The 55,531-nt window shown below is 66.6% G+C and carries 57 protein-coding genes and 1 pseudogene (1 of these 58 cut by a window edge); 29 read left to right on the top strand and 29 right to left on the bottom strand.

What is annotated here, in order from left to right; all coding sequences use genetic code 11:
• Nucleotides 1-225, bottom strand: partial view of a cohesin domain-containing protein gene (locus tag NKH51_RS00285; protein WP_254763246.1) — the 5' end (the start) only. The gene continues 588 nt to the left of window position 1, outside the view; the window shows 225 of its 813 coding nt (coding positions 1-225); it begins with the start codon at nt 223-225; the stop codon falls past the left edge of the window.
• 158 nt (nt 226-383) lie between these two features.
• Nucleotides 384-1,013, bottom strand: coding sequence for a helix-turn-helix domain-containing protein (locus NKH51_RS00280; RefSeq protein WP_254763245.1), 630 nt, complete (start codon nt 1,011-1,013; stop codon nt 384-386).
• 360 nt (nt 1,014-1,373) lie between these two features.
• Between NKH51_RS00280 and NKH51_RS00275 the strand changes: the two genes are divergently transcribed.
• A complete protein-coding gene (locus NKH51_RS00275; protein ID WP_254763244.1) occupies nt 1,374-1,706 on the top strand; it encodes a DUF7113 family protein in 333 nt (110 codons plus the stop codon).
• Between the two features lie 42 nt (nt 1,707-1,748).
• Here NKH51_RS00275 and NKH51_RS00270 read toward each other — a convergent pair whose 3' ends face one another.
• Nucleotides 1,749-3,026 carry a DNA double-strand break repair nuclease NurA gene (locus NKH51_RS00270; RefSeq protein ID WP_254763243.1) on the bottom strand — a complete coding sequence of 426 codons (1,278 nt, stop codon included), beginning with the start codon at nt 3,024-3,026 and terminating at the stop codon, nt 1,749-1,751.
• Nucleotides 3,027-3,151: 125 nt separating this feature from the next.
• Here NKH51_RS00270 and NKH51_RS00265 point away from each other — a divergent pair, with 125 nt between their 5' ends.
• From NKH51_RS00265 to NKH51_RS00240, 6 genes are all read left to right on the top strand, one after another.
• Entirely contained in the window at nt 3,152-3,415 is a 264-nt protein-coding gene (locus tag NKH51_RS00265) for a hypothetical protein (protein ID WP_254763242.1), read from the top strand.
• A 180-nt stretch (nt 3,416-3,595) separates the two neighbouring features.
• The gene (gpmI, locus tag NKH51_RS00260) at nt 3,596-5,164 is read left to right on the top strand and encodes a 2,3-bisphosphoglycerate-independent phosphoglycerate mutase (RefSeq protein ID WP_254763241.1); all 1,569 of its coding nucleotides are present in this window, start codon (nt 3,596-3,598) and stop codon (nt 5,162-5,164) included.
• A 126-nt stretch (nt 5,165-5,290) separates the two neighbouring features.
• Nucleotides 5,291-5,695: a hypothetical protein gene (locus NKH51_RS00255; RefSeq protein ID WP_254763240.1), complete on the top strand. Its 405-nt coding sequence runs from the start codon at nt 5,291-5,293 to the stop codon at nt 5,693-5,695.
• A 141-nt stretch (nt 5,696-5,836) separates the two neighbouring features.
• Nucleotides 5,837-7,576 carry a sensor histidine kinase gene (locus NKH51_RS00250; RefSeq protein ID WP_254763239.1) on the top strand — a complete coding sequence of 580 codons (1,740 nt, stop codon included), beginning with the start codon at nt 5,837-5,839 and terminating at the stop codon, nt 7,574-7,576.
• Between the two features lie 121 nt (nt 7,577-7,697).
• Nucleotides 7,698-8,990, top strand: coding sequence for an O-acetylhomoserine aminocarboxypropyltransferase/cysteine synthase family protein (locus tag NKH51_RS00245; protein WP_254763238.1), 1,293 nt, complete (start codon nt 7,698-7,700; stop codon nt 8,988-8,990).
• Between the two features lie 109 nt (nt 8,991-9,099).
• On the top strand, nt 9,100-9,489 hold the full coding sequence (locus tag NKH51_RS00240; RefSeq protein ID WP_254763237.1) for a DUF7522 family protein: 390 nt from the start codon (nt 9,100-9,102) through the stop codon (nt 9,487-9,489).
• On the opposite strand, the gene NKH51_RS00235 is transcribed toward NKH51_RS00240, so the two are convergent.
• A complete protein-coding gene (locus tag NKH51_RS00235) occupies nt 9,467-9,643 on the bottom strand; it encodes a hypothetical protein (protein WP_254763236.1) in 177 nt (58 codons plus the stop codon). The two genes, NKH51_RS00240 and NKH51_RS00235, sit on opposite strands and share 23 nt — an antisense overlap.
• Before the next feature lie 180 nt (nt 9,644-9,823).
• Here NKH51_RS00235 and NKH51_RS00230 point away from each other — a divergent pair, with 180 nt between their 5' ends.
• Nucleotides 9,824-10,354 carry a DUF5813 family protein gene (locus tag NKH51_RS00230; RefSeq protein ID WP_254763235.1) on the top strand — a complete coding sequence of 177 codons (531 nt, stop codon included), beginning with the start codon at nt 9,824-9,826 and terminating at the stop codon, nt 10,352-10,354.
• 51 nt (nt 10,355-10,405) lie between these two features.
• Here the strand turns inward: NKH51_RS00230 and NKH51_RS00225 are convergent, their stop codons facing one another.
• The 5 genes from NKH51_RS00225 to tmk all read right to left on the bottom strand — a co-directional run bounded on the left by NKH51_RS00225 (nt 10,406) and on the right by tmk (nt 12,974).
• Nucleotides 10,406-10,591: a hypothetical protein gene (locus NKH51_RS00225; protein WP_254763234.1), complete on the bottom strand. Its 186-nt coding sequence runs from the start codon at nt 10,589-10,591 to the stop codon at nt 10,406-10,408.
• A 342-nt stretch (nt 10,592-10,933) separates the two neighbouring features.
• Nucleotides 10,934-11,164: an Lrp/AsnC family transcriptional regulator gene (locus tag NKH51_RS00220; RefSeq protein WP_254763233.1), complete on the bottom strand. Its 231-nt coding sequence runs from the start codon at nt 11,162-11,164 to the stop codon at nt 10,934-10,936.
• Complete coding sequence (locus NKH51_RS00215) at nt 11,164-11,946, bottom strand: potassium channel family protein (RefSeq protein ID WP_254763232.1); 783 nt, start codon at nt 11,944-11,946, stop codon at nt 11,164-11,166. Before NKH51_RS00215 ends, NKH51_RS00220 begins: the two co-directional genes overlap by 1 nt.
• A gap of 127 nt (nt 11,947-12,073) precedes the next feature.
• On the bottom strand, nt 12,074-12,304 hold the full coding sequence (locus NKH51_RS00210; protein WP_254763231.1) for an Lrp/AsnC family transcriptional regulator: 231 nt from the start codon (nt 12,302-12,304) through the stop codon (nt 12,074-12,076).
• A gap of 76 nt (nt 12,305-12,380) precedes the next feature.
• Complete coding sequence (gene tmk, locus NKH51_RS00205; protein ID WP_254763230.1) at nt 12,381-12,974, bottom strand: dTMP kinase; 594 nt, start codon at nt 12,972-12,974, stop codon at nt 12,381-12,383.
• A 112-nt stretch (nt 12,975-13,086) separates the two neighbouring features.
• Between tmk and NKH51_RS00200 the strand changes: the two genes are divergently transcribed.
• The 5 genes from NKH51_RS00200 (at nt 13,087) to NKH51_RS00180 (ending at nt 17,786) form a co-directional block, all read left to right on the top strand.
• Nucleotides 13,087-14,007 carry a complex I NDUFA9 subunit family protein gene (locus NKH51_RS00200; protein WP_254763229.1) on the top strand — a complete coding sequence of 307 codons (921 nt, stop codon included), beginning with the start codon at nt 13,087-13,089 and terminating at the stop codon, nt 14,005-14,007.
• A 248-nt stretch (nt 14,008-14,255) separates the two neighbouring features.
• Entirely contained in the window at nt 14,256-15,440 is a 1,185-nt protein-coding gene (locus NKH51_RS00195; protein ID WP_254763228.1) for a tubulin/FtsZ family protein, read from the top strand.
• A gap of 164 nt (nt 15,441-15,604) precedes the next feature.
• Nucleotides 15,605-16,306 carry a 2-phospho-L-lactate guanylyltransferase gene (cofC, locus tag NKH51_RS00190; protein ID WP_254763227.1) on the top strand — a complete coding sequence of 234 codons (702 nt, stop codon included), beginning with the start codon at nt 15,605-15,607 and terminating at the stop codon, nt 16,304-16,306.
• Between the two features lie 75 nt (nt 16,307-16,381).
• The gene (gene cofG, locus NKH51_RS00185; RefSeq protein ID WP_254763226.1) at nt 16,382-17,545 is read left to right on the top strand and encodes a 7,8-didemethyl-8-hydroxy-5-deazariboflavin synthase subunit CofG; all 1,164 of its coding nucleotides are present in this window, start codon (nt 16,382-16,384) and stop codon (nt 17,543-17,545) included.
• Between the two features lie 67 nt (nt 17,546-17,612).
• A complete protein-coding gene (locus NKH51_RS00180) occupies nt 17,613-17,786 on the top strand; it encodes a hypothetical protein (RefSeq protein ID WP_254763225.1) in 174 nt (57 codons plus the stop codon).
• 18 nt (nt 17,787-17,804) lie between these two features.
• On the opposite strand, the gene NKH51_RS00175 is transcribed toward NKH51_RS00180, so the two are convergent.
• The 4 genes from NKH51_RS00175 to NKH51_RS00160 all read right to left on the bottom strand — a co-directional run bounded on the left by NKH51_RS00175 (nt 17,805) and on the right by NKH51_RS00160 (nt 21,693).
• Entirely contained in the window at nt 17,805-18,257 is a 453-nt protein-coding gene (locus NKH51_RS00175; protein ID WP_254763224.1) for a nucleoside deaminase, read from the bottom strand.
• Between the two features lie 59 nt (nt 18,258-18,316).
• Nucleotides 18,317-19,075, bottom strand: a complete 759-nt coding sequence (locus NKH51_RS00170; RefSeq protein ID WP_254763223.1) for an SDR family NAD(P)-dependent oxidoreductase — start codon at nt 19,073-19,075, stop codon at nt 18,317-18,319.
• 114 nt (nt 19,076-19,189) lie between these two features.
• Complete coding sequence (gene cofH, locus NKH51_RS00165) at nt 19,190-20,572, bottom strand: 7,8-didemethyl-8-hydroxy-5-deazariboflavin synthase subunit CofH (protein ID WP_254763222.1); 1,383 nt, start codon at nt 20,570-20,572, stop codon at nt 19,190-19,192.
• A gap of 92 nt (nt 20,573-20,664) precedes the next feature.
• Nucleotides 20,665-21,693 carry a potassium channel family protein gene (locus NKH51_RS00160; protein WP_254763221.1) on the bottom strand — a complete coding sequence of 343 codons (1,029 nt, stop codon included), beginning with the start codon at nt 21,691-21,693 and terminating at the stop codon, nt 20,665-20,667.
• A gap of 234 nt (nt 21,694-21,927) precedes the next feature.
• Here NKH51_RS00160 and NKH51_RS00155 point away from each other — a divergent pair, with 234 nt between their 5' ends.
• Complete coding sequence (locus tag NKH51_RS00155; protein ID WP_254763220.1) at nt 21,928-22,221, top strand: hypothetical protein; 294 nt, start codon at nt 21,928-21,930, stop codon at nt 22,219-22,221.
• Nucleotides 22,222-22,360: 139 nt separating this feature from the next.
• Nucleotides 22,361-23,380: a phosphoribosylaminoimidazolesuccinocarboxamide synthase gene (locus NKH51_RS00150; protein ID WP_254763219.1), complete on the top strand. Its 1,020-nt coding sequence runs from the start codon at nt 22,361-22,363 to the stop codon at nt 23,378-23,380.
• Nucleotides 23,381-23,414: 34 nt separating this feature from the next.
• On the opposite strand, the gene NKH51_RS00145 is transcribed toward NKH51_RS00150, so the two are convergent.
• Nucleotides 23,415-24,431, bottom strand: a complete 1,017-nt coding sequence (locus NKH51_RS00145; RefSeq protein ID WP_254763218.1) for a sensor histidine kinase — start codon at nt 24,429-24,431, stop codon at nt 23,415-23,417.
• Between the two features lie 350 nt (nt 24,432-24,781).
• Between NKH51_RS00145 and NKH51_RS00140 the strand changes: the two genes are divergently transcribed.
• On the top strand, nt 24,782-24,946 hold the full coding sequence (locus NKH51_RS00140) for a DUF7576 family protein (protein ID WP_254763217.1): 165 nt from the start codon (nt 24,782-24,784) through the stop codon (nt 24,944-24,946).
• A gap of 165 nt (nt 24,947-25,111) precedes the next feature.
• Here NKH51_RS00140 and NKH51_RS00135 read toward each other — a convergent pair whose 3' ends face one another.
• The 3 genes and pseudogenes from NKH51_RS00135 to NKH51_RS00125 all read right to left on the bottom strand — a co-directional run bounded on the left by NKH51_RS00135 (nt 25,112) and on the right by NKH51_RS00125 (nt 26,858).
• Complete coding sequence (locus NKH51_RS00135; protein WP_254763216.1) at nt 25,112-26,062, bottom strand: formyltetrahydrofolate deformylase; 951 nt, start codon at nt 26,060-26,062, stop codon at nt 25,112-25,114.
• 185 nt (nt 26,063-26,247) lie between these two features.
• A pseudogene (locus NKH51_RS00130) lies at nt 26,248-26,475 on the bottom strand (IS200/IS605 family transposon protein TnpB); the annotation flags it as partial.
• Between the two features lie 8 nt (nt 26,476-26,483).
• On the bottom strand, nt 26,484-26,858 hold the full coding sequence (locus NKH51_RS00125; protein WP_254763215.1) for a hypothetical protein: 375 nt from the start codon (nt 26,856-26,858) through the stop codon (nt 26,484-26,486).
• A 342-nt stretch (nt 26,859-27,200) separates the two neighbouring features.
• Here NKH51_RS00125 and NKH51_RS00120 point away from each other — a divergent pair, with 342 nt between their 5' ends.
• The 4 genes from NKH51_RS00120 (at nt 27,201) to NKH51_RS00105 (ending at nt 31,886) form a co-directional block, all read left to right on the top strand.
• Nucleotides 27,201-27,515: a HalOD1 output domain-containing protein gene (locus tag NKH51_RS00120; RefSeq protein ID WP_254763214.1), complete on the top strand. Its 315-nt coding sequence runs from the start codon at nt 27,201-27,203 to the stop codon at nt 27,513-27,515.
• Between the two features lie 138 nt (nt 27,516-27,653).
• A complete protein-coding gene (purS, locus tag NKH51_RS00115; protein WP_254763213.1) occupies nt 27,654-27,905 on the top strand; it encodes a phosphoribosylformylglycinamidine synthase subunit PurS in 252 nt (83 codons plus the stop codon).
• Nucleotides 27,906-28,586: a phosphoribosylformylglycinamidine synthase I gene (gene purQ / locus NKH51_RS00110; RefSeq protein WP_254763212.1), complete on the top strand. Its 681-nt coding sequence runs from the start codon at nt 27,906-27,908 to the stop codon at nt 28,584-28,586.
• A 129-nt stretch (nt 28,587-28,715) separates the two neighbouring features.
• The gene (locus tag NKH51_RS00105) at nt 28,716-31,886 is read left to right on the top strand and encodes a PAS domain S-box protein (RefSeq protein WP_254765180.1); all 3,171 of its coding nucleotides are present in this window, start codon (nt 28,716-28,718) and stop codon (nt 31,884-31,886) included.
• 6 nt (nt 31,887-31,892) lie between these two features.
• Here the strand turns inward: NKH51_RS00105 and NKH51_RS00100 are convergent, their stop codons facing one another.
• The 3 genes from NKH51_RS00100 to NKH51_RS00090 all read right to left on the bottom strand — a co-directional run bounded on the left by NKH51_RS00100 (nt 31,893) and on the right by NKH51_RS00090 (nt 34,732).
• Nucleotides 31,893-32,048, bottom strand: coding sequence for a hypothetical protein (locus tag NKH51_RS00100; RefSeq protein WP_254763211.1), 156 nt, complete (start codon nt 32,046-32,048; stop codon nt 31,893-31,895).
• A gap of 78 nt (nt 32,049-32,126) precedes the next feature.
• Nucleotides 32,127-33,227 carry an archaeosine biosynthesis radical SAM protein RaSEA gene (locus tag NKH51_RS00095; RefSeq protein WP_254763210.1) on the bottom strand — a complete coding sequence of 367 codons (1,101 nt, stop codon included), beginning with the start codon at nt 33,225-33,227 and terminating at the stop codon, nt 32,127-32,129.
• Between the two features lie 161 nt (nt 33,228-33,388).
• Nucleotides 33,389-34,732: a hypothetical protein gene (locus NKH51_RS00090; protein ID WP_254763209.1), complete on the bottom strand. Its 1,344-nt coding sequence runs from the start codon at nt 34,730-34,732 to the stop codon at nt 33,389-33,391.
• Nucleotides 34,733-35,074: 342 nt separating this feature from the next.
• Between NKH51_RS00090 and tgtA the strand changes: the two genes are divergently transcribed.
• The 5 genes from tgtA to NKH51_RS00065 all read left to right on the top strand — a co-directional run bounded on the left by tgtA (nt 35,075) and on the right by NKH51_RS00065 (nt 40,747).
• Entirely contained in the window at nt 35,075-36,556 is a 1,482-nt protein-coding gene (tgtA, locus tag NKH51_RS00085) for a tRNA guanosine(15) transglycosylase TgtA (RefSeq protein ID WP_254763208.1), read from the top strand.
• 182 nt (nt 36,557-36,738) lie between these two features.
• Nucleotides 36,739-37,101: a TRAM domain-containing protein gene (locus tag NKH51_RS00080; protein ID WP_254763207.1), complete on the top strand. Its 363-nt coding sequence runs from the start codon at nt 36,739-36,741 to the stop codon at nt 37,099-37,101.
• A gap of 97 nt (nt 37,102-37,198) precedes the next feature.
• Nucleotides 37,199-39,130, top strand: coding sequence for a NosD domain-containing protein (locus NKH51_RS00075; RefSeq protein WP_254763206.1), 1,932 nt, complete (start codon nt 37,199-37,201; stop codon nt 39,128-39,130).
• Nucleotides 39,123-39,860, top strand: a complete 738-nt coding sequence (locus NKH51_RS00070) for an ABC transporter ATP-binding protein (RefSeq protein ID WP_254763205.1) — start codon at nt 39,123-39,125, stop codon at nt 39,858-39,860. Before NKH51_RS00075 ends, NKH51_RS00070 begins: the two co-directional genes overlap by 8 nt.
• Complete coding sequence (locus NKH51_RS00065; RefSeq protein ID WP_254763204.1) at nt 39,857-40,747, top strand: ABC transporter permease; 891 nt, start codon at nt 39,857-39,859, stop codon at nt 40,745-40,747. Before NKH51_RS00070 ends, NKH51_RS00065 begins: the two co-directional genes overlap by 4 nt.
• A 49-nt stretch (nt 40,748-40,796) precedes the next feature.
• Here the strand turns inward: NKH51_RS00065 and NKH51_RS00060 are convergent, their stop codons facing one another.
• Together NKH51_RS00060 and NKH51_RS00055 are read right to left on the bottom strand one after the other, a co-directional pair.
• The gene (locus NKH51_RS00060; protein WP_254763203.1) at nt 40,797-41,393 is read right to left on the bottom strand and encodes a nitrous oxide reductase accessory protein NosL; all 597 of its coding nucleotides are present in this window, start codon (nt 41,391-41,393) and stop codon (nt 40,797-40,799) included.
• A gap of 158 nt (nt 41,394-41,551) precedes the next feature.
• Nucleotides 41,552-43,555: a hypothetical protein gene (locus NKH51_RS00055; RefSeq protein WP_254763202.1), complete on the bottom strand. Its 2,004-nt coding sequence runs from the start codon at nt 43,553-43,555 to the stop codon at nt 41,552-41,554.
• Between the two features lie 177 nt (nt 43,556-43,732).
• On the opposite strand from NKH51_RS00055, the gene arcS reads away from it, so the two are divergent.
• Both arcS and NKH51_RS00045 read left to right on the top strand, forming a co-directional pair.
• Nucleotides 43,733-45,490, top strand: a complete 1,758-nt coding sequence (arcS, locus tag NKH51_RS00050; RefSeq protein ID WP_254763201.1) for an archaeosine synthase subunit alpha — start codon at nt 43,733-43,735, stop codon at nt 45,488-45,490.
• 308 nt (nt 45,491-45,798) lie between these two features.
• A complete protein-coding gene (locus NKH51_RS00045) occupies nt 45,799-46,470 on the top strand; it encodes an SdpI family protein (RefSeq protein WP_254763200.1) in 672 nt (223 codons plus the stop codon).
• 24 nt (nt 46,471-46,494) lie between these two features.
• Here NKH51_RS00045 and NKH51_RS18770 read toward each other — a convergent pair whose 3' ends face one another.
• On the bottom strand, nt 46,495-46,620 hold the full coding sequence (locus NKH51_RS18770; RefSeq protein ID WP_256527486.1) for a hypothetical protein: 126 nt from the start codon (nt 46,618-46,620) through the stop codon (nt 46,495-46,497).
• A gap of 198 nt (nt 46,621-46,818) precedes the next feature.
• Between NKH51_RS18770 and NKH51_RS00040 the strand changes: the two genes are divergently transcribed.
• Together NKH51_RS00040 and NKH51_RS00035 are read left to right on the top strand one after the other, a co-directional pair.
• Nucleotides 46,819-47,418, top strand: a complete 600-nt coding sequence (locus NKH51_RS00040; protein ID WP_254763199.1) for an HdeD family acid-resistance protein — start codon at nt 46,819-46,821, stop codon at nt 47,416-47,418.
• A gap of 86 nt (nt 47,419-47,504) precedes the next feature.
• Complete coding sequence (locus NKH51_RS00035) at nt 47,505-48,524, top strand: LLM class flavin-dependent oxidoreductase (protein ID WP_254763198.1); 1,020 nt, start codon at nt 47,505-47,507, stop codon at nt 48,522-48,524.
• Here the strand turns inward: NKH51_RS00035 and NKH51_RS00030 are convergent, their stop codons facing one another.
• The 6 genes from NKH51_RS00030 to NKH51_RS00005 all read right to left on the bottom strand — a co-directional run bounded on the left by NKH51_RS00030 (nt 48,525) and on the right by NKH51_RS00005 (nt 55,517).
• Nucleotides 48,525-50,216: a bacterio-opsin activator domain-containing protein gene (locus NKH51_RS00030; RefSeq protein WP_254763197.1), complete on the bottom strand. Its 1,692-nt coding sequence runs from the start codon at nt 50,214-50,216 to the stop codon at nt 48,525-48,527. It lies immediately after the preceding gene.
• On the bottom strand, nt 50,216-50,677 hold the full coding sequence (locus NKH51_RS00025; protein WP_254763196.1) for a response regulator: 462 nt from the start codon (nt 50,675-50,677) through the stop codon (nt 50,216-50,218). Before NKH51_RS00025 ends, NKH51_RS00030 begins: the two co-directional genes overlap by 1 nt.
• 461 nt (nt 50,678-51,138) lie before the next feature.
• Entirely contained in the window at nt 51,139-53,325 is a 2,187-nt protein-coding gene (locus tag NKH51_RS00020; protein ID WP_254763195.1) for a type B DNA-directed DNA polymerase, read from the bottom strand.
• Nucleotides 53,322-53,621 carry a DUF8156 family protein gene (locus tag NKH51_RS00015; RefSeq protein WP_254763194.1) on the bottom strand — a complete coding sequence of 100 codons (300 nt, stop codon included), beginning with the start codon at nt 53,619-53,621 and terminating at the stop codon, nt 53,322-53,324. The genes NKH51_RS00020 and NKH51_RS00015 overlap by 4 nt, the downstream gene beginning before the upstream one ends.
• Nucleotides 53,621-54,310 carry a hypothetical protein gene (locus tag NKH51_RS00010; protein WP_254763193.1) on the bottom strand — a complete coding sequence of 230 codons (690 nt, stop codon included), beginning with the start codon at nt 54,308-54,310 and terminating at the stop codon, nt 53,621-53,623. Before NKH51_RS00010 ends, NKH51_RS00015 begins: the two co-directional genes overlap by 1 nt.
• A 172-nt stretch (nt 54,311-54,482) precedes the next feature.
• Entirely contained in the window at nt 54,483-55,517 is a 1,035-nt protein-coding gene (locus tag NKH51_RS00005) for a Cdc6/Cdc18 family protein (protein WP_254763192.1), read from the bottom strand.
• Nucleotides 55,518-55,531 lie beyond the last annotated feature (14 nt).

Genomic DNA, 55,531 nt, shown 5'->3' with positions numbered 1-55,531 from the left:
GCCGCCGCTCTGGAGGGTGACGTCTATCTCGACCGTTTCGCCGGGGGCGACCGCGACCTGCGCTCGGTCGGGCGAGAGGATCGCGACCTGATCGATTGCGACGGCCGATCCTGCGACCCCCGCCCCCGAGAGGGCGATCAGGACGACGATACCGAGAGTAACAGCCTGTTCGGCGCTCGGCACGGCCTCGACTCGGTTGCCGTGGTCGTCGGGCTCTGGGAACATCGTCCGCTCGTCTCTCGCTAGGGGTGAGAAAGGCATTACCGTTTTGTGCTCGCGACCGGCTCGAGAGACCGCGAGCGTGCGGGTGCAAACCGTCGGTCGGAAACCGTGAAACGAGACGGGACGGACGCTCAGCGGGTCGAAACGACAGCGGCGAACGCCTACTGAACGAGTGAGACGGCGTGATCGTACTGAGTCACCAGCCCCGACTCGGGATCGTACTCGAGGACGCCTGCGTCGGCCATCGCGGGCAGGTGAGAGTGGTGGAGCGCGATCTTCGCGCGGTCGGTGTTCGACAGCGGCCCGCCGTCGAGCGCGGTCAGTTCGGCCGCGAGCTGGTCGACCGACAGCGGCCGGCCGCCGCCCTCGAGCACGGAGAGGAGTCGCATCCGGACGGGGTCGACGAGCGTCTCGAGGAGTTGTTCGGCGCGCTCGGTCTCGCAGATATCGAGGAGCACGGAGATATCGGCGGGGTGGACGGGCGGTTCGTCGACGAGCGCGACGCCGTCGTCGGTCCAGTCGACGATGTCGTACTCCTCGAGTCGCGGCAGGTGGTTGTGAACGAGGCCGATCCGAACGTCGTGTCGCGCCTGACCGGTCGAGGCGTCGGTCGCCGTTCGCTCGAGCAGTGCCGTCGTCAGTTCGGCGAGAGTGAGCCGCGTCCGACGGGTGCCGAGGACCTGAAGGAGGCGCAACCGACGGGGGTCACGAAGGATCTCGTAACACTCAACCGGGACGTTCGCGAGTGGGTCGGGTGTGTTGTCGCCGCCGAGGTGAGCGTCCGAACTCATTACTCATTCCAACCTCTGCAAGGGGGATAAGCCCGTTTCCAAAACGATTTGGGCCGGGAAGAATCGGCTTACTCTCGTAACGAGTGAGTACCCGATCGAACCGCCCGAGAACGGCCAACAGCGGATATTTCCGTTCGGAACGGGACTGTATACGGGTCTATACCGTATCGCTCGCGAAAACCTCACTACACGCTAGATAACCCGTGTTACCGCCCCGTAGTCACCGCTTACGGTCACCGAGGCGAACCGACAGTCGTCGTCGGACGAGACGGCCGGCTCGTCGCTCCACCACGGCCGAACGCCGTCGTGCTGTGAGGCGATGCCACGGTATTTTTGCGTCCGCGAGACGTACGGAGACGTATGCTCATGGTACGCGGTCGCGCCGGCGGGACGGAACTCACGGGGACGCTGTACGAGCGGGGTGAGCGAGCCCCCTCGTTCAGCGGCGCCCCCGACGAAGACGCCGCGTACGTGTGGGTCTGCGACGAGTTCTACGAGGTCGACAGCGGCGGCTCGATCCAGCAGGTCGACGGCCGCGAGGTCAACCTCGCGTTCGAATCGCCCATGCCGCGGGGCTTCGATACGCGCGACCAGGCCCTCGAGGGGGCCAAAGAACACATCCGAACGCAGTTCGCGCGGATCGGGGTCGACCCCGCGGACGTCGACCTCGAGATCGAGAAGAACGACGCCTAGTTTCGATCGTCGGAGCGACAGTTTCCGGTTCTATTCCAGCAACTAGTACGGCTGATCGTCCCACCGGTGGTCGTCGTAGGTGCGATTCTGCACCGTCTCGAACCGGTCCTCGAGCGTCTCGCGCAGCGAGGCCTTCTCGGCGTTGCTGATCCGGGCGAGTTCGTCGGCTTTTTCGACGATGGTCGGCGGGCCGTGGGCGACGGCCACGTCCTGGAGCAGTTGCATCGTCAGGCGCTCGCGCGTCTCGGGATCGCTGGTGAACGCGTAGGGGGCCTCGACGCGGTACAGCAGGTCGTCGCGCGGGTCGTAAACGACGAAAAAGGTGACCTCGTAGGCCTCGTGCTCGAGCCGTCGATCGACGCCGAGCGCGTCTCCGCCGGCGGAAAGCGGGCGGTCGACGCCGCCGCGCGAGACGAACCAGTTCGTGTAGGTCAGCGCCGAAGTATCCCGTTCCCAGCGGTCGCCGTCGACGTCGTCGACGTACTCGCCGCGCTCGAGCAGGCGAGTGAAAAGCGCCGAGTCGTCGCTCCATGGGACGCTGACGTCGACGTCGCGTTTTGATTTGAGCGTCCGCGTCAGCACGCGCGTCGCGGGGTTTTTGACGAACCCGACGAGCGGCACGTCGCGGTCGACGAACGTCTCGACGAGGCGGACGTAGTTCTCGAGGACCGTCGTCGGCCGCGGATCGTCGAGCAGGAAATCGGCGAGGTCGGGGTGTTGATCGGCCCAGCGCAACAGGCCGCGCGGGTACAGCGGCCCGTCGAGGACGAGCAGATCGGAGACCGTTTCGGCGTGGTCGCGGGCGTGGGTGCTCTCGGCGAGGTACAGCGCGAGGGCGTGGACGACGCCCTCGGCGAAGCGCGGCAGCGGCGGGATCTTGACCGCGCGGCTCCGACTGTAGCCCTCGTCGAACTTGCCCCACGTCTCGTCGACGGTCATCGTCTCGTCGTTCGAGTGGACCGTCATCACCGTCGTCCGCGACCGGTGGAGGTCGAGGTCGCTGGGCGTCGCGCTCATCGCCGCCTGCGCGATGTCGATGACGAGTCCGTTCTTGAACGTCGTCGGATTGATCGTCCCCGCGTCGAGCCCGTGTTCGGTCGGAAACTCGCGGTCGCGCAGCGCGACGGACTCGCAGTCGACGAATCGCCGCGCTTGCTCGTCGACCGGCTCGAGGACCGTGCGCCCGTCTTGAGTCAGCGGGTCGAGAAACGACTCCCAGACGGTTTCGGCGAAGGCTCGACGGTCCCGCTCGTCGGCCCCGTGGTCGATCCGCCTCGCGAGGTCCGCGATTCCGTCGAAGTGGACCGGATCGAGCGTCATGACCGGTGACACCCACCCGACCCGCAAAAAGCCAGTGGTCGCGACGTAATACCGTGTTAACTCGAGGGTGTGTAAATAGCTATCAGAAAACGTAAATATGAACGGTCGAAGGAGACGATATCTCGATGTCCGAGCGAGACACGCGGACCGTCCCGGGCGACGGTACCGCGGTCAACTGGCGACAGAACAGTTCCGGCGTCACCATCTACGAGGAAGGAAATCCTGACGCCTGGATCCACGCCGAATTCGAAGCGGGCGTGGCTCCCGAAAAGCGACTCTTCATGATCTGTGACGACTGTGGGGCCGTATTCGCACAGCGAAGTAAACCCGGCAACGGGACCGTCTGTGGCGACTGCGGCGCGACCTTCGACCACCGTCACGACGACTGACGACGCGGGGCCGACCCGGCAGGCCGAACCGGCGGTCCGTCGGTACGGCACTCTGATTTCGGGCAGTCGAATACGTCACGAGACAATTGTCAGAGTTTCGTTATTTTCGCCGATCACATCTGTTCCCGGCGGACGACGGACAACGACAGCTAGTTACGATACGGCGATTTGCGATTTCGTATGGAAGCTGCGCTGATCGTCCTCGACGGCTGGGGACTCGGTGACGGCGGCAGGGACGCGGTCGAAGCGGCCGACACGCCGACCTTCGACCGGCTCGCGGACTCCGGCGCGTACGGTACGCTCGAGGTGGCGGGCCGGCGCGTCGGGCTCCCTGAGGGCCAGATGGGCAACAGCGAGGTCGGCCACCTCAATATCGGAGCCGGCCGCGTCGTGTATCAGGAGTACACCCGCATCTCGGACTCGATCGCCGACGGCTCCTTCCGGGAGAACGACGCGATCAACCGGGCGTTCGACCGGGCACGGGAAAACGACGGTCGGGTCCACTTCGTCGGACTGGTCAGCGACGGCGGGGTCCACGCCGATCAGGAGCACCTCCACGCGCTGATCGAACTGGCGGCCGACCGCGACGTCGAGGCCGTCACCCACGCGATCACCGACGGTCGGGACACCTCACCGACCGGCGGCCGAGACTATCTCGCGACGCTCGAGGACGTGATCGCCGAGCACGGTACGGGTGACGTGGCGACGGTGTCGGGCCGGTACTACGCGATGGACCGCGACCAGAACTGGGAGCGGACGAAGCGGGCCTACGACGCCATCGTCGCTCGAGACGCGGAGTGGACCGCCGACTCGGCCGTCGACGCGGTCGAACGGTCCTACGAGCGCGACGTGACCGACGAGTTCGTCGAGCCGACGGTAATAGAGAGCGAGGCGCTACGCGCCTCGGACGGCGAACGGCGAAGCCGTGAGCAGGGCCAGCCCGCGCTCGAGGACGGCGATTCGGTCGTCTGGTTCAACTTCCGCTCGGACCGCGCGCGCCAGCTCACGCGGCTGCTCGCGGACATCCGCCCGGCGGACTGGGCCGACGAGTTCGAGACGGACCCGCCGGACGCCGAGGTCGTGATGATGACCCAGTACGACGAGACGTTCGACCTCCCCGTCGCGTACCCGCCGACCCAGCCCGAGCAGGTGTTAGGCGAGGTGCTGGCCGACGCGGGCAAGACCCAGCTGCGGATCGCCGAGTCCGAAAAGTACGCCCACGTCACCTACTTCCTGAACGGCGGCCGCGAGGTCGAGTTCGACGGCGAGCGCCGCGAAATCGTCGAGAGTCCCGACGTACCGACCTACGACCAGCAACCCGAGATGAGCGCGCCCGAAGTCACGGATGCGGCAATTGAGAACATCGAGTCCGACGATCCGGACGTGCTCGTGCTCAACTACGCCAACCCGGACATGGTCGGTCACACCGGCGACTACGAGGCCGCGATCGACGCCGTCGAGGCCGTCGACGAACAGCTGGGACGGCTCGTCGAGGCGCTCGAGGCCGCCGGCGCACACGTCCTGATCACCGCCGACCACGGCAACGCCGACGACATGGGGACCGAGGCGGACCCACACACGGCACACACCTACAACGACGTTCCCCTGATCTACCTCGCTTCGGACGGCACCGACGGCGGGCGAACCGTCCGCGAGGGCGGTACCCTGGCCGACATCGCGCCCACGCTGCTCAAGGTCATCGACCTCGCCCAGCCCCCCGAGATGACCGGCGAGTCGCTGCTCGAGTAGCTCGGATAACCTACGTCGGCCGTCGGACTCGAGCGTCCGTCCGACGTGATCGGTCGTTCCGAAATCGAATTCGCCAACTCATGTGGACAATTATAATAGATAGTGACAGATAGCTGTCCCACGCACATGTCATCCGGCCCGGTATTGACAGAGGGAGCGAGACCCCCACGAAACGAGACGGCACCGCTGGGAATCAAAGTACTCTGCGTCGGTGCTGGGCTGCTTTCGGTCGGCACGATCTATCTCGGTCTCGTCGGCGTCATCGCCGGGCTGACCGCAAATCCCAGTTCAACGCTCGTCGGACCGGCGGAGATAGCCATCGTCGCCGGGTCGCTGAACCTCGTCCTTTCGGTCGGACAACTGATCGTCCTGTTGGGCCTCTGGACGCGCAAGCCGTGGGCATGGACGTGGGCGCTTGGCCTGTATGGACTGATGGGATTGCTTCGATACGGACAGGGCGATGTATTCGTCGTGACCGCACTACTCGCGGTGATGGTGTACATCGCCTCGAAAAAAGAGCACTATCGATGAGGTCTCGGCCACGGGACCACAAGGAGGCGCCAGCAGGGGGCACAGTGGAGAGCGTGGACAGTTGCGAGCGACCGCCGTGAGTCGTCGTACAGTCGACCGGGCCACAACACCGAAGTCGGTGTACCCGTACCCCTGAGTACTATGGGGGGAATTCCGTGGCCGGCGGCCGGGTCGATCCTCTCGGGGATCGGCACGCTCCTCTTGCTCTGGTATCTCCGTCGTCACCGCGGGAAGCCGGGAGCGACCTGGTTTCTGCTGGCGCTGGTGGCGCAGGCGCTGTGGTGTTTCTCATACGGCGTCTCGCTGTTCGTCTTCGAGCCGACGCTCAGGTGGGCCTTCGAGGTCCTGACGTGGATCGGCATCGTCTGGACCGGCGTCCCGTTTCTGGCCTTCGGCCTCGAGTACACCGGTCGTGGATCGCTTATTCGAACGCCGTGGTTCGGCGCGCTCGTCCTCGTTCCCGCGATCACGACGGTGTTGGTCGCGACGAACCCGCTCCACGAGATCGTTTGGAGCGACTTCCGTATCGACCCCGTTTTCGGGGCCGCGACGGTCTCCTACGACCCCAACGCGTGGGCGTTCTTCGCGATCATGATCGGGACCGTGTTCGCGGCCGCCGGGACGCTGCTGCTGTTCGATACGGTCATCAGCTACGGACCGCTCTATCGGACGGAAGCGCTCGCCGTCGGACTCAGTACGCTCCCGCCGGGCATCGCCTTGCTCACCTGGCTCTTCGGGATCGGACCGGTCCCGCAACTCAACCTCTCGGCGATCCTCTTTCTCCCGCATATCGCGCTCGACGCCTACGCGTTCGTCGGCGGCGGCATGTTCACGTACAGCCCCTCGGTCCGACGCAGAGCCGACCAGTCGGCCGTCGAAGCCCTCGAGAGCCCGCTGCTCGCCGTCGACACCGACGAGCGAATCGTCGACTGTAACCCCGCCGCCGAGTCCCTCTTCGACCTCGAAGCGCCGGACGTTCTCGGCGCGTCGCTCGAGCGAGCGACCGGTCTGACCATCGACGGCGGCGCCGACACGCAGGTAGTGACGGACACCGACCGCGGCGAGCGCCGCGAGCTCGCCGTCTCGACCTCGACACTGCGGGACGGCTCGGACCGGGTCGTCGGCCACACCGTCCTCCTGCAAGACATCACCGACCAGCGGCGACGCGAACAGCGCCTCGAGATCCTCAACCGCGTGCTGCGCCACAACCTCCGCAACGATCTGACCGCCGTTCGGGGCTACGTCGGTATCGCGGCCGACCACGCCGACGACGACCTCGCGACGATGCTCGAGTCGGTCCACGACGACATCGATGGCGTCCTCGAGACCAGCGAAAAGGCCCGAAACTTCGAACGAGCGATCGAGTCGACGGAGGGGTCACCGTCGGCGTTCACGGCCCGCGACGCGTTCGACGATATCGCGGCTGACCTCGAGGCGGAGACTGACGGCCGCATCGCGATCGACGTTCCCGACGACCTCGCGGTGTGCGTCGACCGGGAGCTGTTCGACCTCGCGTTCGAGAATCTCGCCGAGAACGGCCTCGTTCACAACGACGCCGACGAACCGCGTGTAACGATCAGCTTCGAGCACATCGAGAGCGACCGGCGCGTCGTCTTCGCCGTCCGTGACGACGGGCCTGGAATTCCGGACCACGAACTCGCCGTCCTCGAGCGCGGCGAGGAGACGGCGCTGGAACACGGCAGCGGCCTCGGGCTGTGGGTCGCCTCGTGGTGCGTAACGGCGCTCGGCGGCGAACTCGCGTTCGAGACGGCGGCAAACGGGACGACGGCAATCGTTCGCGTGCCCGGCGTCGTCGAGCCAAGTATGACGGTCGGGAACGAGCCCAGTGGCGCCGGCCAGGCGACCGACCGATTGTCGTGACTTGTCGCGAGCACCGAGTCGTGGGACACGAACGAGGAAAGGGTTGCCCACAACTCGGTCGCGTTCCGCCTCGAGGGAGACGACTAGTGGTTTTACTACGGACCGATACAACGGCGCTGGTATGAGCGACGAATCCGATTCGGACGGACACCGCTTCGCCACGAACAGCGTCCACGCCGGTCAGGAGCCGGACCCGACGACGGGGGCCCGCGCGCCGCCGATCTACCAGACCACGTCCTACGTCTTCGACGACACGGACCACGCCGCGGACCTGTTCGGCTTGAAGGAGTTCGGGAACATCTACTCGCGGATCATGAACCCGACGAACGCCATGCTCGAGGAGCGCATCGCGACTCTCGAGGGCGGCGTCGGCGCGCTCGCGACCGCGTCGGGGATGGCCGCGTTCGATCTGGCGACGTTCATCCTCGCGGAGGCCGGCGACAACATCGTCTCCTCGTCGTCGCTGTACGGCGGGACCTACACCTACCTCACCCACACCGTCGAGAAGCGAGGCATCGAGACGACGTTCGTCGACACGCTCGACTACGACGCCTACGCGGAGGCCATCGACGACGATACCGCGTTCGTCCACCTCGAGACGATCGGCAACCCCGCGCTCGTCACCCCGGACATCGAGCGGATCGCCGACATCGCCCACGACCACGACGTCCCGCTGTTCGTCGACAACACCTTCGCCACGCCGTTCCTGTGCCGGCCGCTCGAGCACGGCGCGGACCTGGTCTGGAACTCGACGACCAAGTGGATCCACGGCGCGGGGTCGACGGTCGGCGGGATCCTCGTCGACGGCGGTTCCTTCCCGTGGGACGAGGGCGACTACCCCGAACTCACCGAGCCGAACCCGGCCTACCACGGCGTCAACTTCCACGAGACGTTCGGCGAGATGGCCTTCGCGATCGCCGCCCGCACCCGCGGCCTCCGCGACCTGGGCAACCAGCAGTCGCCGTTCGACGCCTGGACGACGCTCCAGAAACTCGAGTCGCTGCCCCTCCGGATGGAGAAACACTGCGACAATGCGATGGCCGTCGCGGAGTACTTAGAGGACCACGAGGACGTCGCCTGGGTCAACTACCCCGGCCTCGAGAGCCACGAGACCCACGAGAACGCCAAAGAGTACCTCGAGGGCGGCTACGGCGGCATGATCACGTTCGGCCTCGAGGGCGGCTACGACGCGGCCGAGACGGTCTGTAACGAGGTCGATCTGGCGAGTCTGCTGGCCAACGTCGGCGACGCGAAGACGCTGATCATCCACCCCGCGAGCACGACCCACCAGCAGCTCACCGAGGAGGAGAAGCTGGCAAGCGGCGTCACCGACGATCTAGTGCGCCTCTCGGTCGGCATCGAGGACGTCGACGACGTGATCGCGGACCTCGACCGGGCGATCGAGCAGGCCTGAGACGAGGCTATCACGGCCGATATCGGGACCGCCCGTCACTGTCGGCGGCGATTTCAGCGGACTGTAACTAGCCCGCGTCGTTAAGGTCGCACGGTTCGACTGTTCTCCCATGCCAACCGGGATACTCACCGAGGACGCAACGGAGCAGATCGTCGCGACCTGTCGGACGGCCATCGGCGACAGTCTCCGCTCGATCACGTACTTCACGCGCGACGACTTCGAGCAGGTCTATCTCCGCGAGGACCTGGAGCGCGACGCCGACCTCTCGACGTTCATCGGCCACGAGTGGCGCGGGTTCAAGACCACCCAGACAGCCTACGAGGGGTCCGAACTCGGGGCGTACGACTACACGATCCGCGTGTTCGACAACGGCTTCCTCATCCGGGTCACGAACGACAGCGAGGGCGTCTTCGTCACCACGGACGGGCTCACGGTCAAAGACTTCGAAGAAGTCGCAACGGCGCTCGATACGTTCCTCAGCGAGCGCGAGATTTCGTAGCGGCGTCGCGCGCCTCCTCGAGATCGATGTCGTCTTCGGCGGCCTCCTCGTCGGCGTCCGACGCGCCGATCGGCAGGCCGGAGCCGTAATCGTCGTCCGTCCCGAGGAGGCGCGCGAACCGACGACGTTCCGCAGCGTGTCTGTCGATGGTCATATCATCGGACGGAAGGCGGTTTCCCCTGTAGTAATGCGGAGCATTTTCCGTAACAACGTGGTACTTCTCGAGCGAAACGATCGAAACGGTATTTGCCGTCGGGTCTCCGGTCCCGAAATCGCTCCGTGCCCGGCCGCCACAACGTAACACCCTTTTTCGGCACGCCCGTTCGATTCCCCAATGACTGCCCTTCCCGAGCCCGTCGAACGCGAACTCGAGTCCCACGACGCGTTCGACCGGACCGACGACGGCTACGAACTGACGACGACGGTCTTCGAGACGAGTATCAGGGCCGACGAGGCCGAGGGGAACCGCGACGGCCGGTTCCGCGTCACCGTTTCCCTCCCGACGCTCGACGCCGCCGTCGCGGACGAGGTCGTCGCCCCCGTCGTCGAGGACGGCTGGTTCGAGACCCTCGAGCGCCGCCTCGAGGACACCTTCGGCGTCGCACACACGAGCACCCACGACGAGCCCGTCGTCGAACGCGAGGGCGACGAGGTCCGGGTCCGCCTCGAGTACACCGCCTGGGACGCCGCCGAGGGCGTCGCCGACGCCAAAGCGCTCGTCGAGTTCGTCGAGGGGACCTACGCGCAAGGCCTCATCCCCGGCTACGAGTACCGCGGCCCGGCGGCGACGCTGCTCGAGAACGCCCAAAACCGCGGCCAGCAGGCCGCTGACGGTGACGGGAGCAGCGGGGGGATGCCGCTCTAAGCGACGAAAGCGAATCCAGTATCGCAGTGAGAGGCGGTCGAACCGAGCGACCTACTCCTCCGGACGCCGGTCGGGCCGATAGACCTCGGCCCAGAGGAACCCGACGCCGATAGCGGCGTAGAGAAGCCCCAGCGCGGCGACTACCCGGTCGTCCGCCGCCCAGAACGACCCCGCCTGAACGAGCCCCAGAAGAACCATCGCGCTTCCGATCGCCGCTTTCTGCCGCGCACTCGCCATGTCGAGCTATTGTTTCGCTCGAGTGATAAATCCGACCGGTCCCGATCGGGTAAGCACGGGTGCGCTGCCCCGTATACTGGCCGGGAGCACGTATACTGGCCGGGAGCACGGCTCGAGCAGACGCGAGAGCCGGGCGACCCGGGGGAGGGCAGGCCGTCACCCGGTTACCGACCGCGAGCGAGTGAACCGAGCGAGCGGGCCGACGACTGACCCGGAAAGCGCGGCGCTACGCGCCGCGGCGAGACGAGCGGCAACGCCGCGAGCCAGGGGAAGGAGGAGTGCTTTTCATCCAAGTTTTGCCGAGGGCCAACTTCGCTGGCCCGCAGCGCAAAACTTGGGTCCTTAGTCCATCGCGATGTACGTCTGGGTGTCCTCGACGCCCTCGATCGCCTGGATACGGGTGGCGGCGATCTCCTTGACCGCGGCCGGCGTCTCGACCTGGGCTTTCGCGATGAGATCCACGTCGCCGGCGACGATGTGGGCCGATTGTACGCCGTCGATGGATTCGATGCTGTCTCTGAGCCGGTCCGCCTCGCCCGTGTTCGCTTTGATCATGACGAACGCTGTAACCATCAGTTGACACCTCCTGTATCGGATTCCGTCTCTGCGTCGTCCGTATCGTCGGTTTCGTGCTCCGCCAGCAGTTCCGTCGCGCCTGAGCGCGCGTCCGAGCCCGCGTTAGCAGCCGCTTTCCTCGGCGTCTCGCCGACCAACAGCTGGCGCACCTCGCTCAGCACGTCGAAGTCCGCGAGGACGACGAGTCGGTCGCCGTCCTCGAGCGAGAGGTCTTCGTCGGGGATGCCGAGGTCCGCGCCGCGCTTCCCGAAGGCGAGGACGGTCGCGTCGGCCGGTAAGTGCAGTTCGCCCATCGTGTAGCCGTTGACGGGAGCGGCGTCGGTGATCGTGAGCTCGACGACCTGCAGGTACGGGGCGATGTCCGCGATAGCGCGGATCGTGCCGCCGAGCAGGGCGTTTTTCGCGCCGATCGCGCCGAGGCGCTCGGGGTAGATCACCTCGTCGACCTGGTCGGCGTACTTGCGGTAGATCCCCTCGCGGTAGGCCTCGTCGATCCGCATGACCGTCCGGCAGCCGTAGTGGTTGGCGATCATGCAGGCGGTGAAGTTGACGTTCAGGTCGCCCGTCAGCGCCCCGACGGCGTCGGCGTTCGAGACGCCGGCCGCCTCGAGGACGTCCTCGTGGGAGCCGTCGCCCTCGACGACGGCGAAGTCCTGATTGCGGGCGCGCCTGATCGTCGGTTCGTCGCGTTCGACCAGCGTCACCTCGTGGTCTTCGTCGCGCAAGACGCGTGCTGTGCGCAGGCCAACCCGTCCCGCCCCGATAATCACGAACCGCATGAACAGGGGTACGCCGGCCCCGGTGAATAAGCTTGCCCCGGTATACCATGACAAGGGATCGGGCGGCGACGCTCGAGCGACGACGAGCAGTTCACGGGGGAACCACAGAAAGTGACGCCCGACTGCACTATCCCATGGCGATGTAGGTCTTCGTGTCGGTGACGCCGCCGAGTCCCTGAATGCTCGAGGAGACGGTCTGTAACACGTCGTAGACCTCCGGGGCGTCGACCTCCGCGATGATGTCGTAGTTGCCCGCGACGATGTGCGCGTTGGCGACCGACTCGAGGCCGCCGATATCCGCGAGCAGCCCCTCGGATTTTCCGGCGGCCGTCTTCACCATGATGAACGCGTGGACCATCGGGAGTGTGGTACATCGTGCCACGACTAAAGCGTTTGCCCGAGCACCCCCACTCGCGGACGACGTTCAGCCCCTCTCAGTCGGCCGCGGCCAGCGCGTCGGTCACCGCCTCGAGCACCGCGTCCGGCTCCTGAGTCGCGTCGACGCGGACGAACCGATCGGGGTCGCGCTCGAGCAGTCGCTCGTAGTTGTCCCGAACCGCGGCGAGGTACTCGGCGCGTTCGAACTTGTTCGTCGTCCCCGCTCGAGCGGCGGCGGTTTCGGGGTCGAGATCAAGGTAGATCGTCAGGTCCGGCACGATCGAGAACGGGCGGTGAAGGTCGACGACGTACTCGAGCGGGTCCGCGAGGTCGACCCGATCCGAGCGCTCGAGGGTCGCGCCTTGGTAGGCAAAGCGGGAGTCGGAATAGCGGTCGGAGATCACGAGGTCGCCGCGCTCGAGGGCAGGTTCGATCACCCGCGAGAGGTGGTCGGCGTGATCGGCGGTGTACAGAAAGAGTTCGGCCAGCGGGTCGGCGTCGTCGTCCTCGATCGAGCGGTAGACGGCCTCGCCGTACCACGAGTCGCTCGTGGGCTCGCGCGTGAACACGGCGTCGGGATACCGTTCCTGGAGGGCCTCCCAGACCGTCGTCTTCCCGCTGCCGTCCAATCCCTCGAGCGTGACCAGCATACACCCACGTCGTGGAGAGGGCTATTTAGATGTAGCACAATCGGTCGAGCGCTGCACTCACCGAACAGTGAAGGCGACTAGGTATTTATCGCTGGGACAGCACAATCCGGGCATGAAGATCCTCGTCGCCGGCGGCACCGGCTTCATCGGGACGACCCTGTGTGCGGAACTGGCAGCGCGCGGCCACGAGGTGACGGCCCTCTCGCGATCCCCGGACGCCGGCGATCTGCCCGACGGCGTCGACTCCGCGATGGGCGACGTGAGCGCGTACGACTCGATCGTCGACGTCGTGACGGGCTACGACGCCGTCGTCAATCTCGTCTCGCTCTCGCCGCTCTACCAGCCCCCGAAGGGGAAGACCCACGAAGAAGTCCACCTCGGCGGCACCGAGAACCTCGTCCGGGCCGCTGAAGCAGCCGGCGTCGGCCGCTTCCTGCAGATGAGCGGGCTCGGAGCGGATCCGAACGGCACGACGGCATTCCTTCGCGCCAAGGGAAAAGCCGAGGACGTCGTCAGGGACTCGAGTCTGGCGTGGACGATCGTCCGCCCATCCGTGGTCTTCGGCGATGGGGCCGAGTTTCTCGAGTTCACGAAGCGGGTGACGACGCCGTACGTGACGGGGCTGCCCGCCGGCGGGAAGACCCGATTCCAGCCGATCTGGGTCGGCGATCTAGCCCCGATGCTCGCCGAGGCGCTCGAGGACGACGACCACGCGGGCGAGACGTACGAACTCGCCGGTCCGGAGGTGCTCACGCTCGCGGACGTGACGAAGCTGGCCTACGCGGCGGAGGGAAAGGACGTCACGATCGTCCCGGTTCCGATGGGACTGTCGAAAGTCGGGCTTTCGGCTGTCGGCCCGGTGCCGTTCGTCCCGTTCGGACCGGATCAGGCCCGCTCGCTCGAGGTCGATAACACCGTCACCGACAACGACGTGACCGCGTTCGGCCGCGATCCGGCGGAGTTGACGACCCTCGGCGCGTACCTCGGCCTCGAGGGGGACGGCGCTCGAGTGCGACCGACCGAAACGGCGTGAGAGCGACTGTCGTGCTTCGGCCACCGGCTGTAATGATCTGTCACCCCGACCCGCTCCCCTGAAACACGTATTATAAAAAACACCACAGGATAGAATAGAAGTCGGGTCTCGGCTCGGAATAACGGCTCGAATCCACCACCAGCCGGCCGATTCGGAGCGATATTGAATTAATAAAGAAATTCAGTTTAGCACAAGACTTATATCCTCCATCGCACTGTTACCAATCCAACGGAGCCCCCTGACAAACAATGAAGCTGGCGATGATCGGATTCGGACAGGCCGGTGGCAAAATCGTCGATCGATTCCTCGATTACGACGATCGGACGAACAGCGGAATCGTCCGGGCGGCGATCGCCGTCAACTCCGCGAAGGCGGACCTCATCGGTCTCGACAACATTCCACAGGAGAATCGCGTACTCATCGGCCAGGCCCGCGTAAAGGGCCACGGCGTGGGTGCTGACAACGAACTCGGCGCAGAAGTCGCCGAGGAGGACATCGACGAGGTGCAAAACGCCATCGACTCGATCCCGACCCACGAGGTCGACGCCTTCCTGATCGTCTCCGGGATGGGCGGCGGCACCGGGTCGGGCGGCGCGCCCGTCCTCGCGAAACACCTCAAACGGATCTACACGATCCCCGTCTACGGGCTCGGCGTCCTGCCGGGCACCGACGAAGGTGGGATCTACACGCTCAACGCGGCGCGATCGTTCCAGACGTTCGTCCGCGAGGTCGACAACCTGCTCGTCTTCGACAACGACTCCTGGCGACAGACCGGCGAGTCCGTCGAGGGCGGTTACGAGCAGATCAACGAGGAGATCGTCCGTCGATTCGGCATCCTCTTCGGTGCCGGCGAGGTCGGCGACGGCCAGGAAGTCGCCGAGAGCGTCGTCGACTCCTCGGAGATCATCAACACACTCTCCGGCGGCGGCGTCTCCACCGTCGGCTTCGCGAGCGAAGAGGTCGAACTCAACTCCGGCGGCGGCCTCCTCTCGCGGTTCACCGGCGACGGCAGCGGTGCCGGCGACGACAACCTCGACGCCGCGAACACCACCAACCGCATCACGAGCCTCGTCCGCAAGGCGGCGCTCGGCCGGCTCACCCTTCCCTGCGAGATCGAAGGGACCGAGCGCGCCCTGCTCGTCCTCTCCGGCCCCTCGGAGTATCTGAACCGGAAAGGCATCGAACGCGGGCGCAAGTGGCTCGAGGAGGAAACCGGTAGCATGGAGGTTCGCGGCGGCGACTTCCCGCGGGGCGAACCCGAAGTCTCCGCAGCAATCTTGCTGTCGGGCGTGACGAACGTCCCGCGGATCAAGCGCCTCCAGCAGGTCGCCATCGAAGCCCAGGACAACATGGACGACATCCAGCGGGAGAGCGAAGAGAACCTCGAGGAACTCGTCGAAGACGACGAAGACGAACTCGAGCCGCTCTTCTAGACCGCTTTTCTCTCGGTCTTCGGCGGCTCGAGCGGCCGCGCTCGACTCGTGTCGGGGGGCGCGAGATCGGAACCGAACTCGGACGGCTGCCGAAGGCGCGGTCGGCCGCTGTCTTGACTCCGACGTGCTTTTGAGCGCGCCCGGACTACCGCAACCAGATTCAGATGCGCGTCGTCGTCCCGTTCGCCGCCGAGACGCCGAAGACCCGCCTCGAGCCCGTCCTCACGGCAGCCGAGCGCTCGACGCTCGCCCGCGCGATGCTCGCCGACGTGTTGCGTGCGGTCGTCGAAGCGGGCTACGAGCCGACGGTCGTCTCGACCGGCGACCTCGATCTCGCCACTCTCGAGTTACCGGGCGAGGTCGAAACGTCGACCGCGGTGACGGTCGACGAGCGGCCGCTCACCGAGGCGGTCAACGCGCGACTGCCGGGCGGCGACGGGAACGGCGAGGCGGACGGGAGCGACGACCTCCAGGCCGTCGCCGTTGTCATGGCCGATCTCGCGCTGGCGACACCCACCGCGCTCGAGGAGTTGTTCGACGCCGACGCCGACGTGGCGATCGCGCCGGGGCGGGCCGGCGGGACGAACGCGCTCGTCGTCCGCGACCCCGCGTTTCGGGTCGACTACCACGGCACCTCGTATCTCGACCACCGCGAGATCGCCCGCGAGGTCGGCGCCACCCTCGAGACGGTCGACTCGTTCCGGCTCGCGACGGATATCGACGAGCCCGACGATCTAGTCGAGGTGCTCGTCCACGGGCACGAGACCGACCGCGCCCCGTCCCGTCTCCGCGCGTTCGGGTTCGAACTCGCCGATCGGGTGGGACGCGTCGTCGCGGTCCGCGACGGGCCGGCGGCCACGGAGTAGCGGGGCGGCCGCGGGGATCCCGACGGCCACCGCGAAGCCAAGGTCTTATGAGCCGAGCGACGACACTCAGAGGTAATGTTCCCCGGGGCGGACGAGTACGGCGTCGATATCACGGTCGACGAGCGAGCCGTCGATGATCTCCTGCAGGTGAGCCCGAACGACGTCGACGCGCCGCCGGCACTGACCTTCGCGCGGAACGTCTTCGTGCCACTCACCACGGCCTGTCGGTACACCTGCACCTACTGCACGTACTTCGACCCGCCGGGACAGGCCTCGCTGCTCTCGCTCGAGGAGGTCCGCGAGATCTGTCGGCGCGGCGCGGACGCCGGCTGTACGGAGGCGCTGTTCACCTTCGGCGACGACCCTGACGACCGCTATACTGAGATCCACACGCAACTCGAGGAATGGGGCCACGACTCGATCCACACCTACCTGCGCGAGGCCTGCGAAGTGGCGCTCGAGGAGGGACTGCTCCCCCACGCCAATCCGGGCGATCAGACCCGCGAGCAGATGGCAGTCGTCGCCGACGTCAACGCCAGCATGGGCGTGATGCTCGAGACGACCGCCGAGGTCGGGGCCCACGCCGGCCCGCGGCGGAAAGTGCCCGGCCAGCGGCTGCGGACCCTCGAGAATGCGGGCGAACTCGACGTGGCGTTCACGACCGGAATCCTGGTGGGGATCGGCGAGGACTGGCGGGATCGCGCCGAGAGCCTGCTCGCGATCCGCGAACTCCACGAGCGCTACGACCACATCCAGGAAGTGATCGTCCAGCCGGTAGTGGAGAACGAACGCTGGTCCGGCGGCTCGCCGGATCTGGCGACGATGCGGCAGGTGACGGCGATGGCCCGCGCCGCGTTACCGGAGGAGATCTCGGTGCAGGTACCTCCCAACCTCGCGCCCGCGAAGGACCTCATCGACTGCGGCGTCGACGATCTGGGCGGCGTCTCGCCGGTCACCGACGACCACATCAATCCCGACTACACGTGGCCCGCCCTACGCGAACTCGAGGAGATCGCAGCCCACGCGGGCGTGCCGCTCGGCGAACGACTCCCGGTCTACGAGCGATTCTTACCGTCGGAGCTGCGGACGGACGGCTTCGACGGCCGAGTCGCCGACGGTGCCGACGGCGGGCGGAAGTGGCTCTCGCCGACGATTCGGGATGCGCTCGCGGCCGACGACCCGGCTGGCCGGCGCTATCGGACGGTGCTTCGAGACGAGACGGCGGCCGTCGCGGACTGACCGCTGAGCGCGGGATCGACTCGCTCCGAATCGAGTCGGTTATCCGCTACTATCCCTGAAGACGGGTGTGACTCCCCCCGAACCCGTCGCCGACGAGGGCCGAACGCTCGAAAGTCGCGGGTACCGCATCACCGTCGACGAGGGCCGCGACTCGTTTTTCGCGATCAGTCTCGAGGACCCGGAGACAGAAACGGCGTGGCTCATGTCGGACACCGTCCGCTCGCTCGAAGAGATGCGGTAGCCCCTCGGCGAGCGCCCGTCAGAAATAGCCCTCGTGGATCGGGAGCCCCTCGTCCTCGAGTACGGGCCCTTCGACGGTCGTCGAGCCGTCGGCCCGGTCGACGACCTCCGCGCACGGGATGTCGATCACGCCATCGTCTCGGAGTTCGGTAAGTGACTCGACGGACACGCTGTAGACGACGCGCCCGAGCCCCGCGTAGACGATCGCGCTCGCACACATCGGACACGGCTCGGTGCTGGTGTACATCGTACATGCCGCGCGCTCGTCGGCTTCGAGTTCGCGCGCGGCCCAGCGAGCCAGCGTAAATTCCGGGTGAGCGGAAATGTCCTCGTCAGTCAGCGTCGTGTTCTCGGCCGTTCGAACGACCTCGTCGTCGACGACGAGCAGCGAGCCGAAGGGGGTGTTGCCGTGCTCGACCGCCGATTCAGCGAGATCGATCGCCCGCCGCACGTACGACTGGTCGCTTGCCATACCGGTTCGTCGGCCGCCAGCACCGAAACGTTGCCCCTCGCGGGGCTCGAGCGGCGACGCTACGTACAGGAGAAGCCGCCGTCGACGACCAGCGCCTGCCCGGTGATCCAGCTGGCCTCGTCGCTGGCGAGGAACAACATCGCGTTGGCGATGTCCTCGGGTCGGCCGAGTCGCTTGAGCGGATAGAACTTCGACATCTCTTCCTTCCTCGCCTCCCACTCCTCCTCGGTGTGGTTCTTCCGGGGCATCGCGGTATCCGTGACACCCGGACAGACCGCGTTCGCCCGGACGCCGGCCGGGCCGACCTCCGCCGCGACGGTGCGCGTGAAGTTGACCACCGCGCCCTTCGAGAGCGAGTAGGCCCCGAGTTCGGGCGCACCGATGACGCCGGCCAGCGACGCCGTGTTGACGATCGCGCCCGACCCCTGCTCTTTGAAGTGTGGAATGACGGCCCGGCAGCCGTTCCAGACGCCCTTGACGTTCACGTCGATGACCCGGTCACGCTCGCTTTCGTCGATATCCTCGACTTTCGAACGCTCGTGGCTGACCCCCGCGTTGTTGAGCATGATGTCGAGGCCGAATTCGTCGACCGTTTCGTCGACGGCTGCCTGGACCGCGTCCGCGTCGCGGACGTCTAACTCGAGGGCGGTCCCGCTCTGTCCCGCCTCTTCGACGAGGGCAACCGTCTCTTCGGCGCTCTCGAGATCGATATCGGCCGCGACGATCGTCGCACCTTCGTCGGCGAACAGTTCGGCGGCTTCCCGGCCGAGGCCGGACCCTGCACCCGTGATAAACGCAGTCTTCTCTTCGAGTCGCATACGCATAGACGCTCGAGCGGCCATATAAAGTATTTCACAGCGGAAAGGCTGGACGGCGACCGGTTCGGGAGTCGAACTCGCGTCGGCAACGGCGGGCAGTCGCGACGTGGCAGGTCAGTCGTCCGCGATGGCGGTCGTTCGTTCCTCGCTCTCCTCGCGGGTCAGCAGCGGCGTCCCGTCGGCCTTCGGCCCGAGTCGCGGGCCGAACGGCGGGTCGTCGGGGTCGATAACGCGGCGTCGCTCGTAGTCGGTCGAGCGCTCGACTGGAACGCGGCCGATCGAGGCGATCATCTCGACGTAGTCCTCGAACGAGCGGAACTCGCCGTAGCCGCCGCCAGCGCGCTTGGTGATCTCCTCCGAGAGGATCGTCCCCATGTAGTCGTCGGCCCCACACGAGAGCATCTTCAGCCCCTGTTCGTCGCCGTACTTGACCCACGACGACTGGATGTGGTCGATGTTATCGAGGAAGAGTCGGGAGACGGCGATCAGCAGTTCGTCCTCGTCGATGCTGGCACCGCCCGAGACCACATCGTGCTCGAACAGCGGCGTGTTCTGGTGGATAAAGGAGAGGGGGACGAACTCCGTGATGTTGCCCGTTCGGTCCTGCAGATCGCGGATTCGTTTCAAGTGTAGCGCGCGGTGGGCCTCGTTCTCGACGTGGCCGTACATGATCGTCGCCGTCATCCCGAGGCCGACGTTCGCGGCGGCCTCCATGGCCTCGAGCCAGCCCTGGGTTCCGATCTTGCCGGGACAGATCACGTCTCGCACTTCGTCGACGAGGATCTCGGCGGCGGTGCCGGGGACGGTGTCGAGGCCCGCCGCTTGCAGCCGGCGGTAGACCTCCTCGTAGGACCAGTCGGTACCCCGCCGGGCGTGGTAGGCCTCCTCGGGCGTCATCGAGTGGACGTGGACCCCGTCGACGCTCATCGCCGAAATCTGGTCGGTGTACGTGCCGGGGCTGGTCTCGTAGACCGTCGGCGGCTTGTAGTTGACTTCCTTCGGGTTCGGGTGATCGTCGAGGATTTCCCGGTGTTCCTCGTCCAGCGCGAACGCGGGATGTAGTCCCGAAACTGACGTGACCTCGTAGATGCCGCGTTCGACGGCGTCGGCGACGATATCGCGGGATTCGGCGGGCGTCTTCGTGAAGCCGGCGGTCTCGATTTCCGTCTCGCGTTCGAACGTGTGGGCGGCGTCTTTGAAGTTACAGAACAGACAGCCCACGTTGCAGGCCGTCGTGACGTTGTTGTTCAGGTTCGCGATGAAGGTGACCTCCTCGCCAACCTCCTCGGCGCGGCGACGATCGGCCGCCTCGAGGACGCGCTCCTTGCGCCGCCGGTCGATGCCCTCGCGGTCGGTCCCCGTCGTGAGTAACTCGATCGCGTCGTCGACCGCGAGTCGGTCGCCGTCGCGCGCTTTCGCCAGTGCGTTCTCGAAGGACTGGTCGGTCTCGGGAACGTGTTCGAACGCGAGGTCGGCCTCGGTCACCGGTCGCTCCATCGGAGAAACGATTCCGGTACAGCGAGAAAAGCGTGGTGGATTCGGCGATCCGGCGGTGTCATCTCGGTCGTTTCGACCGTCGCCGCCGGACGCTACTGCTCCCGTGCGACACGCGCAGTCGACGTCGACTCCGACGACGGCCACTGCCGGGCGTCGGACTCGACCAGCCCGAGCAGCGTTCGACGGCGGTCCTCGAGGTCCGCGACGGCGTCGTCGAACGCCTCGTCGGAGACGGTCGGCACGCCCGCGTCGCGAAGCCCCTCGAGGGTCGGTTCGGGCGGCGAGCGGTCCGCGGGATCGACGAACGCGTCGTGGAGCGTCTCGAGATAGCCGCGGACGCTCGCTCGCGCGGTTTTCAGGACGGCGTCGCTGGGGCGGTCGGTTTCGGGTATCCCGAACCGGAACAGCGTGAGCGCGTCGTCGAGGGCGGCGATGCTCGCCACCGGCGCTCGGTCGCGCTGGCCGCTGTGGAAGTAGTGGAGGATCGGGTACGCCTTGTGGTTCTCCGTGAGCGCGTTTAGCTGCGAGGTGAGGTCGTTCAGCGGGACGTCGAGACCCCGAAACTCCTCGCCGTCCCAGCCCGCCCGGACGATCTCGTCGCCGCTCGTCCCGAGCCCGCTCACGCCGCTCGCGAACGATCGCTTCTGCGTGACGGCGTCGAGGACGGAGAGGACGTAGGTGACGGTCAGGGTGACGAAGAGCATCCCGCTGGCGGTCGCGAGCGTGGTCGCGAGCTGCCAGACGCCGTCTCGAGGGACGTAGTCGCCGTTTCCGAGGGTGAAGATCGTGTAGCCGGTGAAATACACGTGTTCGAACCAGGAGAGCGGTCCCTCGTCGATCGTGTCGACGAAGGGATGTGCACCGCTCGCGAAGACGAGCGTCCAGCCGGCCCAGAGGAGGCAGATCCAGACGACGAGCCCGGCGACGAGGACGACCGGACCGGAGAGGGTGAGCAGCCGCGAGTTCCGATCGGCGACCCGCTTGAATCCGCCCCACGTCCACCCCATCAGCCGTGACGTGAGCGGCCCAGCGCCGCCTTCGATCCAGAGCGTCGTCCAGAGGAGGTCCACCACGGCGATGCCGAGGAGTGCTACTCCGAACGTGAGGAAGAGCGGGTTCATCTCCGCACCACCTCGATACCGGACGGCGGACTGATCCGCGGCGCTCGCGGGGCCCCTCGCTCCGCGCCGGAAACGAACCGTCGCTGATCCGACAGCGCTGCGATCACGCTCGCCCGTTCGCGCTCGAGCCGGAAAACGCTCAAGCCGGAATGTTCGCGGACCGGCCGTCGCGCGGTCGACGGCTCGTCGAACGCAGGTCCCGGAACTATCCGCGAGGCCCGCGAACCTCCGCGTATGAGTTCACGAACGCCCGAGGAGTGTATCGACCTCGCGCTCGCCGAGGACGCCGACGCGAAGGCGCGAGCGGACGCGATCCGCGAACTGCGGACGGCCAACGAGTGCGACGAGCTCGAGGCGCTCGTTCGTCGGGAGGATCTCGACGAGCGGTTCCGGCGACAGGCGCTCGAGGCGCTCGCGACGCCGCAGTGCGACTCGACGCTTCGCGAACTCGTCGAGGAGGAGCCGGTGGGCGGATCGCTGCGGGAAGACGCCGAGGAGCTGCTCGCGACCGTCGAGGACGATAGGTGAGCGCGCTCGATCACCGTCCGTGCCACCGGGCGGACCGACCGCGCTGTGGCCGCCGGTCGGATATTGAAACCTTCTTACCGTCCGGCCACAGCAACTGGAGTATGAACCGCGGCGGCGGACGCGTTCCGGGGTGTCCCGTATGACGAGTGTCAAAGAGTTTCGAATCGAGGAGGAAGCGACCGCCGACGACCTCGGCCGGGGCTCGTTCGTCTTCACCGACGACTACTCGGTGTTCGACTGGGGGAAGATGCCCGATCAGATCCCCCAGAAGGGCGCGACCCTCTGTACGATGGGCGCGTTCAACTTCGAACTGCTCGAGGCCGAGGGCGTCCCGACCCACTACCGGGGCGTCGTCGAGAACGGCGACGTCATCGACCTCGAGGACGCCTCCCACCCGCCCTGGGAGATGGCTATCGAGCTGACGCAGGTGCCCGACCTGCCCCACGAGGGCCGCGAGTACGACTACGACAGCTATCACGACGCGGCCGGCGAGAACTATCTGGTTCCCCTCGAGATCGTCTTCCGCAACCGCGTCCCCGTTGGCTCGAGTCTGCGGAGTCGGACCGAGCCCGCCGACCACGGCCTCGCGTTCGACGAGTGGCCCGACGAGGCCGTCGACCTCGACGAGCCGATCGTGGAGTTCACGACGAAGTACGAGGAGAGCGACCGCCAGCTCGGGCCCGACGAGGCCGACGAGATCGCGGGGAAGGCGTCGATCGCGGATCTCGAGTCTGTCGCCCGCGAGGTCAACCGGATCGTCACCGAACAGGCCGATTCCGCCGGCCTGGTCCACGAAGACGGCAAGATCGAGTGCCTGTATTATCAGGGAGAAATCCGCGTCGCGGACGTCGTCGGCACCTTCGACGAGAATCGTTTCAGCTACGAGGGCAGTCAGCTCTCGAAGGAAGTGCTCCGGCAGTACCACAAGCGCACCCAGCCCGAGTGGGTTCAGGCCGTCGACGCCGCCAAAGCCGAGGCCAAACGTGAGGACGTCGCCGACTGGAAGTCGCTGTGCGACGCCGATCCCGAGCCGCTCGCAGAGAGCGTCCTCGAGACCGCCCGCGATATGTACTGTGCCGGGGCCAACGCCTACACCGGGCGAGAATTCTTCGACGCACCGCCGCTCTCGAGCGCGATCGGTGCGGTCCAGCGGCTGTAAGAACCTCGTTCGCGTTCTACCGCTCGATCCGGGCTTACCCCGAAACGAGGTCGAGGTCGTCGTCCCCCGGGAGAATGGTGAATTCGAACCGCGCTCCGCCCGTCGCGCTCTCGGTGATGGCGACGGACCAGCCGTGGGCCTCCGCGATCGTTTCGACGATGTAGAGTCCGAAGCCGGTGCCGTCGGTGCTACTGCTGAAACCGGGATCGAAGATTGCTCCGCGGTCGGTGGCGTCGATTCCCGGTCCGTCGTCTTCGACCGCGAACCCGGTCTCGGTCTCCGTCACGGTGATCGTCACCGACGGCCCCGCGTGCTCGACGGAGTTCCGAAACAGATTCTCGAACAGCCGCTGGAGTCGGGAGGCATCGCCGTCCACGACGACCGTCGCTCGAGCGTCGAGCGTCGCGGCGGCGGTGTCGACCATGTCCCACGCGTCGCGTGCGACGGCCGCCAGATCGACTGCCTCCGCGTCCGTCACGCTGCGGCCGTCGCGCGCGATGACGAACACGTCGTCGATGATGCGACCGATCCGGTCGAGCGAGTCGCCGAGGAGGTCCAGTCGCTCCTCGTCGCCGTCCGATCGATACTGCTCGAGATCGCCGTACGCGACGGCGAGCGGGTTTCGCAGGTCGTGCGTGAGGATCGTCGCGAACTCGGAGAGGCGGTCGTTCTGTGCGGTGAGTTTGACCGACTGCTCCCGCCGTTCGGTCACGTCCCGACCGACCCCACAGAAGCCGACGATGGAACCCTCGTCGTCCGTCAATCGGTGGCCACTAAGTTCGAACAGTATCGTTCCTTCAGTCGTGTTCGCCCGGGCTTCGACGACGATCTCGCCGGTCTCGAAGATGGCCTCGACGGCGCGCTCGACGGCCGGCCGGTCCGCCTCGAGAAAGAACTCCATCGGCGTCATCCCCGCGAGTTGGTCCGCAGTCAGATCAAACAGTTCCTCGAGTCGGTCGTTCCAGAACACGAGTTCACCCCGTTCGTCGTAGACGTAGAAGACGTCGTCAAGAACGTTCACCGACTGACGAAGCAGTACGTCTTCAGTCATAAGATAGTATCGGATTCAGCAGAGATAAGTATGCGCAGAGATGTCACCGGCGTTTTAGCTCGACGGGACCGCTCGGCCGATCGCTCCAACAAAATGGACCCGACGCCGCCGTCGACGGGCGACGAACGGCGTCGCGATTCGGGTGACGCCCTCGGACTCGTCCGCTTGTGAGCGCCTCGATCGATCACGAGCGCGTCGCCGGGACTCGCTCGAGCGTGTTACGGCCCTGTAAACGAACCACGATTGGACTGTTTTCGCCCGTCGACGGCTGAGACGGACGGTTTACCGGTCCGTGGTCGGAACGGCCGAAATGGATTCGTTAAAGTGGGTCTCGTCCCACCTGTCAACCGATGACTGACTCGACGGACGAGGACGGACCCGAATGTCGACACTGTGGCGATCCCGTCGGATCGTCGCCCGAACAGCGTGTGATCACGACGGTCGAGGACGGAGCGACCGTCTACAAGCACTTCTGCAGCGACGACTGTCTCGAACTCTGGGAAGCGTCGGCGTAACCGGCAGCGGCCGGCCACCGACGCTGGCGACCCCGCCAGCCACTCTCTTACCGGATGGACCTCGGCGATGGCGTCCGATGAACGCGACGCTATCGCCGATATTCCCGTCGACGGCGCTGGTCGCTGGTCGTCTGGCACCAAAAGCAACCGAGCGAACGGACGCTGCTACTGGTCTTCGGCGACCGCGCTGCCGATCCCGTCGACCGGCCGGTCCGGCGTGAACTCATCGATCTCGTCGGGGAGGCCGAGCTGGTACTCGCTGCCGTTCTCCCGGACCGACGTTCGGCCCCGATGGACCGACACGTCCCCGTTCAGGTGGAGTTTGACGGCCTCGAGCAGGGCGTCGGCCTCAAGGGGCTGGCCGCGGCGCTTTAACACCTCGAGGTCGGCGTCGTCGGGGACGTCGAACGCGCGCTGAGTGATGATCGGCCCCTGATCGAGGTCGGTCGTCACGTAGTGGGCGGTGACGCCAGCGACGCGGACGCCCTCCTCGACGGCCTGTCGGTAGGCCTCCGCGCCGGGGAACGCCGGCAACAGGGAGGGGTGGACGTTGATGATGCGGTCCTCGTAGCGGAAGACGACGTTCGGGCTGAGGATACGCATGTACCGCGCGAGGACGATCAGGTCCGCGTCGTACTCGGCCAGCAGGTCGAGCAGTCGGTCCTCGTTTTGCTGGCCGCCCTCGTCACCGATGTCGTGGAAGGGCACGTCGTAGTGTTCGGCAAGCGGCTGGAGGTCGTCGTGGTTGCCGATGACGACGCCGATGTCGGCGCCGAGTTCGTCGTTGGCCCAGGCCTCGAACAGGGCCTCGAGGCAGTGGCTCTCCTTGGTGACGAGGACGGCGATCTGCTGGTTCTCGCGGTCCGTGGGGAAGCGGACCTGCACGTCGAGGCCGAGGTCGTCCCCGAGGTCGTGGAGGTCTTCGCGGAGTTTGGCCTCGGTACAGACCATCTCCGAGGTATCGACGGCGAGATACATCCGGAAGACGCCGTCGCGGACCGCCTGATCGAGATCCTCGATGTTGATCCCGCGCTCGAACAGGAGGCTCGTCACCCGCGCGATCAGCCCGGTGTCGTCGTCTCCGATCACCGTGATCTCCGTTACGTCGGTCGTCACCGCTGCCACCTCCGCTCGAGCGAAGTTCGTTCCATCACGACGGACTCAGTTCGCGCGCGGCTAAAAGTCCTGCTTTCCGTGGAGGTCGCTGAGAACGACCCGCGTCGTTTTCTCGGCGCAACAGACGACCGGTTTTGACATCCTCTCCGCGCTAAAGCGCGAGGATTCTTCCGTTGGGGATTCGGCTACCGACCTACGGAGGCAACTTGCGGGTCCGTGCGCACTTCTTTGGGATTTTCGTGAGAGAGTGGGTTCCCCGACCGCTCGTGGTCGTCCCACTCGAATCGCACGGGCCGTGCCATCAGCCTGACCTCTGCATCGCTGTTTTCTCGAAGAAATACCTCTGACGCCGTGAGGTCGGCGTGCCCCTCGAACCCATACGGACACGTCAACGTCTCCTCGTGGCGAACTGTCGTATACTTCACAAGGGCACACCACATTCATTTCTTTTATATAAATACATAATTGCAATGAACTGTTGTAATAATGGGACCCCAATACCAAAAATCCCACCTAGTATATACAAGATTGTATTAGATTTCCAAGTGGAACCTCCTTTTTGAATGTGTTTCTGGTCTTGGTAGATAGCAATGGGAAAAATAAGCACTAGCAAAAATAGAATGACGCCAATCAAGGCTAGTGCATTATATAATATGGAAATAAACTCGGCACTAATTACACCAACACCCGTGAATAAAATGGAGAGGACAATGAAGAACAACACAAACCATATGATTGGAAGTACAATCACCCCGGCTATAAAGTACCACCATCGAGATCCTGCTTGAGCAGCCATTTTGTTGCACTAATACACGAGTGTATGAATATCTATTGGATTGTTAAGGTTAAATCAACTACACCTACTTGACAAACCCTCGCCGAGCTCGTCAACACCTACTCGACCAATCCTCACTGAGTTCGTCAAACTCATCAGATAAGTCTACTCCGTCTGACCAAGAGACCCCACTCGTCGCCCGTCGGACGTATGACGGACGCTCGAGCGGACCTGCCGCCCGTCTCGTGAATTACTTTCTTTTGTCGTACAAACACAGGTAATTTGTCTGACAGGGTTTTATGCTCTCAACTGTGGAACGACGGTTTAGTCACGCACAGTGACAGTCGCCGACGGGTGAATATGATGACAGCAACACCACACGACCACGGCCGATCACGGATCGATCGCGAACGGATGACGGCGTTCGTCTCGCACGACTGGAACGGAAACGACTCGCTGACGTCGACCATCGTCTCGACGGTCGCGGATCTCTCGGAGACCGATCCGACGGACGTCGAGCGCATCTACGACCGGATCGACCCCGAGAGCCTCGAGACACTGTTCGAACCGACGGGCACCACCGGGAGCCGGAACACGGGGCAAGTAACGTTCCAGTTGGACGCCTACACGATCACCGTTCACGCGACGGGGGATATCGTCGTCGCGCGGGCCGCGTAGCGGCCGTGGACCGCAAGGCGACTGCCGGCGTCCCGGTTCGGACGGCACTCGCCGTCGCGGATCGATTCGATGTCCACGAACGTGTATTGCGGAGTCAAGACGAAAGCGTTTTTGAGCACGGTTGCGGGGTATCAGATAATGACCGCCTACACCGCGACGGTGACGGTTCGACTCAAACGCGGCGTGCTCGATCCCGAGGCCGAGACCACGAAGGGGGCCCTCGAGCGACTGGGCTTCGAACTCGAAGACCTGCGTTCGGCCGACCGCTTCGAGATCGACCTCGAGGCCGACTCCGCGGACGACGCTCGCGAACGCGCGGGCGAGATGGCCGAACGGCTGCTGGCGAATCCGACCATCCACGACTACGACGTGGAGGTCGACGACCGGTAGATGACCGTCTCGATCATCAGGTTCGGCGGCTCGAACTGCGACCGCGACGCCGAACGCGCGCTCGAACACCTCGAGATCGACGCCGAGATCGTCTGGCACGAGGACGGCCTCCCCGCGGACACGACCGGCGTCGTCCTGCCGGGCGGGTTCTCCTACGGCGACTACCTCCGCGCGGGTGCGATGGCGGCCCGCTCGCCGATCATGAACGACATTCGCGAGGCTGCGGCCGACGGCGTCCCCGTGCTCGGCGTCTGCAACGGCGCGCAGGTCGGCTGCGAGTCCGGGCTCACCGAGGGCGCGTTCACGACAAACGAGAGCGCCCGCTTCCAATGTGAACACGTCTACCTTCGCGTCGAGCGGGCGGACACGCCCTGGACCGCCGCCTACGAGGAAGGCGAGGTCATCGAGGTCCCCATCGCTCACGGCGAAGGGCGCTACGAGATCGACGACGATCGGCTCGCCGAACTCGAGGACGAGGGACGGGTCCTCTTCCGGTACTGTGACGAGAACGGCGAGATCGGTCCCGAGGTGAACCCGAACGGCTCGAAACACAACGTCGCGGGCGTTCTCGGCGAGCACGAGACCGTCGCGGTGTTGATGCCCCACCCCGAGCGCGCGACGCTGCCCGATATCGGCCCGACCGACGGCCAGGGGATCCTCGAGGGATTCCAGACCGCATAACGTCCGTTTTCGAGAGATATCCGTCCTGTACCGCTGCGTTCCCGTCTTTCAGCCGTCGCAACTCAGTTCGTGAGTCGAGTCGAACAGTAATGATGACCGCGTTCCTTGGCAACGAGTGGAATACAGGGGATGGGCTCGAACACTGGAACGAAGGCCTGCGTCGTCACCGTCGATCCGGACGTGGCCGACGCGATCGAACGCGCCCTCGCGGAGCGCGGCGTGGCTGCCGACGCCGTCGAGACGGCCGACGACTGCCTCGAGAGCCTTTCGAGTGCCGACTGCGTCGTGGTCGCGAAGGCGGCCGACGCCGAGCCGATCGAACTCTGCGAAGCGATTCGAGCCCAGCGAGCCGAGCTCCCGATCGTCGTCTATCCCGACGACGGCAGCGAAGCGCTCGCGGGTGCAGTCGTCGCCGCGGGCGCCGACGGCTACGTCCCCCGATCAGCGGGGACCGAGACGCTCGCGGCACGGACGGACGAATTGCTCGAGGAGACCAAGGATCGCCGACAGACGGGGCGGGCCGGCACGGGTGACGGCACAGCAGTCTCCGCGGACCGGGTCGAGACGCTCGTCGAGCGATCGCCGATCCCCATCGTCGAGTGGACGCCGAGATACGAGATCCGAAACTGGAACCCGGCGGCCACCGAGTTGTTCGGCTACACCGCCGAGGAGGCGGTCGGCGAGTCTGCAGTCGAGCTCGTCATCCCCGAATGCGACCACGAAACGGACCGGGCCCGACGGGAGACGTTCCGCGAGGACGCTCTCGACGGCGACCCGTTCTGTCGTCTCGAACGGAACGTCTGCAAGGACGGCAAGATAGTCAGTTGTGAGTGGGCATACACGCCGCTGGTCGACGACGCGGGAGACGTGAGCAGCGTCCTCTCGTTCGCCCAGGACGTGACCGACGAGCGAGAGCGTGCGAACGCACTCGAGGCGCTCTACGAGACGGTCAACGAGTTGCTGCGAGCCGAGTCCGCCGACGAGATCGCCGACATCGTAATGACGGCGACGGAAGACGTGATCGATCGGTCGCTCGGCGCGATCAGGTTCTACGACGAGGAGACCGAACGGCTCGAACTCGTCGGCGTCACGCCGACGCTCGACGAGCACACCGACGATATCTCGCTGGTCGGGCCGAACGACGCCGTTCTCTGGGACGCTTATACGAACGAGGAGCCGACCGTCGTCGAGAACGTCTCGACGGGGCGAATCCCGTACGACATCCGGACCGAGGTCGGGACGGCGATCCTCCAGCCCCTCGGCGAACACGGGATGCTGACGGTGGCGTCGCCGGGGGCGGAGACGCTCGACGACGTCGAAGCCACGCTGATCCACGTCCTCGCCACGACGGCCGAGGCCGCCCTCGATCGAGCCGCGCGCGAACGCGAACTCGAGCGAACGAAGACGGTCGTCGAGACGGTCGGCGACTGCGTCTATCAGTTAGACTGCGAGGGTCGGTTCGTCACCGTCAACGACACGATGATGGGAGAGACCGGCTACGACCGCGCGGACCTTCTCGGAGAGCACGTCTCGACGATCCTCACCGACGAGAGCGTCGAGCGCGGGAACCGACACATTCGAGCGCTCGTCGCCGACGACGAGCGACACGTCGTCACTTTCGAGATCACGCTGGTCAGTCCCAACGGAGAGCAAACGCCGCTCGAGGTCAACATGGCGCTGTTGCGGTCCGACGGCGAGATCGAAGGGACGGTCGGCATCGCCCGCGACATCAGCGACCGCAAGCGCATGGAACGGAAGCTGGTGGATCGGAAAGCGAAGATCGAAGCCTTACACAGCGTCGCCTCGCGGCTCGAGGACTGCGAGAGCCGAGCCGAGATCTACGACCTGACCGTGGAAGCCGCCGAAGACGTCCTCAACTTCGACGTCTGCTGCGTCGACAGGGCCGACGGCGACGCCCTCGTCAGGGAAGCCGTCTCGTCCAGCCTCGAGAGCGACCTCGCGGAGCGACGGGCGATCGACGACGGCATCGCCGGGAAGACCTATCGCACGCAGCGGCCGTGCCGGATCGACGACATCGCGGCGGACGACGACACGGAGCCGAAGATCGACGACATCGAGTCGGTACTCAGCGTCCCGATCGGCGACCGCGGCGTGTTTCAGGCCGTCTCGACGGCGTCGGACGCCTTCACCCCGGCCGACGAGGAGCTGGCGGAACTGCTGCTCTCGCACGTGGCCGACGCGCTCGATCGCCTCGCGTTCGAAGACCGTCTCCGGTCGGAACGCGACCGGTTCGCGGCGCTGTTCGAGAACGTCCCCGACGCGGTCGTCAGCGCGCGCCACTGCGACGGCGAGCCGATCGTCGAGGCGGTGAATCCGGCGTTCGAGCGCGTGTTCGGCTACGAGGAAGCTGAACTCGTCGGCGAACCGCTCGACGACGACCTCGTTCCCGCCAACGCGCGGGAGGAGGCCGCCGCACTCAATCGCCAGAGCGAGCGCGGCGAGACCGTCGAAGCCGAAGTCACGCGTCGGACCGCCGACGGGATGCGCGAGTTCATGATGCGAATCGTCCCGATGGAGTCCGACGGCTCCTCGAACCACACCTTCGGCCTCTACACCGACATCACGACTCAGAAACGGCGGCGCAAGCGACTCGAGATCCTCAATCGCGTCCTGCGCCACGACCTGCGCAACGGCATGAACATCATCGACGGCTGCGCCGAGATGCTCGCCGACGCCGTCGACGACGCCGACAGCGAATACGTCGAGACGATCAAAGAACGGACGAGCGAGCTCATCGGCCTCGCGGGAAAGACCCGCGCCGTCGAACGGGTCCTCGACCGCGACGAAGTCGCGGCCGGGCCGATCGATCTCACCACGACCATCGAAGAGGCGATCGACCGGCTCGAGCGCGACCACGACGCCGAGATCTCCAGTTCGCTGCCGGACCGGCGCTTCGCTCGAGCCGACGAGTACCTCGAGACGGCCGTCTTCCAGATCCTCGAGAACGCCGTCGAGCACAACGACCGGGCGCGACCGACGGTCGACGTGACCCTTCGGGACTGCCCGGACGACGAGATGCTGCGGCTGACGGTCGCCGACGACGGGCCCGGCATGCCCGAGGAGGAGCGAGAACTGCTCGAGGGCGACCGGGAGATCACCCAGCTCAGACACGCCAGCGGGCTCGGCCTCTGGCTGGTCAACTGGGTCGTCACGCAGGCCGGCGGCAGACTCTCCTTCGCCGACAACGAGCCGCGGGGGACCGTCGTCACGCTCGAGGTCCCACGCGTCGACGCCGAATCGACGCGCTCGGTCTCGGACGGGACGGCCGCCGGCGATTGAACTCGGTTAGCGGCCCCACTCGTAGAACCACCAGCTCGCACCGAGCAGCATCAGGCCCGCGCCGAACGCGGAGGTCGCGGGTTCGGGGATGATAAACAGGACGAAACCGATGGCGATCATCAGTGTGGGCTCGAGTTCGTTCAGATAATCGGACAGCGCCATACCGATCGTTCGCCGGCCGAACGTAAAATAGTCGATCCCGATTCTCGGCTCGAGGGACGACTGGGACGCTGTGGCGTGCTATCGCGCGAGCGGCTGGTTGAAGCTCCGCTCGCGCTCGATGACGGTTTCCCAGGTGAGTTCGCACTCGCAAGACACCTGCTCGAAGACGGTTGGATCCTGCCGGAGGTCGAAGTCCTTGATGGCCTTCTGGACGCGGTCGTCGCACTCCCCGCAGTTGTGGGGCCCCCGCTCGGAGCCGTGGCCGACCGGGTCCGAGACGACGATCGCGTCGGTATCGGCCGTCGCCTCCAAGACGTGCGCGACCGACCAGAGCCACGGCGGGCGGTAGCCGTCCTCGAAGTAGAGGTCGTCGACCATCGTGTAGCGCTGGACGTTACACGGGTTCATCGAGACGGTGTGACAGCCCTCGACGCCGGCACAGCGCTCGATCGACGAGACCATGTCGTCGACGGCTTCGGGCTCGCTGAGGAACGGCGGCTTCATCAGGAGGTAGGCTTTGATCCCCGCGTCGGCGTCGCCGCCCGCGTTCTCGTCCGCGGCGGCGGCCTCCGCGCAGGCGGCCTCGAAGTCCGCGAAGTCGAAGTACTTGTTCACGCAGTCGTGGCGCACGCGGTCGGTGGCCGTCTCGAGGCCGATCGCCACGTCGGTGTCGAGCCCGTGCTGTGTGAAGTCGCCGATCTTCTCGCGGTCGACGAAGTCCGGCAACGATTCGACGACCATGCGCTCGCGGTCGGCGAAGGTGTCGGCGATCGCTCGACGACTTTCCGCGCCGACCTCGCGCTCGTCCAGGAAGGAACCGGAGGTGTAGATCTTGATGAGGTCCGCCGGCTCGTCGGCGTTCTCCGCCTCGTGTGTGAGACAGACGTCGATCTGGTCCATCAGCGCCTCGTGGGAGACCGAACCCCCGTCGACGCTCTCCGCGACGTAACCGCACATCGTACAGCCGCCGGCGCGGGCCCACCGGCAGCCGCCGGTGTTCAGAATAATCGTCAGACTCTGTTTGACGCCGTCGGGAGTGTTGTCCTCGTCGAGCCAGACGCGGGTCGGCTCGTGGGGGTCGTAGCTGGCCTCCTTGCGCGAGCGGATCTCGCGCATCGCCTGGTTGTGGGCGTCCATGCCCTTGCCCTGCTCGTAGACCTCGGGCGTGGGTTTACTCATTAGAAGCAGCAAGCGGGCCAGCGCCTAAAGCGCCTTCGTCTGGGGTCGCCTCGCGTTCTCCTAACTTCGGTCGCTCGAGAGCAACGGCGTACGGCCGCGGCTCGACGCCGATCGGTTACGGGGGCAAGAAAACGAATAGCAGCGCCAACGGCAGCGCAGCGTCAGTTGTCGGTCTCGTTGGTTTCGTTCGCACCGACGGTGGTGTTGGTGTCTATCTCATCGCCGGCGCTCTCGTTCATCCCGGCGTCAGTGGTCGCGGTCTCGTTACCGCTGATACCCGCGAGTTCGCTCGCGTCGCCGACCGAGAGGGCGTCGGCGGTCGCGTTCTCGATCGTGATCGACGACGCGTTCAGCGAGGCGATGGTGTGACCGGCCGATTCGTCGGCGGTCATCATCGCGTTGCCGTCGTCGGCCATCGTGGCGTTGTCGTCCTCAGCCATCGTGGCGTTGTCGTCCTCAGCCATCGTGGCGTTGTCGGCGCCGCCCTCGAGGTCGTCGGTCGCATCGTCCACCGCCATGTCGTCGCTCTCGTTGGCGTCCATCGCCATGTCGTCGCTTTCGTTGCCTTCTTCGACCGACTCGAGGGTCATCGACTGGATCGTCAGCTCCTCGACGTGGAACTGCTCGATCGTGAGGTTCTCGATTTCCTGCGTGGCGTTCTCGTCGCTGGCGTTCGCCTCGGAGCGGTTGCCGTCTGTCGCGTTACCTTCGGTGAGGTTATCGCCGATCGTCACGTTGTCTTCCATCGAGGGTGGCTCTTCCGTGACGTTCTCCCCGAACACATCCTCGGTATCGTTGCCGTCGGTCGCGTTGTCCGCAGCCATACCGTCGACCGTCTCGTTCGCCCCGGCTGCACCGTCCATACCGGCCGCGCCGGTGACGCTCAGCTCCTCGATCGTCAACTGCTCGACGGTCATCGTCTCGATCGTCAGGTTCTGGACCGTGACCTGACTCGCGTTCTCGTCGATCAGCCCCTGCTCGCCGGCGCTCTCGTTCATCTCCGCATCTGCGGAGGCGTTCGTCTCCATGTCGGTGGAGTCGTTCATCCCCGCGTCTTCGGATTCGTTCATTCCCGCGTCGGCGGAAGCGTTCGCTCCGCGCTCGAGATCCTCCATCGAGACGTTCTCGAGTTCGAGCGACTCGAGCCGAACGTCCGAGACAGTCACGTTGCCGGTCTCGTTTCCGGCGGCAGTCGCGTTCGCGCTCTCGTTGGTACCGGCAGTTTCGTTTTCGACGCCGAGTTCCTCCTGTAGTTGCTGCACGTCGGCGTCGAGTTGCTCGACGGTCAGTTCCTCGATCGTCGCGTTCTCGATCGTGACGTTCTCGAGTTCGAGCGTCTCGACGGTGACGTTCTGTAGCGCCGCGCCCGATTCGGAATCCGATTCGCCCATGTCTCCGGCGTCGTGATCCGCCGTCGTTGCCGCACCGGCGAGGGTGGGACCCCCCGCGAGTGTGAGCAACAACGCGACGAAGACGACACCGATCGTCTGCGGTCGTGAAACCATGCGCACCGTCCTACCCTCGGACGCGGGCTAAAACGAGGCGACTGTTACGGGATTGTCTCCGAGAAAGCTACTGTTAGAATCACGCGACCGGCACGCATCTCGCGGCCGCCCACTCGCGATGGATGACTGTCTCGATCGCGGAGACGGAACGATCCCAAGGGTGATACATGCCGCGACTCCGGCGGTACGAATGTTGGGGTTGCGACTGCCGACCGTCCGAATTGTCGAAATCGAAACGCCGATCACGCACCTGAGGAGGCTTCTCGCACCGATTTTCACGGGTCACCGGGGAGCCGGTCGAAAACCGTCAGGACTTACGTCGGACCGGCCAACTGACGCCCAATGCGCGAGTGCTTCGAACTCCGGGATACCGATGCCGGCGGCCGCATCGGCGAACTCACCGTCCCGCGTGCCGGCGTTACCGTCGAGACGCCGGCGCTGCTGCCGGTGATCAACCCGAATCTGGACACGATCGGTCCCCGCCGGCTCGCCGAGGAGTTCGGCGCGGAGATCCTCATCACCAACTCCTACATCATCCACGGGGACGACGCTCTCCGCGAGCGCGCCCTCGAGGACGGGCTCCACGAGATGCTCGACTTTCCGGGGGCGATCATGACCGACTCGGGTTCGTTCCAGCTGTCGGAGTACGGCGAGATCGACGTGACCACCGAGGAAATCCTCGCCTTCCAGCGCGAGATCGGCTCCGACATCGCCACTCCCGTCGACATCCCGACGCCGCCGGACGTCTCCCGCGAGCGCGCCGAGACCGAACTCGAGACGACCCAGGAGCGCCTCGAGATCGCCGACGCGGTCGACACGGGCGAGATGCTCGTCAGCGCGCCCGTCCAGGGATCGACCTACCCCGACCTGCGCGAGCGCGCGGGCCGCCACGCCGAGGGGACCGACCTCGACGTCTTCCCGGTCGGCGCGGTCGTCCCGCTGATGAACGACTACCGCTACGACGACATGATCGACGTCGTCGCCGCCGCCAAACGGGGGCTCGGTGCCGACGCACCCGTCCACCTCTTCGGGGCCGGCCACCCCATGATGTTCGCGCTCGCCGTCGCGATGGGCTGTGACCTGTTCGATTCGGCGGCCTACGCGCTCTACGCACGCGACGACCGCTATCTGACCGTGCGTGGCACCCGCGCGCTCGAGGACATCGACTACCTCCCGTGTTCGTGTGCCGTCTGTACCGATCACTCGCCGGACGAACTCCGCGCACTGCCCGACGACGAGCGCGAGTCGGAACTCGCCGCCCACAATCTCCACGTCACCTTCGCCGAGATCCGCCGGATCAAACAGGCGATTCGCGCCGGGAACTTACTCGAACTCGTCGAACAGCGCGCCCGCGCCCATCCGACGATGCTCGACGGCTATCGGACGCTGCTCGACCACGCCGACCAACTCGAGCGCGCAGACCCCGTCTCGAAGGGGTCCTTTTTCTACGCCTCTCACGAGAGTGCGCGCCGCCCCGAGGTCCTGCGCCACCACAAGCGCCTCGAGCGCCTCTCGGTCCCCGACTCGCTGTTGCTCACGGTCGACAGATCCGCGCCCGACGACGGCTACGACGAGGTCTGGCGGGTCCAGCCGCCGTTCGGCCCCTTCCCGCGAGCGCTCTCGAAGAGCTATCCGCTCACCGCCGAAGTCCCCGAGCGAACGGACCGGGCGGCGCTCGCGGCCGCGGCCGACGGCATCGCTCGGCTGGCCGAGACGAGCCCCGAAACCGAGCTCACCCTCGCTCACCGCGGCTGGCCCGCGAGCGTCCTCGAGCGCGTACCCGACGGCGTCGCGCGCATCGACCTCGCCGCGGACGGGACGTAGCCGCCGCTGCGCCGTCGAATCGGAGCCGCACCGATTCGCCGTTCGAAGGTCGAGTCGTCGACCGCGATCGATACGTCGTCGGGAGTCGACGGTGACCTCGCGGCCGTCGGAAGCGAACTCGGGGCGATCGAACCGAACAGAGGACCGCAACACCGAAGAGCCGGGCGAGCACCGACTTCGGTATGCTCGATCCAGCGATACTCGGCGGTGGCGGTCTCGTCGCCCTCGCGTTCGGCGCGGTGCTGTTTAGACGGGTCCGCGGTCGGAGCGGATCTGCCAGCGAGCGGCGGTCTCGAGAGCGCCACGAAGCGGCGCAGAAACGAGCGCCGCCGGTCGACATCGGCGACACCGTGACGGTCGCCATCAGCGAGTTCACCGACCACCACTCCGGCGAGCGCCGGGCGGTCGGCAAGGTCGAGGGGTTCGTCGTCTTCATCGAAGACGTCCCCGACGACTGTGAGGTGACCGACCCGATCCGAATCTCGATCCTCTCGTTCAACCGCGGCCGCACGTCAGCGACGGCGCGCTTTCTCGAGTCCGCGTAGCGCGAGGGTCCCCGATCGGAGCCCGTAGAATGTGAGGGGGCGCGGGTTCGACGTTCGGACCAGTCCCTATATTTCGTTCAGTCACCAACTACCGGCCGTGATCGATCGCTCCGCCAGCACCGTCTTTTTGAGCCTCCTGCTCGTCACCTCTCTGTGCGCTGCGGGCCTGTTCGCCGTCGACGTGGGATCGACCTCGCCCGAGCCCGTCGCGTTCGACGACACGGTGTCCGTCGGTCTCACGCTCGAGTCGGAGTACTCGCTCGAGGACGCGGTCGAACTCCCGCGCGCGCAGGTGTTCTACTCCCAGTATCAGTACGTCGTCGGCTACTACGGCGTCGAGACGTTCGTCGAGAACCAGCGACAGCCGGCCCACGGCCAGCGGTTCGGCTACCCACTGGCGGTGTACGTCTCCGACTACGGCGACACCGGAGTCGAACTCACCGACGAGGGCTACCCGGTGACCGACGGCTCGCCCGGCTGGACCGACGCCGAGACGGCGTGGTTCGTCGTCGACAGCGAGGCGCGGACCCCGGCCGGGAAGACCGTCGTCCCGTTCGCCGACCGCGACGACGCGCAGGCGTTCACCGACGAGCACGGCGGCACCGTGGTGCAGTGGGACGGGGTCCTCGAGCGCTCGTTCGACCGCGACGACGCGGCGATCGCTCGCGACCGGGTCGACGACCACCGGCAGCGAGCGGACGAGTGGGTCGGGCAGTCGGCTACCCTCGCCGAGCGACCGACGTCGCTGGTCGTCGGCGAGGACGCGGCCACCGTCCAGACGGCGATCGATCGGGCGCCGGCGAACACGACCGTCGTTCTCCCGAACGGGACGTACGCCGAGAAGATCGAGATCGATCGCCCGATCACGCTCGCCGGCGAGGGGAACGCGACGCTTCGCGGCGACGGCAACGGCTCGGTGATCACCGTCACCAGCGAGCGAGCGGCGGTTCGGGGGATCGACATCACCGGGGTCGGAAACGTGACGCGCGAGGGCGGCGACCTGCCGGTCGAGATCGACGAACAGGCGTGGGACGCCACGTTCACGAAGTATTACGCCGGGACCGACGCCGGGATCGCGGCCTACGGCGCGGCGGGCCTTCTCGTCCAGAACGTCAGCATCGAGACGCCGGCCAGCGGGATCATCGCCTACCAGAGCGAAGCGGCCGTCGTCCGGAACACGACGGTAGCCGGGCCCGGTCCGACCGACGGGCTCGCCGGAGCCCTGCTGTTCCAGTCGCCCAGCGTCGTCGAGAACTCGACGTTCCGCGGCGGCAGAAACGGGGTTTACCTCTACCGGGCGCCCGAGACCGTCGTCAGATCGAACACGATCGAGAACAACTTCCTCGGCGTCCACCTGATGTACACGGGCGACAGCCTCGTCGCCGACAACGCCCTGCGCGAGCAGCCCAACCACGCCATTATGATCATGACAGGTCCCGAACGGAACGCCGTCGTCGGGAACGCGGTCCGGAACGCCGAAGCCGGCATCAGCCCGGGCGGGAGCGGAACCTACGTCGCGTACAACCTCGTGGCGAACAACGGGCTCGGGCTCCGCGTCGACTCGACCACGTCGATCTACGAGCACAACGTCATCGTCGGCAACGACGTGGGCGCGGAGGCGAGCGCCATGTTACCGACGAACCGCGTCGTCGACAACGACTTCGTCGGCAACGACGTCCACGCCACCGCGATGTCGGGCCCACTCCGGGTCTGGAACCACGAGGGCCGCGGCAACTACTGGCAGGGCGCCGCCGGCGTCGCCAGCGGTGGCCAGTCCGATCTGACGTACTCGCCGACCGATCCCGTCGACAGGCGCTTGCATCGAACCGACGGAACGCCGACGCTCGCCCGGGCACCGGCACTCGAGGCCCTCGCCGGACTCGAGGGCTCCGTCCCCGGGATGCGGACCGGCAGCATCGTCGACCGAGCGCCGAGTTGCGCGCCGAACAATCCCGACCTGCTCGAGCGGACCGAGTGGGCCGACGACGCCTGGACCTGTTACGAACCGACGCAGACGAGCAATGACTGACACGACACCCATCCTCGAGGCGACCGGTATCGACCACGACTACGGGGCGGTCTCCGTGCTCCGGGATGTCTCCGCGACCGTCGAACGCGGCCGCGTGACGGCCCTGATCGGCCCGAACGGCTCCGGCAAGACGACGCTCATCCGCGTCCTCGCCGGCCTCCACGAGCCGACGGCGGGCGACGTCGCGTACAACGGTCCCGACACCGCCAGACGGATCGGCTACCTACCCCAACATCCGGCGTTTCGGCCTGGGTTCACGGCCCTCGAGACGCTTCGCTTCTACGCGTCGCTCGTCGGCGGCGACGAGACCGACGCGATGGCACAGCTAGAGCGGATCGGCCTCGAGGACGCGGCCGATCGGAACGTCGAGGCCCTCTCCGGCGGGATGACGCGGCTGCTCGGCATCGCGCAGGCGACGATCGGCGACCCCCCGATCGTCATCCTCGACGAGCCCGGCAGCGGGTTAGATCCCGGCATGCGGCTGCACGTCTTCGACGTGGCGTCGACCCTCGCCGACGACGGGATCGCGGTCCTGTTGAGTTCCCACGACCTGGAACTCGTCGAGCGGGTCGCCGACGACGTGCTCATCCTCGCGGACGGACGGACCGTCGAGCAGGGGTCGACGGCCAACCTGCGCGAGCGTCTGGGCGCCGCCTCGCTGCGCCCGGTCTACGACGAGGCCGTCGGCGGCGAGCGAGACACCGTGGCGGTACTGGGTGAGCGCGCATGAGCGGCGACGCGACCCGGCCCGGCGAGGCCACCACAGGGGAGGGGACGCAGTCCGACCGCTCGCGACCGACGGCCCCCGGCTCGAGACGCCGTCTCGAGACGATCGTCGGACGGGAACTCCGCACGGTCGCGCGCACTCGGACGTTTTTCGTTCTCGGACTCGCGTTCACCGCCGTCGTCCTGGGCATCGCCTGGGTCGGCGGGAGCGTCCGCGCCGGCTACGTCCCGACGCTGGTCGACCTGCTCACGCCGCTCGAGTTGCTCGTCCCGGTGGTCGCCGTCGCCTTCGGCTATCGCGCCATCCTCGGCGACGCACAGCGCGGCGAGCTCGACGTGCTGCAGACATATCCCGTCTCGAGCCGCGATATCGTCTTCGGCGTCTACGCCGGACGGGCGATAGGACTGGTGACCGCCGTCGTCGTCCCGCTCGTCCTCGCCGCGCTCGCGGTCGTCGTCTTCGAAGACGAGGGCCGGACGCTGTACGCCTCGCACTCCGGTGCCGACTCGCCGGTCCTGTTCGCCCGGTTCGTCGTCCTGACGGTGCTGTTCGCGCTGACCGTCCTCGCCGTCGCGATCGCGATCTCGGCGGTGGTCAGCGGCACGCGCAGCGCGCTCGCGCTGTCGGTGGTCGCGCTCGTCGTCCTGCTGGTCGGGCTGGACCTGGCGCTGGTCTACGGCTTCTCGGCCGGCGCAATCGGCGACGAGAGCCTCGTCTACGCGCTCGCGATCAGCCCGCTCAGCGCCTATCGAGGGCTCGTCTTCGAGAGCGCCATCGTCGTCGCGTCGGGGACCGGACCCGCGGCGGCGGCACCGATCGCGAGCCTGCTAAGCTTCGGCGGCTGGACGGGCGCGTCGCTCGGCATCGCGACGTGGGTGTTGAACCGGTAGTCGACGCTCGCAGTCGAGAACCGACCTCCCTACCGGACTGATCCGCCGGTCAGTTCATCAGCGACATTACCAGTTCCTGCGTGACTTCGTCATTTTCGTAGCTATCGCCGCCGTATTCGGCCTGAAATTCCTCGGCCTCGTCGGCGTCGCCGAACGGAATCATCGTTCTCCCCATCGAGCCCTCGACATCGCTGTCGGCGATCATGGTGAGCCCCGAGACATCGCCGAACGCGTCGGCCTCGAGGTGACGAGAGATGACTGTCCGCTGGCCGCTGTCGTCGACCTCGTACTCGACCGCCGAGTAGTCGGTCAGGTACGAGACGACGGGCTCGCTTTCGCGCTGCTGGTCGAACGTGAACGCGTACGTACAGAGCGTGCTGCAAAACTGCGCCGGCCGGTCCTCGTCGAGGACGGCCGTCGGGTCCTCGTAATGGGACTGGCCGGCCGGACCGGGGTGATTTCCGACGGCCATCGTACAGTTGTCACAGGCGTGTTCCGCGTCGATACTGATCGGATCGGGGGCGTTCGCGGTCCCTTCGTCGCCGACACACCCGGCGATCGAGCCGAGACAGGCGGCCGCGACGCTACCGAGGACGGTCCGGCGCCCGACTGCTCCGTCACCCGTAGCTGCGATCGGTGGTTCCATACCGGGTATTGAATACCGGCAAATAAACCGTATCTGGTCTGATTCGCGAAACAAGGTCGCTCGTCACGCCGACGGGACGACGGTCGACCTGTGGGATCGACTATCGATTCGTCGCTGGCACAGTGCCCCTCGAAAAAACGCGTCGTCGTTCGACCGCCCTACTCGCGCCGTCGGAGGACGAGCGCCGTCAGCAACGCGGCGACCGACGCGAGGCTGGCCCCGAATCCGAAGCCGGGGACACTGTCGCCGCCCTCGTCGTCTCCTTCGTCGCCGCCGCTTTCGCTCTCGAGGTAGTTGTTCATCGCTTCGGCGTCGACCGACGGGAACTCCTCGTCCCACTCGCCGGCCGCGTGGACGGTCGTCTCGCTCCCGACGACGCTGAGGTGTTCGATATCCGCTTTCGTCGCGGACGCGGTGTCGACATCGCCCATGCTGTCGACGTAGACGTACATCGACGCGGTGTCGCCGTTCATCTCGGAGGAGACGCCGCTGATGGCGAGGGAGTCACTGATGGTGCTCGTGATCTTGCTCATGTCCTCGAACTTCGCACCGCCTTCGACGCGCACCGTGCCGTCGCCGAGGTTCGCGTCGACCCGGGCGACCTCGAGTTCGGACTCGGATAGGGCCGTGACGAACTCGTTGGTGTCCGAGGACATCGTCGTTCCCGTCGGCGCACCCTGCATCGACTGGGCCCAGCTTTTGACCGCCTGGCTGGCCAGATCCTCGGCCTCGAGTTCGAACTGCGCGTCGAGCGCGAGTTCGCCGTCGTTCGTCTCGGCGGTCATCTCGAATGTGACGTCTTGCGGGGGCTCGACGTCTCGCGACTCGAGTTCGTCGATGTACGCGTCCCAATTGTTCGTGTCACCCGTGGCTTCGGCGTCGAGCGTCATCTCCTGGTCGGACGTCTGCTCCATCGAGACGTCCCACTCGAACGTCGACTCGAGGCCGGCCGCCTGCTGTGCCTCGATTCTCGTTCGCATCTTCTCGAGGTCCTCCTGGGCCATGCCGCTGCTGGTCGAACTCGCCTCGGCGAGGTCGAGCATCGCGAGCGTGAGTTCGTCGTAGTTCGCGATGGCGACGTTCCACGTGGCCTCCATCGAGCCGCTACTGCTGTCGAGCGTGAACTCGAGGGTCTCGATCTCGAGGTCGGTGACGGTGGCTGCGATCTCGTCGGCTTCGGACTGGCTCAGATCGGTCGTCGGATCGCTGGCGAGCTGGGTCGCGAGCTGTTGTTCGATACCGCTGTCGATCCCGGTGTACTCGACGGTGAAGTCGAGTTCGAGACGGTGCTGGCCGGTGGATCGCTCCTCGAAGTCGTAGCTCGAGATCGTGATCTCACTGGAGCCGCCCAGCCCCGTCGCGAGGTTTCCGTACTGCTGCTGGAGGGTCTGTTTGGCTTTCTCTCGGGTCTCCCACTGGCTGGCGGACCAGTCGGAGACCGGCTGCTTCTGGCTCACGTCGAGGACGTAACTGCTCCCGGTGTCCGCTAAGGAAACGTCCATCTGCATGTCGCCACCGGTCGCGCCCATCCCGCCGTCGACCGAGACGGAGCCGCTCGTCTCGAGTCGATCGGGGGTCGCGGAGACGGTTCCATCGGTACTGACCGCCCCGATGCCCATGCCCGACGACTCGCTCTCGAACGTGCCGGAGGCGGTCGCGTCGAACTGGTTGGCTTCTTCGGAGACCTCGCCCGAGATGTCGACGGAGAGGTCTTTCAGCGAATCCGGTTGTTCCATCACGAGCGAGCCGTCTCCGGAGAGCCCCTCCTGATTGAGGAGCGCCGAGAAACTCGCTTCCTCGTACTCGGCATCCTCGTTGCTGATGTTGTCGACGACGAGCACGTGGACGAGCCCTTCGCTGACGTCCATCCCCAGATCGAGTGTGCCGGAATCAGACTGACTGTCGTACTGGAGGACGGCACTGCCGTCCTCGCGGAGGTAGATCTCGTCGGCCGGACCGAGGCCCGACTCGGCCTGGGCGACGCTGTCGTACGATTCGATGTCGGGGGAAGGCTGTGCTGCGGTTGCAGTGGTCGTCATGCCGCCGTAGACGGCGGGCAAACCGATCGTCGCGACGCCGACAGCTGCGACCAACAGGACGGCGAGAACGGCGCGAAGGCCGTCCTTCGATCGGAGCTTCGGTTGTGATTCAGGTGCTGGCATGATTCGAACTTCGACTCCAATAGCATAAAGGTTGATTATCGTGACTTTACTCGCCTACTACCAATTACCGTACCGAACGATCATCGAACCGTACCGATGACCTACAGCGCGTCCACACTCGAGGGCGCGATCGTTCGCTATCGACAGCCTCTTTCGCTCGCCCCGGTCATATCGCGTATGACCGACTACTTCGAAATCCACGAGCGCGACGGGGCCGCGCGCGTGGGCGAACTCCGCCTCTCGTCGCCGGTGACGACGCCCGCACTCGTCGACGATATTCTCGAGGATGCGGGCTCGCTCTGGAGCGCGGACCGAGACGTTCCCGAGGGCGACGACTCGCGGCTGACCGTCCTCCCTCACCGGGCGTTTCCGGGGGGGACTCCCGAGGAAGTCCAAGAGTCGTTCGCCGTCGACTACCCCGACGTCGACTACCCCAGCGTCGCCGTCGTCTCGAGCGAGCAGGCCGACAACCACGGGACGGACGCCTACGCCCTGTCGAACGGCCAGTCCGTGATGGGCCACGGCGCGGCGCTCGTCGAAGCCGTCGTCAGCGTCCGCGAGGCGATTCCGGCCGACACCGCCGTGCTGTTCTCCGGGGTGGCGACGCCGCGAAACGTCGCCGTGTTGGCCTACGCCGGCGTCGACCTCTTCGACGAAACCGCGGCCGTCGTGAAGGGGACCGAAGGGCGGTATCTGACGACCGACGAGGCGTACTTCCTCGAGGACCTCGAGGAACTCCCCTGCTCGTGTCCGGCCTGCCGGCAGCCACGCGAGGAGTTTACCCGTGAGGACTGCGCCGAACACAACGTCAACGCGCTCGAAGCCGAACTCGCGATCGTCCGCCGGCGGATCCGCGACGGGCGCCTGCGAGACTACGTCGAGGGACAGGCCCGACAGGACCAGTGGCTCACCGCGGCGATGCGCGAACTCGACTCGCAGTGGGGCTACCTCGAGAAGCGGACACCAATTCTCCGAGACGCCCAGATCAGCGCCGCGACCGCGGACACGCTCCGCCGGGTCGAAATTCAGCGCTTCGCGGACCGGGTGACGACGCGGTACCGGAACCGCTTCAAAAACCCGCTCGTGCTGGTCCCCTGTTCGGCCGCCAAACCCTACAGCGAGTCCCAGAGCCACCGCCAGTTCCACGACGCCATCCAGTGGCGGGCCCACCTCGTCTCGATGACCTCACCGATCGGCGTCGTCCCCCAGGAACTCGAGACGACCTACCCCGCACAGCACTACGACACCGTGGTCACGGGCCGCTGGTCCGAGGACGAAAAGCAGTTCGTGAGCGCGGTCCTCGAGCGCTACCTCGAGCGCAACGAGTACCCGAAAATCGTCGCGCACGTCCCCGACGAGGGCTACCGCGACATCGTCGAGCGCGTCGAGGAGAGCCTCGACCTCGAGATCACCTACACCGTCCCCGAGGGCGGCCATCCGACGGCCGACGAGTCGCTCGCGAACCTCTCGGAAGCCCTATCGGGCGAACTCAAGTACTCCAAGCGCGAGCGCGAGCACAACACCGTCCGCGCCATCGCGGATTACCTGCTCGGCGACGGGGCCGGCGACGACCTCTTCGAGGACATCCAGACGACCAGCCGCTACCCGAAGATCCAGGTCCGCGACCCCGACGACACCCAGCTCGCGACGATGGTCCCCCAGTACGGCACCCTCTCCTTTACGCTCGAGGGAGCCAAGCGATGGCTCGAGAGCGATGCGCCCGTCAAGCGAGTCGAGATCGACGGCTTCGTCCCCCACGGCAGCGTCCTCGCGCCGGGCGTCGTCGACGCCGACGAGGAGATCCGCGTCGGCGACGAAGTGCTCGTCGAGGGGCCGCAGGCGTTCGCCGTCGGCCGCGCGGAGATGTTCGGCCGCGAGATGGCAGAGAGCACGCGCGGCATCGCCTGCGAGGTCCGCCACGTCGAGGAGAAGTAAGTCGCCGCGAGTGCGGGGACTAACTCGAGGTCGCGTTCCCCACTTCATCGGAGGACTGTGCGCCGAAGACGGCCGCCCGGCAGGAGGGACACCGGGCACCGTTCACGAATCGATTGACGGCCCGATCACACTCCGGGCACCGTCGAATGGCGGTATACGAATTTCCCGTCACTATCAGTCCGTGATTCCGACGACCCGGATAGGTGTTTTGCTACGCTTCGTCTCGAGAGAACGACGATATCGCGGGCGACACGCACGCGCCGGCGCGACCCCGCTGGTTAATACGCACCGGCGTCGTATCAACTGATATGAACACTTCTCATCGACTGGCGCTGGCTGGCGGGTTCGTCGTCCTCGCCGGGCTCGCGAGCGTTCTCGCGGCACCGGACCTTCCAGACCGGCTCGTAACCCACTGGAACGCCGCCGGCGAACCGAACGGAACGATGTCGAAGTCGCTGGGTCTCGCGTTCGTTCCCGCGCTCTCGGGAGCGCTGGTGGTGCTCCTCGCGCTGGTCCCCCGCATCGACCCGCTCGGGGAGAACGTCGCGACCTTCCGCCCCGCCTACGACTGGTTCGTCGTCGCCTTCGCGGGGTTCATGTTCGTCCTCCACGTCGGCATTCTCGCGTTCAACCTCGGCTACGCGTTCGATTTCACGCTGCTCGTCCTCGGTGCGGTCGCCGTCCTCTTCTACGCCGTCGGCGAATTGCTCACGCACGCGGAACCCAACTGGTTCGTCGGCATCCGAACGCCTTGGACGCTCAGCAACGAGACGGTCTGGGACCGCACGCACGAACTCGGTAGTCGGCTGTTCAAACTCACCGCCGTCGTCTCGCTGATCGGTCTCTTCTTCGGGGAGTACGCCGTCTACTTCCTCGTCGTCCCCGCGCTCCTGACGGCCGTCATCACCGCGGCCTACTCGTACTACTGTTACCGGCAACTCGAGGGTGGGCCGGGATCCTCGTCGGACGCCGGCGTCTGAGCGACCGCCGGTCGGCTCACGCGGTTACTCACTCGACTCCTCCTCGCGACCGGGGCACGTTTTCAGCAGGTGCTCGCGGTAGACGGCCGCGGGGACCCGTTCGCCACAGAGCTCGCAGACCCGACGATCGGCGTCGCGTTCGTCGCTCACGGTTCGATTTGTCGTTCCGACGGCAATAATAGCCGCGCTCTGGCAGTCACGTCGCCACACGACCGAACAGATTCCGTCTCGAGACGGCCCGGAAGCGCCGTTCGTCCGGGTTTCGGACCGGTCCGTTCCCGTGACCTAATGTCAAATCGCGTATTTGTTTTATATACGTATACGACGTATACTATACCGGTGAGTTCAATGAGCAACGACACTGTAGACACCATGCCCGGCGAGGGATACTCCCTCGAGAACGAATGGCGGACCCTGGCGATCGCGGGCGCGATCGTCGGGCTGATCGGGATCCTGGCGATAGCGTTCCCGCTCGTCACGGGGCTATCGGTATCGCTCGCGATCGGCGCGCTCCTGGTCGTCGGCGGGATCGTCCACGGGATCCACGCCTTCACGGCGCGTGGGTGGCGCGGCTCGCTTTGGCAGATCGCCCTCGCGGTCGTCTCGGTCGTCGCCGGCATCGCCGTCCTCGCGGCGCCCGCCGTCGCGCTGATCACCCTGACGATCGCGCTCGTGGCGTACCTGGTCGTCGACGGTATCGCGGAACTCGCGCTGGCGATGCGGATGCCCGGCTCCCGAAGCCGCACCGCGGTCGCCATCAGCGGCGTCGTCGGTCTGGTCCTCGCCGCGCTCCTCTGGGCCGGCTTCCCGGGGACCGCGGCCTGGGCGATCGGCCTGCTCGTGGGAGTCAACCTCCTCGTCACCGGGTTCTCGATGGTCTTCGTCGCGATGGCCGCCCGGCCGGCCGAGGACGTGACCCCGCCCGCGACCGAACCGCGCAGCGCGTAACACCGTTTTTTATCGGACACAGATCGATCCCCCGCTCGAGCGGCCGGACCGAACGGTTATTGGGCGTCCTGTCCCGAATCTCCGGTGTGAATCTCTCGATCGTCGATCTCGCGCCGGTGCCCGAAAACGGGTCCGCAACGGACGCGTACGAAGACACGGTCGAACTCGCACGCGTCGCCGAGCGACGCGGCTACGAGCGGTACTGGATGGCCGAACACCACGGGATGGCCGATTCGATCGCGAGTACGACCCCAGAAGTCCTGATCGCGCGTCTCGCGGCCGAAACCGACGATATCCGCGTCGGCTCCGGAACCGTGTTGCTCAACCACTACCAGCCGTTCAAAGTCGCAGAGACGTTCGCCTCTCTCGACGCGCTGGCACCGGGCCGGATCGACCTCGGGCTCGGTCGAGCGACCGGGATTCCGGCTGCCGATCGCGCGCTGGGGACCGACCGACAACAGCGAAATCCGGACGAAGACCACGCCGAGAAGATCGACGCGACGGTCAGCCACCTCTACGACGGCTTTCCGGACGGCCACGAGTACGCCGACTTGAACCTGCCGCGATCGGCCGACGGCGTTCCCGAGGTGTGGGTGCTCGGCTCGAGCCCCTCGAGCGCCGAGATCGCCGGCCGACTCGGCCTCCGGTACTGTTTCGCCGGGTTCATCAGGCCGGCCCTCGCCGAGCGTGCGTTCGAGGCCTATCGGGAGCAGTTCGAGCCGTCGCCGCTCGGCGCGGGACCCAACGAACCGACGGGGATGCTCGCGATGAACGTCGCCTGCGCCGCGACCGACGACGAGGCGGCCAGACTGCGAGCGACCGCCGAGGCGACCTACGAGCGGATGCGACGCGGCGTCGTCGGCTCGCGCCCGTCCGTCGAGGCGGCGATCGACGAGCTCGGTGGCGTCCCCGATCCGACGCCGAACCCGCTCCCCGACGGCGAGTGGCCGCGGTCGATCTCGGGGAGTCCGGAGACGGTGGCTGCCCTGCTCGAGCAACTGACGGATCGAGTCGGCGTCGACGACGTGATCGTCCAGAATATCATCGCGGACCACGACGACGTGATGCGCTCGCACGAACTCATCGCGGACGGCGTCGGGCTCTAACTACTCCCCGAAGATCGAGTTGAAGAACTTCCGCTCTGCCGTCCGGAGGTGCTGGTTGAACGTCGCGGGCGCGATGCCGAGCCGCTCGGCGATCTCTTCGCCGGTGCTCCCGCGGGGCCAGTCGAAGTAGCCCGCGAAGTAGGCCGTCTCGAGGGCCGCGCGCTGCTTGTCGGTCAGTTCGTCTTCGATGACCGACGGGGTGGCCGAATCGCTGCGGTCGCCGCGCTCGGTGGTGCGCTGGGCGAGGTAGGTCACGTCGTCGCGCTTTTCCTTGATGAGTTCGATCGTCCGGCGCGTGTCCCGCCCGCGTGGGAGTTCGACGACGAACCGAAACTCGCCGTCGGCGATCGTGGCCGACGCGACGCGGCCGCCGTGGGTGGCGATCGTCTCGAACAGTGAGACGGCCGCGGGAGCCACGAGTTCGAACTCGAACTCGTCGCGGCCGGCGGAGAGGAACCGAACGTCGCCGAGGCCGTCGGTCCGCTCGATGACTTCGGCGAACGTCTCCTGGGCGACGCCGTGTGCCGAACCGTAGGCCAGCAACGTCTCGTCGCCGCCGACGAGTTGCTCGAACTCGATCGCACACGACTCGCTCGCCGAGAGGTCGATCAGCGGCTCGGCCATCGAATCGACGCGGAACTCGAGTTCGATGACGGCGTCGCTAACCAGCGCGTCCTTGCGCTCGATCGCGGTGATCGCGTGGGCGATGACGTCGCCGATCCGGGCGAGGATAGCGGTCTCGGGGCCCTCGAAGGCCCGCGACGAGTCCGAGTAGACGTTCAGGACGCCGTAGACGAGATCCTCGTGAACGATCGGGATCGAGGCCCCGGACCGATAGCCGCGGGCGCGCGCTGCCTCCCGCCACGGTTCGTAGCCGGATTCCGTACTGACATCGCTCATGACCTGGACCTGTCCCGTTCGGACGGCCGTTCCCGCCGGCCCCTGCCCGGTCTCGTCGTCCTCGTCGACGGAGACGTCGATCTCGTCGAGGTAGCCGTCCTCGACGCCGGCCGCCGCCTTCGGGACAAGTCGATCGCTGCCCGGGTTGAGCCCGCCGATCCACGCGAACCGATAGGCATCGGAGTCGGTCAGCCGGTCGCAGACCTGCTGTTCCAGTTCCGCCCGCGTCTCGGTCGTGATCACCGCGTGCGTGATATCGTGGCCGACGCGGTTGAGCCGATTGAGCGCCTCGAGTTGCTCGCGTTGCTGGCGTCGCTCGCGTTCCTGATAGGCACGTTCGATCGCGTGGTGGATCGTCCGCACCAGCAGTTCGCTGGTCACCTCGTCTTTGACGAGGAAGTCCTGTGCGCCGCGCTGGATCGCCCTGACACCGACCTGCTGATCGCGGACACCGGTCAGGACGACGATCGGCGTCTCGCCGACCTCGTCGTGGACCGTCTCGAGGGTCGCGAGCCCCTCGCTGTCGGGGAGGTTCAGATCGAGCAGGACGATGTCGGTCGAATCGGAGTCGGCGGCCGCCAGTCCTTCCTCGAGGCGAGTCTGTCGAGAGATTTCCGGGGTCTGGCCCGTCGCCTCGGTGGGGCTCACCCGCTGGGCGAGTTCCTCGGTATCCCGAAGCATCTCTTGGATCAGCCGGGCGTCACCGGGATTGTCCTCGATCAGGAGAATGTGGAGCGCGTCCGCGGCCTCCTGGCCCTGCTCGCCGCCGGCCTGTGTGTCCGTTTCGCTCATCAGTTATCGACCTCCGGAGGGAGCCGCACGACCGAAAACCAGAACTTCTCGAACGCCCGGACCGTCTCGATGAATTCGTCCGGGTCGACCGGCTTCGTGAGGTAGGCGTTGGCGTGGAGTTCGTAGGACTTGACCACGTCTTCTTCCGCTCGCGAACTCGTCAGGACGATTACCGGAATCGATCGCAGCGCCGGATCGTCCTTGAGTTCCTCGAGGACGTCCTCGCCGTCCTTGCCGGGGAGGTTGAGATCCAGCAAGACGAGATCCGGCCGCGGGGCGTCGGCGTAGTCGCCGCGCTGCGTGAGGAAGTCGAGCGCTTCGGTGCCGTCGGAGACGACGTGGAGGTCGTTCTCGATGCGGCCCTGTTTGAACGCCTCCTTCGTCAGGCGGACGTCGCCGGGATTGTCCTCGACCAGGAGGATCTGTGCCGGCTCGGGTCGCGAAGTGCCTGAATCAGTCATCGGTCGGAGCATCCGTCCGGTCGACTGCGGCATCGACCTCGTCGACCGCGGGTGGTTTCGTGTCGGCGTTCGTTCCGCGGACCCGGCGTCGGTCGACTGTCGGACTGCGACGACCCGGATCGACCGACCCCCGCCGCGCCGCCGGTCGCGAGCTAAACCCGTCCATATTGGTTCCGCTTTCGCGGCGAATACGGATATACGTGGGGTTCCGAACCGGCCGGCGAAGCCGACCGGCCCCGCTCGCGGCGCGTGTCGACGGGCTCTCCGCTCGAGCGGCGGGCGGTCGCCCGCCGTGATAGCCGCCCCATCGGGGCCGGAACGGGATCGGGCCTGCCGAGTTCGGTACAGTCATGATACGGTCCAAAAGATCGGCGAGCAGTGTAAGGTTGGCGCTCGTCTTCACCTCGGCCTGAGACTCTGCCCGCCGTGACCGTCTCGATAGCGCGGCGATCGGAGCCGGCTCAGTCGGTGAACGTCGACAGTCGGACGGACCGGCCGTCGCGCAGCGAGCGCCGGATCCGGGCGCGGTCCCAGCCGAGCGGCGAGACGACGCTTTCGCAGGCCCGCACGAGCAGCCTCGCATAGTAGTCCGCGTCGTACTCGCAGGGCTCCGCTACCGCGAGGCGAACGCGCTCGGGGCCGCGGGCATCGTCGTCGACGACGACGTACGTGACGGACTGTCCGGGACGGCGGTCGATTCCCCGGCGCTCGTACCGCCGAAGCGCCGCCACGGTGTGCGTCCGCCGGCCGTACTCGGCGAGGGGTTTCGAGACCCGCTTTGTGATCTCGAGGGCAGACGGATCGACCGCTCCGTCGCGGAGTTCGGCCAGCCGTCGGCCGAGTACGTCGCAGACGGCCTCGGGGTCGCGCTCGCGGTCGAGCGCCGCGACGAACGCGCGCTGACCGTCCGCGACGAACGCGGGCGTGCTCCGCTGGCGCGACTCGATCCCCCGGAACGTGTACTCGCCGTCCCGTCGTTTGCCGAAGTACTTCGTCAGCGCGCCCGCCGATGGGGTCCCCCTCGCGGTCGCGTCGGCGAGGCCCCCGGAGCCACCGCTCGAGATCGAGTCCCGACGCGGCACGAAACACACCCACTCGTAGCTGCCGTCGTGCTCGAGCGGGATCCCCACCGCGTCAGAGACGGCGGCGGTGATGTCGGCGATCGGCTCCGGCTCGTCGGTCCGCGGGGTCACCCAGAGGCTGTCGACGATGCCGTGGACGATCCGCCAGCCGGCGTCCTCGAGTCGTCGTTTGGCCGTCAGCGCGATCTCGCGGGCGTAGGCGTTGATCGTCTCGTGGCACTCGATCCGGCCGAACTTGGCGTTTCGGTACCCCTGGTAGCCGAAACAGGAGACGAGGATCCACTTGATCGCGCCCGATTCGGCGCGGAGCCGGGCGGCCGCCGACTCGTCGGGGCCGTCGGCGAGTCGCCGTTTGATGGCCGCTCGCTCGGCGATCAGCGGCTCGAGGACGGCGGGGAGAAAGCCCCCGTCGTCGCAGATTTCGTACTCGAGGTCGGGGACGCGGTGGCCACCGGCGCCCTCGCAGCCGCAGCCGACCGTCTCCGGACTGACGTTGCGCTCGCAGATGATCCGCGGGTACAGCGACGCGAAGTCGATCTCGTGGACGTCCTCGTGGAAGCCGACCTCGGGGGCGAAGGTGAAGCCGCCGCGGTCGGCCGCGTGCAGCGTCGCCACGTCGGTGAACCGCTCGGGCTCCCATTTGTTCCACGGGGCGAGCACCCCTTCCTCCCGACGCGCGAGCCGGATCTGCCTCGCGGTCAGAAGCGTCCCGATGCTCCCCCACGCAGCCTCCTGGAGCGGTCGGCCCGTCCGCTCGACCATGTAGCGGATCCCGGCCAGTCCCGACTGGTGCCAGAGAAAGCTGTTCGACGTATCGACGATCGCTCGACCCGGCACGCGGTAGCGCGCCGGCGAGTGACCCACCCGGCCGTAGCTCGCGTACGTGTTCTCGCTCGCGAGCGTCCTCCAGCCCGGCAGCCGCCCCAGCGAGAACTCGTCGAGTCCCAGCGCCTCGGCCCGCCGCTCGAGCAAGGGGACCAGATCGGCGTGGCTCACCACGAGCACGTCCGGATCCTCGCACTCGAGGCGACGGCCGAGCGTCCGGAGGACGCGCGTCTCGTCGCCCGCGACCGCCTCGTCCTCGAGTTCCAGCGCCGAGACATCGCCGTCGGCCAGCGCGGCCTCGTCGAGCGCGAGCCGAAGCGTCCGCAGTTCGCGCGCCGGCGTCGGATCGAGCCCCCGATCGAGACAGTAGCGAAAACCCGGCGCGAGGTCCACGTCGAACAGGCGGAAGGTCCCAGGGGCGTGGGTCTCGCGCTCGTGGACGCCCCGGACTTCACGGGCCAGCGTCCGAACCTCGCCGACGCGCTCGAGGTCGACCCGCAAGACGGGACTGCGATCGCCCGCGTGGGCCTCGTGGAGGCTCGTCGCCCACCGCTCGATGCCGGTCGCGACGACCTTGGGATCGGACTCGAGGCGCTCGCGGAGGGCCGCGAGCGCGTCGTCCGGGCCGGCGACGAACAGCGACGGCGCGTAGTCCGCCACGGTCGTCGGCTCGGCCCCCTGGTCGGTCAGGGTCCACTCCCTGACGGTCCCGTCCTCGAACTCGAGGGTGAAGGGACTCATCCGTCGGTCCCCTCTCGGTCCGTTCGTCGATCGCCGGCCGCTCGATCCCCGTTCACGTCGCGTTCGGCTCGCAGCCGCCGGAGTTCGACCTCGTGGGCGAGCAACAGCGACAACACGAGCGCGCGCTCGGGGTCCGGCGGGTTGGCGTAGCCCGCCGCGTCGGCGAACTCCCGCGCCCGATCGAACAGCCGATCGAAGTCGTCCTGGTACTCCCGGCGCAGCGCCCGCCGCATCGGCTCCCACTCCGACTCGAGCCTGCGAAGGGCGTCGCGGTAGGTCGGGTTCGTCCGCCCCATCAGCCGATCACCTCGAGCAGCCCGCGGTCGTGAGCGGCGACGACGGGGTCGACCGCGTCGACGGCGCCGCAGACCTCGACCCAGTAGGGGATCGTCGTCTGCCAGACGGACCCGTGCCAGTAGCCCGCCGTGGCGTCCGTCGAGGACGGACCGTCGCCCGCGGCCTCGAATCGAATCCCCTCACGCGTACGGGTACACTCGATTACGGTGTCCGCGCGGTCGGCGACCGCGTCCGAGCCCTCGTCCCCGTCGCCGGCGCTCGTCAGGAGCACCGGGCAGTCGAGCACGCGCCCGAGTTCGGACAGGATCTCGAGGCTCGCGGCGAGCAGGTCCTCGCGTTCCCACGCCGCGAGGTCGTCGTCTCGGTAGAGGCTGGCGACGTTCGGCGCGACGAGCAGCGCCGTCGTCGGCCCCGCCCGCCGGGCGACCGTTCGCACCAGCGAGTGGTGCTGGTAGGCGGTAAACGCCCGCGCGACCCGCAACGGCTCGAGGACGCGCGGGCTCGAGGCGCGGTCGTACAGCGCGTGGGTCGACGCCGCCGACCGCGCGTCGATCCAGTAGGCCGAGCCGCCGTCGCCGCCACCAGCGTCGTCGGCCAGTCGGTCACAGACCAGTCGGTGAACGATCCCCGACCGCGGCGACGGGACGTTCAACAGCGTCACTCCGGGCTCGAGTTCGAGTCGGTGCATGTGTGCAGACTCGAGCGAGCGGCCCATAAGCGACGGAGCACGGTTTCCGATACTTCCGAAAAACCTCGGAAGCGCCGAAATAGACCGTCAGGGAGCCGCTGGCAGGATAGTTCCGATTTCCGATATCGGTTTCCGAAACGAGCGCGCCACCGCGGGCGGACCGAGAAACGGGCTACAAATCGTCGCTCGAGCCGTCCGCGTCGTCCTCGGCGACGAGCCGGTAGGTCCGGCCGCGGCGCTTGCCGACCGCCTCGATCAGATCGTAGTGGACCATCTTCGTCAGGTAGTTGCGCAGCGTCCGGGTCGTCTTCGGCTCGTCGACCCGCCGCTCGTATTCGGCATAGAGGTCGCCGGGTTCGATCTCGCCGGCGTCGGCGATCACGTCGTACAGCACCCGCTGGTGTTCGATCAGCCCCTCGACGGTCTGCCGGCGGATCGCCGTCCGCGCGTCCGGGATCGCCGCCTCGAGAACGTCGTCGGTGATCGACGCCCGTCCCTCGCGGTCCGCGCGACGGGCGGCCGAGCGGAGGATTCCCAGCCCGACGCGAGCGTCACCCGACGCGGCATCGGCGATCGTCCGTAGCTGCGACTCGCGTACCACACCCGGCTCGAGGCCCTGTTCGGCCCGTTCGGCGAGGATCGTCGCCAGTTCGTCGGTGCCGTAGCGGTCGAACCGAACCCGAGTCCCCGCGTGGAACCGCGAGCGCACCCGGTCGTCGAAGCTCGCGAACAACTCCTCCTCGCGGTTGGCGATCAGGATCAGCGAGACGTGTGGCAGGCGGTGGAGATCGTACAGCGCGCCGGTCTCCTCTAGCTGGTCGACCTCGTCCAGCACGACGACGATCGGCTCCCCGTCGGCTCGCGAGAGCCGGTCGAACAGTTCGTCTTTCGGCGTCGAGCGGTGAACGTCGACCGCTCGATCGAGCGACTCGAGGATGCCGTAGAGGACGCGAAAGCGGGTGTACTCCTGCCAGCAGTTGACGTAGGCGGCCCGCACCGTCGGCTCCTGATCGCGCAACTGGGCGAGGGTATACCGGGCGAGGCAGGTCTTGCCGACGCCCGTCGGCCCGAACAGGAAGGCCGGGTCCGGCCGGCCGTCGGACAGCAAGGGCTCGAGGGTCTCCGAGAGGAGGTTCACCTCGTCGTGGCGGTGGACCACCTCGCTGGGCACGAAATCCTCGCGCAGCACGCGGCCGTCGACGATCACAGCGGATCGGTTTG

Origin of the sequence: Natrinema marinum, assembly GCF_024296685.1 — an archaeon.
Lineage (GTDB): Archaea > Halobacteriota > Halobacteria > Halobacteriales > Natrialbaceae > Natrinema > Natrinema marinum.
Note: the sequence above shows the minus strand (reverse complement) of the source record. Positions and strands in the feature narration are given on the sequence as shown.

Coding starts and splice junctions, on each gene's coding strand:
- NKH51_RS00280 (WP_254763245.1), bottom strand. CDS start 1,013: ATGAGTTCGGACGCTCACCTCGGCGGCGACAACACACCCGACCCACTC.
- NKH51_RS00275 (WP_254763244.1), top strand. CDS start 1,374: ATGCTCATGGTACGCGGTCGCGCCGGCGGGACGGAACTCACGGGGACG.
- NKH51_RS00270 (WP_254763243.1), bottom strand. CDS start 3,026: ATGACGCTCGATCCGGTCCACTTCGACGGAATCGCGGACCTCGCGAGG.
- NKH51_RS00265 (WP_254763242.1), top strand. CDS start 3,152: ATGTCCGAGCGAGACACGCGGACCGTCCCGGGCGACGGTACCGCGGTC.
- gpmI (WP_254763241.1), top strand. CDS start 3,596: ATGGAAGCTGCGCTGATCGTCCTCGACGGCTGGGGACTCGGTGACGGC.
- NKH51_RS00255 (WP_254763240.1), top strand. CDS start 5,291: ATGTCATCCGGCCCGGTATTGACAGAGGGAGCGAGACCCCCACGAAAC.
- NKH51_RS00250 (WP_254763239.1), top strand. CDS start 5,837: ATGGGGGGAATTCCGTGGCCGGCGGCCGGGTCGATCCTCTCGGGGATC.
- NKH51_RS00245 (WP_254763238.1), top strand. CDS start 7,698: ATGAGCGACGAATCCGATTCGGACGGACACCGCTTCGCCACGAACAGC.
- NKH51_RS00240 (WP_254763237.1), top strand. CDS start 9,100: ATGCCAACCGGGATACTCACCGAGGACGCAACGGAGCAGATCGTCGCG.
- NKH51_RS00235 (WP_254763236.1), bottom strand. CDS start 9,643: ATGACCATCGACAGACACGCTGCGGAACGTCGTCGGTTCGCGCGCCTC.
- NKH51_RS00230 (WP_254763235.1), top strand. CDS start 9,824: ATGACTGCCCTTCCCGAGCCCGTCGAACGCGAACTCGAGTCCCACGAC.
- NKH51_RS00225 (WP_254763234.1), bottom strand. CDS start 10,591: ATGGCGAGTGCGCGGCAGAAAGCGGCGATCGGAAGCGCGATGGTTCTT.
- NKH51_RS00220 (WP_254763233.1), bottom strand. CDS start 11,164: ATGGTTACAGCGTTCGTCATGATCAAAGCGAACACGGGCGAGGCGGAC.
- NKH51_RS00215 (WP_254763232.1), bottom strand. CDS start 11,946: ATGCGGTTCGTGATTATCGGGGCGGGACGGGTTGGCCTGCGCACAGCA.
- NKH51_RS00210 (WP_254763231.1), bottom strand. CDS start 12,304: ATGGTCCACGCGTTCATCATGGTGAAGACGGCCGCCGGAAAATCCGAG.
- tmk (WP_254763230.1), bottom strand. CDS start 12,974: ATGCTGGTCACGCTCGAGGGATTGGACGGCAGCGGGAAGACGACGGTC.
- NKH51_RS00200 (WP_254763229.1), top strand. CDS start 13,087: ATGAAGATCCTCGTCGCCGGCGGCACCGGCTTCATCGGGACGACCCTG.
- NKH51_RS00195 (WP_254763228.1), top strand. CDS start 14,256: ATGAAGCTGGCGATGATCGGATTCGGACAGGCCGGTGGCAAAATCGTC.
- cofC (WP_254763227.1), top strand. CDS start 15,605: ATGCGCGTCGTCGTCCCGTTCGCCGCCGAGACGCCGAAGACCCGCCTC.
- cofG (WP_254763226.1), top strand. CDS start 16,382: ATGTTCCCCGGGGCGGACGAGTACGGCGTCGATATCACGGTCGACGAG.
- NKH51_RS00175 (WP_254763224.1), bottom strand. CDS start 18,257: ATGGCAAGCGACCAGTCGTACGTGCGGCGGGCGATCGATCTCGCTGAA.
- NKH51_RS00170 (WP_254763223.1), bottom strand. CDS start 19,075: ATGCGACTCGAAGAGAAGACTGCGTTTATCACGGGTGCAGGGTCCGGC.
- cofH (WP_254763222.1), bottom strand. CDS start 20,572: ATGGAGCGACCGGTGACCGAGGCCGACCTCGCGTTCGAACACGTTCCC.
- NKH51_RS00160 (WP_254763221.1), bottom strand. CDS start 21,693: ATGAACCCGCTCTTCCTCACGTTCGGAGTAGCACTCCTCGGCATCGCC.
- NKH51_RS00155 (WP_254763220.1), top strand. CDS start 21,928: ATGAGTTCACGAACGCCCGAGGAGTGTATCGACCTCGCGCTCGCCGAG.
- NKH51_RS00150 (WP_254763219.1), top strand. CDS start 22,361: ATGACGAGTGTCAAAGAGTTTCGAATCGAGGAGGAAGCGACCGCCGAC.
- NKH51_RS00145 (WP_254763218.1), bottom strand. CDS start 24,431: ATGACTGAAGACGTACTGCTTCGTCAGTCGGTGAACGTTCTTGACGAC.
- NKH51_RS00140 (WP_254763217.1), top strand. CDS start 24,782: ATGACTGACTCGACGGACGAGGACGGACCCGAATGTCGACACTGTGGC.
- NKH51_RS00125 (WP_254763215.1), bottom strand. CDS start 26,858: ATGGCTGCTCAAGCAGGATCTCGATGGTGGTACTTTATAGCCGGGGTG.
- NKH51_RS00120 (WP_254763214.1), top strand. CDS start 27,201: ATGACAGCAACACCACACGACCACGGCCGATCACGGATCGATCGCGAA.
- purS (WP_254763213.1), top strand. CDS start 27,654: ATGACCGCCTACACCGCGACGGTGACGGTTCGACTCAAACGCGGCGTG.
- purQ (WP_254763212.1), top strand. CDS start 27,906: ATGACCGTCTCGATCATCAGGTTCGGCGGCTCGAACTGCGACCGCGAC.
- NKH51_RS00105 (WP_254765180.1), top strand. CDS start 28,716: ATGGGCTCGAACACTGGAACGAAGGCCTGCGTCGTCACCGTCGATCCG.
- NKH51_RS00100 (WP_254763211.1), bottom strand. CDS start 32,048: ATGGCGCTGTCCGATTATCTGAACGAACTCGAGCCCACACTGATGATC.
- NKH51_RS00095 (WP_254763210.1), bottom strand. CDS start 33,227: ATGAGTAAACCCACGCCCGAGGTCTACGAGCAGGGCAAGGGCATGGAC.
- NKH51_RS00090 (WP_254763209.1), bottom strand. CDS start 34,732: ATGGTTTCACGACCGCAGACGATCGGTGTCGTCTTCGTCGCGTTGTTG.
- tgtA (WP_254763208.1), top strand. CDS start 35,075: ATGCGCGAGTGCTTCGAACTCCGGGATACCGATGCCGGCGGCCGCATC.
- NKH51_RS00080 (WP_254763207.1), top strand. CDS start 36,739: ATGCTCGATCCAGCGATACTCGGCGGTGGCGGTCTCGTCGCCCTCGCG.
- NKH51_RS00070 (WP_254763205.1), top strand. CDS start 39,123: ATGACTGACACGACACCCATCCTCGAGGCGACCGGTATCGACCACGAC.
- NKH51_RS00065 (WP_254763204.1), top strand. CDS start 39,857: ATGAGCGGCGACGCGACCCGGCCCGGCGAGGCCACCACAGGGGAGGGG.
- NKH51_RS00060 (WP_254763203.1), bottom strand. CDS start 41,393: ATGGAACCACCGATCGCAGCTACGGGTGACGGAGCAGTCGGGCGCCGG.
- NKH51_RS00055 (WP_254763202.1), bottom strand. CDS start 43,555: ATGCCAGCACCTGAATCACAACCGAAGCTCCGATCGAAGGACGGCCTT.
- arcS (WP_254763201.1), top strand. CDS start 43,733: ATGACCGACTACTTCGAAATCCACGAGCGCGACGGGGCCGCGCGCGTG.
- NKH51_RS00045 (WP_254763200.1), top strand. CDS start 45,799: ATGAACACTTCTCATCGACTGGCGCTGGCTGGCGGGTTCGTCGTCCTC.
- NKH51_RS00040 (WP_254763199.1), top strand. CDS start 46,819: ATGAGCAACGACACTGTAGACACCATGCCCGGCGAGGGATACTCCCTC.
- NKH51_RS00030 (WP_254763197.1), bottom strand. CDS start 50,216: ATGAGCGAAACGGACACACAGGCCGGCGGCGAGCAGGGCCAGGAGGCC.
- NKH51_RS00025 (WP_254763196.1), bottom strand. CDS start 50,677: ATGACTGATTCAGGCACTTCGCGACCCGAGCCGGCACAGATCCTCCTG.
- NKH51_RS00020 (WP_254763195.1), bottom strand. CDS start 53,325: ATGAGTCCCTTCACCCTCGAGTTCGAGGACGGGACCGTCAGGGAGTGG.
- NKH51_RS00015 (WP_254763194.1), bottom strand. CDS start 53,621: ATGGGGCGGACGAACCCGACCTACCGCGACGCCCTTCGCAGGCTCGAG.
- NKH51_RS00010 (WP_254763193.1), bottom strand. CDS start 54,310: ATGCACCGACTCGAACTCGAGCCCGGAGTGACGCTGTTGAACGTCCCG.